At 62.6% G+C, this 57,671-nt stretch carries 49 protein-coding genes, 2 tRNA genes and 2 pseudogenes (1 of these 53 only partly in view); 39 read left to right on the top strand and 14 right to left on the bottom strand.

All coding sequences use genetic code 11. The annotated features are described in order from the left end of the window. The 3 genes in view from phoU to rlmB are tightly spaced (at most 42 nt apart) and all read left to right on the top strand, a layout consistent with a single transcriptional unit that may run on beyond the window. Positions 1 to 485, top strand: the 3' portion of a protein-coding gene (gene phoU / locus G7067_RS00530; RefSeq protein WP_166321246.1) for a phosphate signaling complex protein PhoU. 157 nt of this gene lie to the left of the window's left edge; the window shows 485 of its 642 coding nt (coding positions 158–642); the start codon falls outside the window, past its left edge; it ends in the stop codon at positions 483 to 485. Between the two features lie 42 nt (positions 486 to 527). Beyond that, complete coding sequence (cysS, locus tag G7067_RS00525) at positions 528 to 1,994, top strand: cysteine--tRNA ligase (protein WP_166321244.1); 1,467 nt, start codon at positions 528 to 530, stop codon at positions 1,992 to 1,994. Beyond that, positions 1,991 to 2,983 carry a 23S rRNA (guanosine(2251)-2'-O)-methyltransferase RlmB gene (gene rlmB, locus G7067_RS00520; protein ID WP_166321242.1) on the top strand — a complete coding sequence of 331 codons (993 nt, stop codon included), beginning with the start codon at positions 1,991 to 1,993 and terminating at the stop codon, positions 2,981 to 2,983. Before cysS ends, rlmB begins: the two co-directional genes overlap by 4 nt. A gap of 19 nt (positions 2,984 to 3,002) precedes the next feature. Here rlmB and G7067_RS00515 read toward each other — a convergent pair whose 3' ends face one another. Continuing rightward, positions 3,003 to 3,500, bottom strand: coding sequence for an Rv3235 family protein (locus G7067_RS00515; RefSeq protein ID WP_166321240.1), 498 nt, complete (start codon positions 3,498 to 3,500; stop codon positions 3,003 to 3,005). A gap of 553 nt (positions 3,501 to 4,053) precedes the next feature. Here G7067_RS00515 and G7067_RS00510 point away from each other — a divergent pair. Together G7067_RS00510 and groL are read left to right on the top strand one after the other, a co-directional pair. After that, the gene (locus G7067_RS00510) at positions 4,054 to 4,557 is read left to right on the top strand and encodes a LytR C-terminal domain-containing protein (protein WP_244301153.1); all 504 of its coding nucleotides are present in this window, start codon (positions 4,054 to 4,056) and stop codon (positions 4,555 to 4,557) included. Between the two features lie 207 nt (positions 4,558 to 4,764). Next, positions 4,765 to 6,384, top strand: a complete 1,620-nt coding sequence (gene groL, locus G7067_RS00505) for a chaperonin GroEL (protein ID WP_166321238.1) — start codon at positions 4,765 to 4,767, stop codon at positions 6,382 to 6,384. Between the two features lie 238 nt (positions 6,385 to 6,622). Here groL and G7067_RS00500 read toward each other — a convergent pair whose 3' ends face one another. From G7067_RS00500 to G7067_RS00475, 6 genes and pseudogenes are all read right to left on the bottom strand, one after another. Then, a complete protein-coding gene (locus G7067_RS00500) occupies positions 6,623 to 7,540 on the bottom strand; it encodes a hypothetical protein (RefSeq protein ID WP_166321236.1) in 918 nt (305 codons plus the stop codon). A 197-nt stretch (positions 7,541 to 7,737) separates the two neighbouring features. After that, positions 7,738 to 9,188 (bottom strand): annotated as a pseudogene (locus tag G7067_RS00495) (sensor histidine kinase). Positions 9,189 to 9,257: 69 nt separating this feature from the next. Then, complete coding sequence (locus G7067_RS00490; protein ID WP_166321234.1) at positions 9,258 to 9,959, bottom strand: response regulator transcription factor; 702 nt, start codon at positions 9,957 to 9,959, stop codon at positions 9,258 to 9,260. Between the two features lie 22 nt (positions 9,960 to 9,981). After that, the gene (locus G7067_RS00485; RefSeq protein ID WP_166321232.1) at positions 9,982 to 11,661 is read right to left on the bottom strand and encodes a DNA repair helicase XPB; all 1,680 of its coding nucleotides are present in this window, start codon (positions 11,659 to 11,661) and stop codon (positions 9,982 to 9,984) included. Between the two features lie 68 nt (positions 11,662 to 11,729). Then, entirely contained in the window at positions 11,730 to 13,517 is a 1,788-nt protein-coding gene (locus tag G7067_RS00480) for a helicase-associated domain-containing protein (RefSeq protein ID WP_166321230.1), read from the bottom strand. Positions 13,518 to 13,531: 14 nt separating this feature from the next. Beyond that, positions 13,532 to 13,798 (bottom strand): hypothetical protein, encoded by a 267-nt coding sequence (locus tag G7067_RS00475; protein WP_244301152.1) that lies wholly within the window; start codon positions 13,796 to 13,798, stop codon positions 13,532 to 13,534. 145 nt (positions 13,799 to 13,943) lie between these two features. On the opposite strand from G7067_RS00475, the gene G7067_RS00470 reads away from it, so the two are divergent. Together G7067_RS00470 and G7067_RS00465 are read left to right on the top strand one after the other, a co-directional pair. Then, positions 13,944 to 14,321, top strand: coding sequence for a cold-shock protein (locus tag G7067_RS00470; RefSeq protein WP_166325528.1), 378 nt, complete (start codon positions 13,944 to 13,946; stop codon positions 14,319 to 14,321). Beyond that, a complete protein-coding gene (locus tag G7067_RS00465; protein WP_166321226.1) occupies positions 14,314 to 14,928 on the top strand; it encodes a DUF3027 domain-containing protein in 615 nt (204 codons plus the stop codon). Before G7067_RS00470 ends, G7067_RS00465 begins: the two co-directional genes overlap by 8 nt. A gap of 164 nt (positions 14,929 to 15,092) precedes the next feature. Here the strand turns inward: G7067_RS00465 and serC are convergent, their stop codons facing one another. Then, positions 15,093 to 16,211 carry a phosphoserine transaminase gene (serC, locus tag G7067_RS00460; protein ID WP_166321224.1) on the bottom strand — a complete coding sequence of 373 codons (1,119 nt, stop codon included), beginning with the start codon at positions 16,209 to 16,211 and terminating at the stop codon, positions 15,093 to 15,095. An 83-nt stretch (positions 16,212 to 16,294) separates the two neighbouring features. On the opposite strand from serC, the gene G7067_RS00455 reads away from it, so the two are divergent. The 9 genes and pseudogenes from G7067_RS00455 to G7067_RS00415 all read left to right on the top strand — a co-directional run bounded on the left by G7067_RS00455 (position 16,295) and on the right by G7067_RS00415 (position 25,736). After that, positions 16,295 to 16,987: an iron-dependent transcriptional repressor DtxR gene (locus G7067_RS00455; protein ID WP_166321222.1), complete on the top strand. Its 693-nt coding sequence runs from the start codon at positions 16,295 to 16,297 to the stop codon at positions 16,985 to 16,987. Between the two features lie 68 nt (positions 16,988 to 17,055). Continuing rightward, positions 17,056 to 18,408 carry an NADP-specific glutamate dehydrogenase gene (gdhA, locus tag G7067_RS00450; RefSeq protein WP_166321220.1) on the top strand — a complete coding sequence of 451 codons (1,353 nt, stop codon included), beginning with the start codon at positions 17,056 to 17,058 and terminating at the stop codon, positions 18,406 to 18,408. Positions 18,409 to 18,672: 264 nt separating this feature from the next. Further along, positions 18,673 to 19,365 carry a hypothetical protein gene (locus G7067_RS00445; RefSeq protein ID WP_166321218.1) on the top strand — a complete coding sequence of 231 codons (693 nt, stop codon included), beginning with the start codon at positions 18,673 to 18,675 and terminating at the stop codon, positions 19,363 to 19,365. A 199-nt stretch (positions 19,366 to 19,564) separates the two neighbouring features. Beyond that, positions 19,565 to 19,637: transfer RNA gene (locus G7067_RS00440), tRNA-Arg, on the top strand. A 170-nt stretch (positions 19,638 to 19,807) separates the two neighbouring features. Further along, a complete protein-coding gene (locus tag G7067_RS00435) occupies positions 19,808 to 20,974 on the top strand; it encodes an acyl-CoA dehydrogenase family protein (protein ID WP_166321216.1) in 1,167 nt (388 codons plus the stop codon). Between the two features lie 51 nt (positions 20,975 to 21,025). Continuing rightward, positions 21,026 to 21,802 carry an electron transfer flavoprotein subunit beta/FixA family protein gene (locus G7067_RS00430; RefSeq protein ID WP_166321214.1) on the top strand — a complete coding sequence of 259 codons (777 nt, stop codon included), beginning with the start codon at positions 21,026 to 21,028 and terminating at the stop codon, positions 21,800 to 21,802. Between the two features lie 14 nt (positions 21,803 to 21,816). Continuing rightward, the gene (locus G7067_RS00425; protein WP_166321212.1) at positions 21,817 to 22,779 is read left to right on the top strand and encodes an electron transfer flavoprotein subunit alpha/FixB family protein; all 963 of its coding nucleotides are present in this window, start codon (positions 21,817 to 21,819) and stop codon (positions 22,777 to 22,779) included. A 4-nt stretch (positions 22,780 to 22,783) separates the two neighbouring features. Then, positions 22,784 to 24,439, top strand: coding sequence for a cytochrome b/b6 domain-containing protein (locus G7067_RS00420; protein WP_166321210.1), 1,656 nt, complete (start codon positions 22,784 to 22,786; stop codon positions 24,437 to 24,439). A 103-nt stretch (positions 24,440 to 24,542) separates the two neighbouring features. After that, positions 24,543 to 25,736: pseudogene (locus G7067_RS00415) on the top strand (acyl-CoA dehydrogenase family protein). On the opposite strand, the gene G7067_RS00410 reads toward G7067_RS00415, so the two are convergent. Further along, a complete protein-coding gene (locus G7067_RS00410) occupies positions 25,711 to 26,454 on the bottom strand; it encodes a hypothetical protein (RefSeq protein WP_205881161.1) in 744 nt (247 codons plus the stop codon). The pseudogene G7067_RS00415 and the gene G7067_RS00410 sit on opposite strands and share 26 nt — an antisense overlap. Before the next feature lie 279 nt (positions 26,455 to 26,733). On the opposite strand from G7067_RS00410, the gene G7067_RS00405 reads away from it, so the two are divergent. The 7 genes from G7067_RS00405 to G7067_RS00375 all read left to right on the top strand — a co-directional run bounded on the left by G7067_RS00405 (position 26,734) and on the right by G7067_RS00375 (position 35,230). Then, positions 26,734 to 27,261, top strand: a complete 528-nt coding sequence (locus G7067_RS00405; RefSeq protein ID WP_166321208.1) for a CYTH domain-containing protein — start codon at positions 26,734 to 26,736, stop codon at positions 27,259 to 27,261. Then, positions 27,258 to 27,515 (top strand): HPP family protein, encoded by a 258-nt coding sequence (locus G7067_RS00400; RefSeq protein WP_166321206.1) that lies wholly within the window; start codon positions 27,258 to 27,260, stop codon positions 27,513 to 27,515. The genes G7067_RS00405 and G7067_RS00400 overlap by 4 nt, the downstream gene beginning before the upstream one ends. Before the next feature lie 92 nt (positions 27,516 to 27,607). Further along, complete coding sequence (locus G7067_RS00395) at positions 27,608 to 29,029, top strand: NAD(P)/FAD-dependent oxidoreductase (protein ID WP_166325525.1); 1,422 nt, start codon at positions 27,608 to 27,610, stop codon at positions 29,027 to 29,029. Then, positions 29,026 to 29,385, top strand: coding sequence for a cupin domain-containing protein (locus G7067_RS00390; RefSeq protein WP_166321204.1), 360 nt, complete (start codon positions 29,026 to 29,028; stop codon positions 29,383 to 29,385). The genes G7067_RS00395 and G7067_RS00390 overlap by 4 nt, the downstream gene beginning before the upstream one ends. Before the next feature lie 390 nt (positions 29,386 to 29,775). Next, complete coding sequence (locus G7067_RS00385) at positions 29,776 to 31,137, top strand: uracil-xanthine permease family protein (protein ID WP_166321202.1); 1,362 nt, start codon at positions 29,776 to 29,778, stop codon at positions 31,135 to 31,137. A 197-nt stretch (positions 31,138 to 31,334) separates the two neighbouring features. Then, positions 31,335 to 35,033: an AAA family ATPase gene (locus G7067_RS00380; RefSeq protein WP_166325522.1), complete on the top strand. Its 3,699-nt coding sequence runs from the start codon at positions 31,335 to 31,337 to the stop codon at positions 35,031 to 35,033. Beyond that, the gene (locus G7067_RS00375) at positions 35,030 to 35,230 is read left to right on the top strand and encodes a hypothetical protein (RefSeq protein WP_166321093.1); all 201 of its coding nucleotides are present in this window, start codon (positions 35,030 to 35,032) and stop codon (positions 35,228 to 35,230) included. The genes G7067_RS00380 and G7067_RS00375 overlap by 4 nt, the downstream gene beginning before the upstream one ends. 451 nt (positions 35,231 to 35,681) lie before the next feature. On the opposite strand, the gene G7067_RS00370 is transcribed toward G7067_RS00375, so the two are convergent. Both G7067_RS00370 and G7067_RS00365 read right to left on the bottom strand, forming a co-directional pair. Beyond that, positions 35,682 to 35,990 (bottom strand): FmdB family zinc ribbon protein, encoded by a 309-nt coding sequence (locus G7067_RS00370; RefSeq protein WP_166321200.1) that lies wholly within the window; start codon positions 35,988 to 35,990, stop codon positions 35,682 to 35,684. Positions 35,991 to 36,001: 11 nt separating this feature from the next. Continuing rightward, positions 36,002 to 36,595 (bottom strand): 5-formyltetrahydrofolate cyclo-ligase, encoded by a 594-nt coding sequence (locus tag G7067_RS00365; protein ID WP_166321198.1) that lies wholly within the window; start codon positions 36,593 to 36,595, stop codon positions 36,002 to 36,004. 60 nt (positions 36,596 to 36,655) lie between these two features. On the opposite strand from G7067_RS00365, the gene G7067_RS00360 reads away from it, so the two are divergent. The 7 genes from G7067_RS00360 to G7067_RS00330 all read left to right on the top strand — a co-directional run bounded on the left by G7067_RS00360 (position 36,656) and on the right by G7067_RS00330 (position 44,257). Next, positions 36,656 to 37,585, top strand: a complete 930-nt coding sequence (locus tag G7067_RS00360) for a UTP--glucose-1-phosphate uridylyltransferase (RefSeq protein ID WP_166321196.1) — start codon at positions 36,656 to 36,658, stop codon at positions 37,583 to 37,585. Positions 37,586 to 37,588: 3 nt separating this feature from the next. Then, positions 37,589 to 38,197: a GNAT family N-acetyltransferase gene (locus G7067_RS00355; RefSeq protein ID WP_166321194.1), complete on the top strand. Its 609-nt coding sequence runs from the start codon at positions 37,589 to 37,591 to the stop codon at positions 38,195 to 38,197. A 148-nt stretch (positions 38,198 to 38,345) separates the two neighbouring features. Next, entirely contained in the window at positions 38,346 to 39,371 is a 1,026-nt protein-coding gene (locus tag G7067_RS00350) for a hypothetical protein (RefSeq protein WP_166321192.1), read from the top strand. A gap of 281 nt (positions 39,372 to 39,652) precedes the next feature. Then, positions 39,653 to 39,725, top strand: a tRNA-Ala gene (locus G7067_RS00345). A 409-nt stretch (positions 39,726 to 40,134) separates the two neighbouring features. Continuing rightward, a complete protein-coding gene (locus G7067_RS00340; protein WP_244301367.1) occupies positions 40,135 to 41,253 on the top strand; it encodes a fatty acid desaturase family protein in 1,119 nt (372 codons plus the stop codon). A gap of 189 nt (positions 41,254 to 41,442) precedes the next feature. Then, positions 41,443 to 42,918, top strand: a complete 1,476-nt coding sequence (locus tag G7067_RS13885) for a DUF2510 domain-containing protein (RefSeq protein WP_244301150.1) — start codon at positions 41,443 to 41,445, stop codon at positions 42,916 to 42,918. Then, positions 42,881 to 44,257 carry a hypothetical protein gene (locus tag G7067_RS00330; RefSeq protein WP_166321188.1) on the top strand — a complete coding sequence of 459 codons (1,377 nt, stop codon included), beginning with the start codon at positions 42,881 to 42,883 and terminating at the stop codon, positions 44,255 to 44,257. Before G7067_RS13885 ends, G7067_RS00330 begins: the two co-directional genes overlap by 38 nt. 9 nt (positions 44,258 to 44,266) lie before the next feature. On the opposite strand, the gene G7067_RS00325 is transcribed toward G7067_RS00330, so the two are convergent. Further along, the gene (locus G7067_RS00325; RefSeq protein WP_166321186.1) at positions 44,267 to 44,767 is read right to left on the bottom strand and encodes a PACE efflux transporter; all 501 of its coding nucleotides are present in this window, start codon (positions 44,765 to 44,767) and stop codon (positions 44,267 to 44,269) included. 400 nt (positions 44,768 to 45,167) lie between these two features. Between G7067_RS00325 and G7067_RS00320 the strand changes: the two genes are divergently transcribed. From G7067_RS00320 to G7067_RS00280, 9 genes are all read left to right on the top strand, one after another. Further along, entirely contained in the window at positions 45,168 to 46,943 is a 1,776-nt protein-coding gene (locus G7067_RS00320) for a hypothetical protein (RefSeq protein WP_166321184.1), read from the top strand. Between the two features lie 26 nt (positions 46,944 to 46,969). Beyond that, positions 46,970 to 47,740: a helix-turn-helix transcriptional regulator gene (locus tag G7067_RS13880; protein WP_166321182.1), complete on the top strand. Its 771-nt coding sequence runs from the start codon at positions 46,970 to 46,972 to the stop codon at positions 47,738 to 47,740. Positions 47,741 to 47,918: 178 nt separating this feature from the next. After that, on the top strand, positions 47,919 to 50,720 hold the full coding sequence (locus tag G7067_RS00310) for a hypothetical protein (RefSeq protein ID WP_166321180.1): 2,802 nt from the start codon (positions 47,919 to 47,921) through the stop codon (positions 50,718 to 50,720). Positions 50,721 to 50,850: 130 nt separating this feature from the next. Continuing rightward, a complete protein-coding gene (locus G7067_RS00305; protein WP_166321178.1) occupies positions 50,851 to 51,408 on the top strand; it encodes a hypothetical protein in 558 nt (185 codons plus the stop codon). Next, positions 51,408 to 52,313, top strand: coding sequence for a hypothetical protein (locus tag G7067_RS00300; RefSeq protein ID WP_166321176.1), 906 nt, complete (start codon positions 51,408 to 51,410; stop codon positions 52,311 to 52,313). Before G7067_RS00305 ends, G7067_RS00300 begins: the two co-directional genes overlap by 1 nt. Next, complete coding sequence (locus G7067_RS00295) at positions 52,300 to 52,647, top strand: SipW-dependent-type signal peptide-containing protein (protein ID WP_166321174.1); 348 nt, start codon at positions 52,300 to 52,302, stop codon at positions 52,645 to 52,647. The genes G7067_RS00300 and G7067_RS00295 overlap by 14 nt, the downstream gene beginning before the upstream one ends. Beyond that, on the top strand, positions 52,644 to 53,129 hold the full coding sequence (locus tag G7067_RS00290; RefSeq protein WP_166321172.1) for a hypothetical protein: 486 nt from the start codon (positions 52,644 to 52,646) through the stop codon (positions 53,127 to 53,129). Before G7067_RS00295 ends, G7067_RS00290 begins: the two co-directional genes overlap by 4 nt. Before the next feature lie 368 nt (positions 53,130 to 53,497). After that, on the top strand, positions 53,498 to 54,304 hold the full coding sequence (locus tag G7067_RS00285; RefSeq protein ID WP_166321170.1) for a signal peptidase I: 807 nt from the start codon (positions 53,498 to 53,500) through the stop codon (positions 54,302 to 54,304). A gap of 2 nt (positions 54,305 to 54,306) precedes the next feature. Beyond that, the gene (locus G7067_RS00280; RefSeq protein WP_166321168.1) at positions 54,307 to 55,203 is read left to right on the top strand and encodes a hypothetical protein; all 897 of its coding nucleotides are present in this window, start codon (positions 54,307 to 54,309) and stop codon (positions 55,201 to 55,203) included. A gap of 638 nt (positions 55,204 to 55,841) precedes the next feature. Here the strand turns inward: G7067_RS00280 and G7067_RS00275 are convergent. Beyond that, complete coding sequence (locus G7067_RS00275; protein WP_166321166.1) at positions 55,842 to 56,657, bottom strand: leucine-rich repeat domain-containing protein; 816 nt, start codon at positions 56,655 to 56,657, stop codon at positions 55,842 to 55,844. A gap of 61 nt (positions 56,658 to 56,718) precedes the next feature. Continuing rightward, positions 56,719 to 57,129: an alpha/beta fold hydrolase gene (locus G7067_RS00270; protein ID WP_166321164.1), complete on the bottom strand. Its 411-nt coding sequence runs from the start codon at positions 57,127 to 57,129 to the stop codon at positions 56,719 to 56,721. Positions 57,130 to 57,671 lie beyond the last annotated feature (542 nt).

Here is a 57,671-nt window from a genome sequence, read left to right as displayed (position 1 = left end):
AGGAGATGGCCGCGTCGTTGGATCAGCTCGCGATCGACATCCTCGCCCGGCAGCAGCCGGTGGCCTCCGACCTGCGTCTCGTGGTGGGTGCGTTGCGCATGAGTAGCTCGCTTGAGCGTATGGCCGACCTTGCCCAGCACATCGCGCAGCTTGCCCGCTACCGTTACCCGGAGAGCGCGATCCCGAAGGGTCTGAAGAAAACGTTTGCTCGCATGGGTGCGCTCGATGTGGAGATGGCCGGCAAGATCGTGGAGTTGCTGCGTACGCAGGAGCCCGCGGTGATCGATGAGGTGCGGAATCTCGATGATGACCTCGACGAACTTCACGCGAAGGTGTTCGAGAAGGTGCTGAGTGACAAGCTCGCCGACAACCCGACGGGGGTGGTCGACGCTACGCTCGCGAGCCGCTACCACGAGCGATTCGGCGATCACGCGGTGAGCGTCGCGAAGCAGATGCAGTTCTTTCTGAGTGGTTCGCTCGACTAGTCGCATGGCTCACCCCGCAGGGCCGCACGGTAGGCTGTGAGCGTGAAACAACTGATCTACGATTCCCGCGCACAGGAGATCGTCGAGTTCGCTCCCCGCGTTGCTGGTGAGGTCGGCCTGTATGTCTGCGGACCGACGGTGCAGTCAGCTCCCCACATCGGGCATTTGCGGAGCGCGCTGGTGTACGACCAGATGCGCCGCTGGCTCGTCGCGAGCGGGCACCGGGTCACCCTGATCCGCAACGTCACCGACATCGATGACAAGATCCTCGACAACGCTCGCCTCGCGCAGGAAGCCGGCGGCACAGAGCAATGGTGGGCGCTCGCCTATCGTGTGGAGCGAGATTTCACCGCAGCCTACGATGCGATCGGCGTGTTGGCGCCGACGTATGAGCCGCGCGCCACCGCGAACATTCGCGAGATGGTGGCGTTGATCGAGCTGTTGATTGAGCGCGGCCACGCCTATCGGGCCTCCGATGGATCGGCGAGCGTGTACTTTGATACCGGGAGCTGGTCCGAGTACGGATCGCTGACGCGCCAGCAGCGTGATCAGATGGAAGACGCCACAGATTCCGAGCCCGTTGGCAAGCGGGATCCCCGCGACTTTGCGCTCTGGAAGGCGCACCGCGAGGGCGAGCCAGCGACCGCTTCGTGGCCGTCACCGTGGGGCGACGGACGCCCGGGCTGGCATATCGAGTGCTCTGCGATGGCAACCCGCTACCTCGGCGAAGAGTTCGACATTCACGGTGGCGGGCTCGATCTGCGCTTCCCCCATCACGAGAATGAGATGGCGCAGTCGCAGGCTGCCGGTCATCCCTTTGCTCGGTACTGGATCCACAACGGCCTCGTGAACACCGGTGGCCAGAAGATGTCGAAGTCGCTCGGCAACTCGCTGTTCGCAGCCGATTTGCTGGCGGCTCATCGCCCGGTGGTGTTGCGCTACTTCCTCGGATCCGCGCACTATCGCTCGGTGCTCGAGTTCACGCCAGATTCGTTGGGCGAGGCCGCCGCGGCCTTTGGGCGCATAGAAAGCTTCCTTGACCGTGTGCAGCAGTTCGCCAAGGAATCTCGCCCCGATGCCGTGCAAAATTTGGGGCCGTTCGAGGGCGAGGCCACGAGCGCCGCATTGCCAGACGAGTTCGTCGCGGCTATGCTTGACGATTTCGGCGTGCCGCAGGCGCTCGCGGCCCTTCACGGTGCCGTGCGTGCAGGCAACACGGCTATTGACGCGGGTGATGTGGATATCGCACTCGCCCGCGCGGGCGAGGTTGCTGCCATGCTCGACGTGCTGGGAATCGATCCCCGTGCGGAGAACTGGCGTGACGCTCAACAGAGTGGATCGGCAGAATCTGCGGCTCTTGACACTCTTGTTGCCGCGTTGATCGAGCAGCGAGCCGAAGCCCGCATAAACAAAGACTTCGCCACGAGCGACATGATTCGTGACCGCCTCCTGGCTGCAGGGATCACCCTGGAAGACAATCCGACTGGAACCCGCTGGAGCCTGACATGAGCAATAAAAGTAACCGCACGGGCGCCGTGCGCAAGAAAGGCCTGGGCAAGGGCGTCGGATCTGGCGGTCAGGGGCGCCAGGCCCTCGAGGGGCGCAAGGCTACGCCCAAAGCTGAGGATCGACCCTACCACCCTGCTGGCAAGGCGAAGGCGGCCAAGGAACGCTACGAGGCCGCAAAAAAGCGGCACATGGGCGGTGCGGATCGCGGGGTCCAGCGCGGAGGCAAGAAGAGCGATGACTCGGAGCTGGTAACCGGACGCAACGCCGTCGTTGAGGCGCTGCGCACCAAGATCCCCGCGACGGCGCTGTATGTGGCCGCGCGCGTCGAGATGGATGATCGCATGCGCGAAATCCTGCGCCTGGCAACCCAGCGTAATGTGCCGGTGCTTGAGATCATGCGTCCAGAAATGGACCGCATGACGGACCGCGATTCAGTGCACCAGGGTGTCGTGCTGAAGGTGCCACCAATGGAGTACGCGCACCCGATGGATGTGCTCGACGACGCGCTGGATCGCGACGAACTGCCGCTGCTCGTTGCCCTCGACGGGGTTACCGATCCCCGCAATCTCGGCGCGATCATTCGCTCCGTTGCAGCCTTTGGCGGCCAAGGGGTGATCGTGCCACAGCGCAGATCTGCCGGTCTCAACTCCGCCTCTTGGAAGACCTCGGCTGGTGCGGCCGCACGGATCCCCGTCGCGATGGCCTCAAACCTCACCCAGACGCTCAAAGAGCTGAAAAAGCGTGGCGTATTCATTGTTGGGCTCGACGGTGGCGGCGATGTGTCGCTGCCCGGGCTTGAGCTCGCGGACCGCCCACTGCTGCTCGTGATCGGCAGTGAAGGGAAGGGGCTTTCGCGACTGGTCACGGAGACCTGCGATGCGATCGTCTCGATCCCGATCTCGTCTGCGACTGAGTCCTTGAACGCCGGTATCGCAGCGGGCGTCGCGCTCTACGAGGTGTCAAAGCTGCGCGCTTCGGGCGCAGAATAGCCGCGCACCGTAGAGGGACCTACAGCACCGTCAAGTTGGTGGCGCGCCACTTTTCGCGGAGATACTCAAGGCGCACGGCTACTGCCGTGAAGCGCGCACCGGTTTGCAACACGACAGCCGCCTCTGCGGTCTTTGCGGAACTCAAGGACAGGTGCACGGGCCCGGGAACCGGAACTGTGCGGCGTTCGTCGCGGTACAGGGTGCGGCGCTCGGTGCGGGCTGCGCGCCTGCTGGTGAGATGGTCTGCGACCTCGCGCGTGATCCAGGCCGCTAGCTGGGTGACCGAACGGGAGCCATCAACGACTTCATAACCGTAGATGGCGATCATGCGAACGATCCGGGGGTCCGGAGGTGGAATGGGCAGTTCTTCGGGCTTTGGCGGTGTTGGGATCTGTGTGTGCTTGAGTGTGGGCACCGCGTGCAGATGCTGCCGGATCCTGGTCTGTCGAGGGAGAGCGGCTGGATCCCACTCGTCGGGGGCGACTCGTAGGGCGCTAGTGCTTGCTGTTCGTCCCAAGGTATATCCTGACTTTCCGTTCGTACCTCCTTGTGCCCCATTTGCCCTCTGAGAGCCATATAGAAGGTTGCTTGATGTGCATTGGGTTCTCAACCCTATTCGGATCGAATTATGTCCGGTCAAGAACCTCTTTGGTCAGGTATTCTGCGACTTGTTTTGGGTACAACGATGAGCATTCAAGTCTTGTTGACCTCGTGTGTGGACCTGGTGATCCTTGTTGCGCGTTCCTGGTGCTTCACAGTTATCGCAACGGCGCCACTGTACGCTAGTCCTCAGGCATTGCGTTCTGTTGCGTGCTTGTTGGATGTACACCTAGCTTCGAGGAGATGAGCGTGGCGCAGAAAACCGAGAGTGTCAAGGCGCATCATCGCACTCGTCAGGAATACCCCGAAGATCGGTTTGATCGGATTCCGCGAAGTGGTCGCGTCGGCGCACATCGGGTTACGGCCCGGCCTCGCTACGTGTGGCAGTACATCATTGGTGGCCTTCTTGGGTTTGCGCTCCTCACCACGATCGGTATTTTGGGGTTCAGAGCCTTGGTGGGAGTGGGAACTTGCCGTTGGTCGGAACTGCGACGCCGGGCCCCGAGCCGCAGCCGAAGGCGGATGCGGTCATTGATCCGAACGCCACGGTTGTGGTACTCAACGGCACGTCGACTCCGAATCTTGCCGAATCAGTCAGCGGGCTTATTACCGATCGGCAGTGGGGGCAGATTGTCTACTCGGGAAGCGCTTCGGAAACAGACGTAGAACTCTCTGCGGTGTTTTATATGGATCCTGCTGATGAGGCTGCCGCAGAGGCGCTTGCGACCAAGCTCGGCGGGATCTCTTCGTACCAAACGGATCGTTACGTCGACTATGGTGTTCGTCTGGTGGTGTTAATCGGAGCGAATTACGCCGGTCCCGGCCTCGAAGGCGACGAAGATCAAACGGGCGGTGCTGCTAGTCCCGAACAGGATGCTGCCGTTGATCCAGAAACCGGATATGCGATAGATCCCGAAACTGGAAAGCTTGTGGACCCGGAAACGGGTCAGTTGATTGACCGGGCCACGCAGTAGCTCATTGACTGTCGGGCCGTTCGCTTGTAGCGTGAAGCTCCGCTTTGAATTGGCCTGGGAGCGCTTGCACTCGACGGGGGAGAGTGCCAAGATTGTGTTAGCAGTCGATTCGACTGAGTGCTAAGTTTCTGTGCCAACACCCGGTCATACCCGTCTGGGTTGCGGAACAGAAAACCACCACGAGAACGTCCAGGAGAGGCGAAATACATGGCAAAGATCATTGCGTTTGATGAAGAAGCACGTCGTGGGCTTGAGCGGGGCCTGAACACCCTTGCCGATGCCGTGAAGGTGACGCTGGGGCCGCGCGGCCGCAACGTCGTGCTGGAGAAGAAGTGGGGCGCCCCCACGATCACCAACGACGGTGTCTCCATTGCAAAGGAGATCGAGCTTGACGATCCCTTCGAGAAGATCGGCGCTGAGCTGGTCAAGGAGGTCGCAAAGAAGACCGACGACGTCGCGGGTGACGGAACCACCACCGCGACCGTGCTCGCTCAGGCGCTTGTGCGCGAGGGCCTGCGCAACGTTGCGGCCGGCAGCGATCCCATCGCGATCAAGAAGGGCATCGAGGCCGCTGTTGCCGCCGTCACCGCCAAGCTTCTCGCAAACGCGAAGGAGATCGAGACCACCGATCAGATCGCAGCAACCGCATCGATCTCGGCCGCTGACGAGCAGATCGGCGCCCTGATTGCCGAGGCCATCGACAAGGTCGGCAAGGAGGGCGTGGTCACCGTTGAGGAGTCCAACACCTTCGGCACCGAGCTCGAACTGACCGAGGGCATGCGCTTCGACAAGGGCTACCTCTCCGCGTACTTCGTCACTGACGCAGAGCGCCAGGAAGTTGTCTTTGAGGATCCCTACATCCTGCTCGTCAACAGCAAGGTCTCGAACATCAAGGATCTGCTCTCCGTTGTTGATCCCGTGATCCAGTCGGGTAAGCAGCTCCTCATCATCGCGGAAGACGTTGAGGGTGAAGCGCTCGCAACCCTCGTGCTCAACAAGATCCGTGGCATCTTCAAGTCGGCTGCCGTCAAGGCACCTGGCTTCGGCGATCGTCGCAAGGCCATGCTGCAGGACATCGCGATCCTCACCGGCGGTCAGGTCATCTCTGAAGAGGTCGGCCTGAAGCTTGAGAACGCGACGCTCGACATGCTCGGCACCGCACGCAAGGTCATCATCACCAAGGATGAGACCACCATCGTGCAGGGCGGTGGCGAAGAAGAAGCCATCGCCGGCCGCGTCACGCAGATCCGCCGCGAGATCGAGAACACCGACAGCGACTACGACCGCGAGAAGCTGCAGGAGCGCCTCGCGAAGCTCGCCGGTGGCGTGGCCGTCATCAAGGCTGGCGCCGCGACCGAGGTTGAGTTGAAGGAGCGCAAGCACCGCATCGAGGACGCCGTCCGCAACGCGAAGGCTGCCGTTGAAGAAGGCGTACTGCCCGGCGGTGGCGTCGCGCTGATCCAGGCGGGCAAGGAGGCCTTCGCCGGCCTCAAGCTTGAGGGTGACGAGGCAGTGGGCGCGAAGATCGTGCAGACCGCCATTGAGGCTCCGCTGCGCCAGATCGCGCTCAACGCAGGGCTCGAGCCCGGCGTTGTCGCCGACCGCGTTGCTGCTCTGCCCGTGGGCCACGGCCTGAACGCCGCCACCGGTGAGTACGGTGACCTGGTCACTCAGGGCATCCTGGATCCCGCGAAGGTGACTCGCTCTGCGCTGCAGAACGCCGCGTCGATCGCAGGTCTCTTCCTCACCACCGAGGTTGTTGTTGCCGACAAGCCGGAGCCCGCTGCGGCTCCCGCCGGTGACCCGACCGGTGGCATGGACTTCTAAGAGTCTCCAGGATTGAGGGGTCGCGCCTTTGGGCGCGGCCCCTTTTTCTATGCGCCGCCGCCCGGTGCCCTAAGCGTTCAGGTGTCACGGATGTGTACCAAAACCCGCTGAACTACAGATTCGTGACACCTGAATGACTGGGGCCGTCATCGCAGATGTTCGCGTCGCTGTAGCGCTTCGAGCAGTTGAGACCTGAGTAGCCAGGGCGAGCCATAAAGCTTGTCGGCGGTGACGCGAACTACCTCCCAACCTGCCCGAGAGTAGTCCCCATACTTCTCGATGTCACGATTCCACTGTTTCGTCTTTGTCCGGTGATGGTCCCCTCGTATTCGACCACAAGCTTGAACTCGGGGAACGCAAACTCACTACAGCCGAGCAAGTTGCCATGTGTGTCGTAGATGTCGTAGTCCAGCTGGAACGGAGGCAGCTCCCACTGCTGGAGCTGCAATCGCAAATGAGACTCCGGCACCGATGCGCTGCTCACCCTCAGCAGCGGAAGCGCGCGGCGAAGGCGGTCAATTCCCACGCGCCGCCCAGAACGGACCACTCGCTCCAAATCTGAGAGGTATGCGAGCGGTAGTCGTTCGAGCCGATCCGTTCCGGGGATGCGTTTCTGACGAATCACCGCATCTCCCAGCGCGACGAGGTCCTCGAGTGGGAGGTGGGCCGCGTGCATGGCCCAGACTGTCGGGGGATCCGTGAGGCGAATACTTGTTCTCGGCAACGTTACCGTTGTGGCAAGTCCGGGGCTGACATTCGAAGCGTTGAAGCCCTTGCGGCGCAACGGTCTGGTTGGTTTGAAACAGGCAATGTCTAGGGCCGGATCCAGGTTTCCAAAATTCGGAAGCTCCCAAAGTGCTGCGGCGCTGCGGATGCAGAAGAAATGGTGTCGGGGAAGATGCGGACTCAGCGCGGTCGCCAGGGCGCGCTGTTGCTCTCTCCAACGTTCAGCCTGTTGAGTGAAACTGATGGCTTCCGCAGCGGCCCTTGTTGACACGGCGATTGTCTCAGGATCCGCACGTTGATAGACCGCGAAACTGATCCGTGTGATGTCGCTTTGCTTCAATCGCCGTGAGTGCAGCTTTGAGCGTGCGGCGTCTTTCGCGGAGAATACTTCAGGAAGATGCTGGGGGATGGGAGTGAGTGGAGCTGGCATTCATCAATGCTGCCAAGCATTCGCGAACTCTGCGGGGTCTATCCACAGGCCGGGTCCGCTTGCCCTTCTTGCCCTGTCGCTGCCCACTCATCCCCACCGTTCAGGTGTCACGGATGTGTACCAAAACGCCCTGAACTGCACATCCGTGACACCTGAGCGGTGGGGCGGAGGGGGCGGGGAGCGGAGGGGGCGCGGGATCAGGGGGCGGGGGCGCAGGGCAGATCGACGCGGAACGTCGCCCCACCGCCGGGCGTATCGTGCACACTGACCGTGCCGTTGTGTGCATCAACGATCGACTTCACAATTGCGAGGCCGAGACCTGATCCCCCGTCTCACGGTTCCGCGAGTTATCTGCGCGCCAAAAGCGCCCAAAAATCTTGTCGTGGACCTGCTCGGGGATACCCTCGCCGTGATCGATGATCTCGAAGCGTGACATCGTCGGCTGCCCCTCCTCGACGGGAACTGTGGAGACGGCGATCTCGATGGGGCTGCCCTCAGGGGTGTGCCGCATCGCGTTGCCGATGAGGTTGGTCATGATTTGGCGAACCTTGTGTTCGTCGCCGATCACGAACGGAGCCGCGGGATCCTCAATCGCGGTCACCACACGATCGGAGGCCTGCGCACTCGCATCGAGCGCGGCATCGTGGGCGAGCTGGTTCAGGGGGAGGGTGGTGAGCTGCAGGGGGCGCCGCTCGTCAAGCCGAGCGAGCGCGAGCAGGTCCTCAACGAGCGAGGTCATGCGGATCGCCTCTTTCTCGATCCGCTCCATCGCCTGCCCGATCTGTTCCTCGTCCTGCAGCGCCCCCATGCGGTACAACTCGGCATAGCCGCGTACTGAGACGAGGGGGGTGCGCAGCTCGTGGCTCGCGTCACCGATGAAGCGACGCATGCGATCGATGGTGCGCTCGCGATCCTCAAGCGAGCCATCAAGGCGATCAAGCATCACGTTGAGCGATTCGCCGAGATGCCCAACCTCGGTGTGCGGGTTTGCCACCATAATGCGCTTGGAATAGTCACCGCGGGAAATCTCTAGCGCTGTCTGCTCGACCTCGGCCAGCGGCAAGAATGTCGCGGTCACGAGGAGGCGGGTGAGGGCGGCGCCAAGCAGGATCACCGCGATCCCAAAGCCCGTGAAAATGATCACATACTGCGCAACGGTCTGATTGATGCTTGCCGTGGAGGCCGCGATGAGTAGCGAGCCGCCATCGTTGATTGGCATGGCAATTGCCCGCCACTCGGTGGTCTCTAGGCTGTCGAGCGGCAGGACTTGATTGAGTGCCTGCTGCAGTTGCTCGGCGGAGAGACGATCAAGCTGCGGGAGTGCCAGGTCTTCTCGCCCCAGGGCGTTGCTGACGACGAGCTCGCGGTCAGCATTCAACAGCGCCACGTAGTACTGCGGGCCGGCGTACAGGATGTCGTCTTTGGAGAGCGACAGCGGCTCCGCGCCGCGGGCGAGCGCGCGCGTGGGATCGCTGCGCAGCTGACTGAGTGAGGAGTCGAGGTTCGTGACGAGCATAGGGCGAAGCACGGAAAGCGTTCCCACCCCCGCCACGATCAGTCCGAGAAACAGGATGAACACCGTGACGCCGGTGATCTTCGCCCGCAACGAGACCTCGGCCCAACGATCCGCGTAGCTGAGACGTCGCATCGCGCGCAGCCTTGCGGCTACACGCCGATCAGCGGCGCGCCCCTTCCTCACGAGTTACTTGGCCCCCAGCTACTTAGTTTCAGTCTTCAGCATGTATCCGAATCCGCGCTTTGTCTGAATGAGCGATTCTTCGGTCAGCGGATCGAGCTTGCGCCGCAGGTAGGAGATATACGATTCCACGATCCCGGCATCGCCGTTGAAGTCGTATTCCCAGACGTGGTCGAGGATCTGCGCCTTCGACAGCACACGGTTTGCGTTCTGCATCAGGTATCGCAGCAGCTTGAACTCGGTCGGGGAAAGTTCGATCGAGGTTCCCTCGACGTTTACTTCGTGCGTGTCCTGATCCATCGTGATGGGGCCGATAGTGAGCACCGAATCCTCGTCCTCCTGGATCGTGCGGCGCAGTACCGCCTTGATCCGGGCGATGATCTCGTCGAGGCTGAAGGGCTTCGTGACATAGTCATCGCCACCGACGGTGAGTCCCTCGACCTTATCTTCCGTGTCATCCTTCGCGGTGAGGAAGATGATCGGTGCCGTGTAGCCGGCCGAACGAAGGCGTTTGGTAACACTGAATCCGTTCATGTCGGGGAGCATGACATCGAGGATGATGAGATCGGGTTCTTCTTCGAGCACGGCAGAGATCGTCTGTGCGCCGTTGCCGACGGCACGCACGCCGAAACCGGCGAAACGAAGGCTGGTGCTGAGCAATTCGCGGATGCTGGGCTCGTCGTCCACGATAAGGATCCGGGGGCCCTTGTGCTGTGTAGTCATGCTCTCAGTCTCTGACCGTTTGCTATGAAGTTGCTGAAAGCGCGCCGGTTGCCTGCTCGAATTGGTCGGCATCGAGGATCGTGTAGGCGTACCCCTGCTCCGCCAAGAAGCGTTGGCGGTTCTGCGCAAAGTCCTGATCTACGGTGTCGCGGGCAATGAGCGTATAGAACGAAGCGGTCAGGCTGGTGCTCTTCGGACGCAGCAGACGGCCGAGGCGCTGTGCTTCCTCCTGGCGCGAGCCGAAGGAGCCGGAAATCTGGATCGCGACCGAAGCATCCGGGAGATCCACCGAAAAGTTCGCGACCTTCGAGACAACGAGGATCCGCTCCTCCCCGCTGCGGAACGCATTGAACAGCTCCTCGCGCTCGTCAATCGGTGTCTGACCGGTGATGAGCGGTGCCCCAAGTGCCTCGGCCATCGACTCCAACTGGTCGATGTACTGGCCAATTACGAGCACACTCTCACCCTCGTGGCGATCGATGATCCGTCGGGCGAGGGGCTGCTTCTGCAGCGTACTCGAAGCGATGCGGTAGCGATCCTGATCCTCCGCCACCGCGTAGTCGAGCCGTTCGCTCTCGCTCAGATCGATCCGGACCTCGAAGCAAGCTGCTGGTGCGATGAACCCTTGCGCCTCAATGTCTTTCCATGCCGCATCGTAGCGTTTGGGTCCGATCAGGCTGAAGACGTCACTTTCGCGGCCGTCCTCGCGCACGAGCGTAGCGGTAAGGCCGAGGCGGCGGCGCGCCTGCAACTCGGCGGTGAGCTTGAACACGGGCGCGGGCAGTAGATGCACCTCGTCATAAATGATGACGCCCCAGTTTTGCGCGTCGAGCAGAGAAAGATGGGCGTACTCGCCCTTCCGTCGGCTGGTCAGGATCTGGTACGTCGCGATCGTGACCGGCTTCACCTCTTTCACCTGGCCGGAGTATTCGCCGATGTCGTCGGCGGTGAGCGAGGTGCGGCGGATCAGCTCGTCGCGCCACTGCCTCGCCGACACTGCGTTGGTGACGAGGATCAGCGTCTTCGCTCCCACCTCGGCCATCGACGCCGCGCCAACGATGGTCTTGCCCGCGCCGCAGGGGAGCACCACCACACCGGATCCGCCGCGCTCGAAGGCCTCAACGGCTTTGAGTTGGTAGTCGCGCAGCTCCCAGCCGTCCTGCACCAACTCGATGTCGTACGGCTCGCCAGGGGTGTACCCCGCAAGGTCCTCGGCAGGCCAGCCACGCGCGACAAGCTGCTGCTTCAATTCCCCGCGGGCCCACGGCTCGACAGGGAAGGTGTGGTCGTCGAACTTGTTGCCGAGAAGCGGAGCGACCTTCTTCGCGCTTGACACCTCGCGCAGAATCATCGCATCGTCGGAGCGGAGCACGAGGGGGCTCTCGCGGTCGGCAGGATCGCGGCGCTCAATGGTGAGCCTGCCGTAGCGGCGCATCGTGTCTTCGATCTCGCTCGCCACTCCGGTAGGTACCGGAAACTTCGCGTACTTGTTCAACGTTGCGAGGATTTCGTCTGAGCTGTGGCCCGCAGCGCGTGCGTTCCAAAGCCCAAGGCGGGTGACCCTGTAGGTATGGATGTGTTCGGGAGCGCGCTCGAGCTCAGCGAACACGGCGAGTTCGTGACGGGCGTCTTCCGCGTCGGGGTGCGCGACCTCCAGGAGGACCGTGTGGTCGCTTTGCACAATGAGGGGACCAAGCGTCATAGCGATCTAGCCTACTCCGTCTGGCTCATAGCAAGCTGTTCACAGCGACTCGACATTGGAGATCATGCTTACGGGGAGCGTGCGTTCCATGCCGGCAGCCTGATCCGTCGCCCGGAGTCGCCCGTTGCTGAGAGAAACCGGGAGGAGCGTGAAAGTGTGAGTTTGCCCTCTGGCCTCGGCAGTGACTCGCACCGTGGCCCGATCCCGAATCGCGAGTTCCAGAAGCCTCGTGAAGTCGCCCGCCCCGGTTCCGACCGCGCCGCGAGGTACACCCGCTCGATGGCGGCAGTGAGCTCTGGGGAGAGATCGGCGTTGGGCGGTGCTGGCGTCTCTTCAGCGGCTTCACCGGCGCGTTGTGCAGCCGTCGAGAAAGTGGGAGTTCTGGCCGTCTCGGCCATTGCAGGGTAGCGGGCATCGCTGAGCGCGGCGACAACGTGCTCGCGGCGCAGTCTTGAATAGAGCACCCCGGGTTCCGTCGGGCTTGGGGTGAACTGGGCGTGCTGCAGACTCCGATCTACAAGGATCGTCTGTCGCATTTCGGGCCGGGAAACTGTGACGCGAGTGCGACCCTCGTCGCCGAGGTGTTCAGAGACGACCACACTACCGACACGCCCGGCGAACGCGGTCAGTAGGTAGTCGAGCGGCTGGGGGATCCCCGTCAGGGAGAGCCGCTCGAAGGTCGCCCGTGCGGACTCCGCCGTCACACCGCCCTTTTCGCTCCCACCGTGCTCGATCGCATCAGCGAGCGATGCTTCGGTGACGCGGCGTGTGGTGGCGACGCCGATGTGCTCGGGGCGCGAAAGAGAGGCAATTTCTGCTTCGTCCTGGGGGTCGAGCGGGCCGGGGATCACCACGCTCAGATCGGGTTGCACATAGATGCCTGGCGCAACCCCTGGAAGGTCGGCAATGATCTGCTCGCTAGAAACGGAGTTGTCCTGGGCAAGCAGAGCCGATGCCTGCGGGCTGAGAACACCGGTCACTGTGAGGCCGAGATACTCCGCAGTCTGCGCAAAATCGACCGCCGCAGCGATATCAGACGCGGGCAGAAGCGGATACACCCGCGGAAGGTGCTCAATTGCGACAGAAACATCGGCACGGCTGGCAGGGAGAACACTGCGCAGGGGCGACGGCATCGCGTCGAGGGTGGCGCGCGCCAGGAAGAGCCAGCGCTCGCCGTAGTTGCTTGCAAGCCATTCGGGGGCCTTCTCCGTACAGCGAAGCAGCTGGCTGGACCTGGCCGACCAGATGAGACGGGCCTGTTCGAGAGCCCCCAGTGCCCGCGAAACCTGCGCAGGTTCAACGCTCGTGACCTCAGAGAGAATCCGCACCGCCGCTACCGCGATGGCACCGTTCCGGTTCAGCCTGCCCGGGCGCTCACGAAGCACTCGAAGGATTTCGGCCGATTGACTGACCGCAGTGACAGCGGATGCGAACCAGGTGCTGGTGTCAGCGTCATGCTCACGCGGCAGAGGATCCTGAAGCTGTGTGCGCAGCGAATCCGGGGTGACTCCTGCCGCGGTGAGGCCTTGCCGGAGGGCGGACGTGACTTCTGGAAGCGCGACCGGCGTATCGCCATCGATCCCGATCAGTCCGATTCGGGAAAGAGTGTCGAGTACCTCAGCGTCGATATGCGCTGGATTTCCGGCTTCGTCGAGGCCAAGCAGCGCTGCGAGGTGGGTGCGATCAAGCGGTGCGAGTGTGCGCGTGATCGATTCGGATCGCAGCAACTCTGATGCTAAGCCGATCGGGTCGGTGACGTTAGCGGCGGCCTGGGGGCGTCGCAACTGAACCAGGGCGGTGAGAGTGGGGCGATCCATCACTGCGATAGCCGAGGCGAGAGCGAGGGTGCCACTCATGATCATGATCTCCGTTACCGTTGTTGGCTTTTGCGGAACTCGCGACGGCGGCGGACTTGGCTAACGATCAGCAGCGCAATCAGCAGGAGAAATCCGATGGGGAGTCCGATGATGGAGATGCCATAGACAATCGGCCCGAAGCCCGTGGCGACAACCTCGCGGTCGTTCAAACCCACGATGAGCGTCACAAAGAATGACAGCAGCGCGATCGCGATAATGGATAGCGACGTGAAGGCGAGAATTCGCTCGAGCAACGACGAAGAACTGGATTCGGTGGACATCCTCTCCATTTTACAGGGTGTATGCCCGCGCTGAAGGTGAGGAACAAACGGTAGACTCGGGTGGATACGCGAAAACCTAGATTCTGTTGTGCGCAGAATCGATCGCGCACAGTGATTTCGCTTGAACAACGGAGAGGGACGAGGCATGCCGAACGGCAAGGTCAGGTTCTACGACGAAGACAAAGGCTTTGGTTTTATTCAGGGCGACGATGGGCAGCAGGTGTACCTGCACGCCTCAGTGGTGCCGGAAGGCGCTGAGGTGCAGTCGGGCACCCGGCTGGAGTACAGCGTGGCTGATGGGCGCCGTGGTCCGCAAGCTCTTTCGGTGCGCGTGCTCGACACCCCGCGCATCGCGAAACGGAACCGGAAGTCGGCCGACGAGATGGCGATCATCATTGAGGATCTCGTGAAGCTTCTCGATGGGCTTGGTGAGCGGCTGAAGAACGGGCAGTACCCTGAGCGGGCTCAGTCCCGAAACGTCGCGACGATGCTGCGTCGCGTGGCAGATGATTTTGATGTCTGACTCTCAAGCGGGGCCACCAGCGGAGCTGCAAGCGGATTTGAAGGCCGAGGAGATCATGCCGGATCAAGTGCTTCTCGAATCGCGCGAGGTGGCTCGCGCCGCGCTGAGTGAGATTACCGATGCCCAGACCATCGGTGTGGATGACGGCCACGAGGTACACGGCGAGCATGTTCTCAGCCTGTTCTTCGAATGCCGCCTGCCCGGGTATCCGGGATGGCGATGGGCGGCAACCCTGGCTCGGGTCGACGAGGATTCACCGGTCAACGTGCTTGAGGTTGAACTCTTGCCCGGTGCGGGTGCAGTGGTCGCCCCCGAGTGGGTGCCGTGGTCGGAGCGCCTGGCGCGGTATCGTGAAACCCAGGCGCGGCAGGCGGCCGACGAGGTTGCTTTTGCCGAGGCGGCAGCGCTGGAACTGCAGGATGACGACGACGATCTGCTCGACGACGATGACCTGCTCGACGATGACATCCTTGACAACGACTTCAGTGACTTCGACGACGATTTTGCCGGCGTCGACGTTGACGCCGCGGGTGACGCAGTGGCGGGCGCGGATGTGGACGACGAAGACGACCCCGACTCCGACGAGGATGACTCGGACGACGAGTAGCATCCCTCCCACCGCCGCTTGAGCGAACGCAGTGAGTCGAAACCAAGATGAGCGCTACCTTGGTTTCGATACTTCGACTCGCTGCGCTCGCTCAGTACGGCGCTCGCAAGCTCGCTCAACCGGCGGAAGGGGGTTCGCTCAATCGGCGGAAGGGGCAAGCCCTACTAAGCCAGGCGCTCCAGCACGTAGTCGATCGCGGGGGTGAGCGCGCGCACATCGGCCGGATCGATCGCGGTGAAGGTTGCGATGCGCAGCTGGTTGCGGCCGAGCTTGCGGTAGGGCTCGGTATCCACGATCCCGTTTGCGCGGAGCGCCTTCGAGATTGCCGCGGCATCGATCGAGTCGTCAAAGTCGATCGTCACGACCACCTGTGAGCGGTGATCCGGGTTCGTGACGAACGGCGTAGCGACCGAGCAGCGATCCGCCCACTCGTACAACACCCCGGAGGATTCTGCGGTACGTGCCGCCGCCCACGACAGCCCACCCTGCTCGTTGATCCAGCGCACTTGCTCGTCCATCATTGCGAGCGTCGCGAGTGCCGGGGTATTGAGCGTCTGATCCTTGCGGGAATTCTCGATCGCGCCAGCAAGATTCAGCGTCTCCGGGATGTAGCGCCCGGATCCTGCCACCCGCTCGATGCGCTCGATGGCCGCGGGCGAGACCAGCGCAAACCACAGCCCGCCGTCGGAAGCAAAGTTCTTTTGAGGAGAGAAGTAGTAGACATCGACCTCGCTCGCGTCGAAGTCGATCCCGCCCGCACCGCTGGTTGCGTCTACGACCGTGAGCGATCCCGGATCGCCCGCGACCCGTCGCACCTCGGCCATGACGCCGGTCGAGGTTTCGTTGTGGGGGTAGGCGTACACGTCGACTCCGGCGAGCGCGGCCGCTTCGGAACGCGATCCGGGCTCTGCCGCTCGCACATCCGGGTTCTCAAGGAACGGGGCAGCCTCGGCAGCCTTTGCAAACTTCGCGCCGAACTCCCCAAAGGTCAGGTGCTGGCTGCGCTTCTCGATGAGCGAGTGCACCGCCGAGTCCCAAAACGTGGTCGCGCCTCCGTTGGCGAGCAAGATCTCGTAACCCTCGGGTGCACGAAACAGCTCGGAAAGCCCAGATCGCACGCTGCCGACAAGATTCTTGACGGGTGCCTGCCGGTGTGAGGTGCCGAGAACATGGGGCTGCAGGGAAGCAAGGAAATCGAGCTGCTCGCCTCGCACCTTGGACGGGCCGCAGCCGAATCGTCCGTCTTGGGGAAGGAGGTCAGCTGGAATCACAATGTCGGCCATGAGAGATATTCTAACGGCGTGTGACCTGCCGGCTTGACGCGGGCGGTAGGCTGGGACAGTCATAAGGACGGGAAAGGATGGCGATGGCGGATCTGATCGATACGACGGAGATGTATCTTCGAACGATCCTTGAGCTTGAGGAAGAGGGCATCGTCCCTCTGCGCGCCCGAATCTCTGAGCGTCTCAATCACTCAGGCCCGACCGTTTCCCAGACCGTTGGACGTATGGAGCGTGACGGCCTCGTTGTGGTGACCGATGATCGCCGCTTGGAACTCACGCCTGAGGGTCGTACCAAGTCCGTGAATGTGATGCGCAAACACCGTCTTGCCGAGCGTTTGCTCGCCGATGTGATCGGACTCGAGTGGGAGTATGTTCACGAGGAGGCGTGCCGTTGGGAGCATGTCATGAGCGAGAGGGTCGAGCGAAAACTTCTGAGCATTCTCGACCACCCGACGGAGTCGCCATACGGAAACCCGATCCCGGGGCTTGAGGATCTTGGTTCCAGAGTTGCAGGATCCTTCCAATCAGAAGTTGTGGGGATCGGTGAGCTGCTCGTCGACCCGGAGCGCACGGTCACAGCGCGGATCCGCCGTCTTGCAGAACCCGCTCAGGTAGATCCCGAGCTGCTGAGCCAGCTCGCCACTGCCGGAGTGAAGCCCGGAAACACCGCGGCTTTCATGAAGCGGGGAGACTTCGTGCACATTGAAGCCGAAGGCTACCCAGAGGCGATTGAACTTCCGACGGAGATCGCCGCACATATTTTCGTCTCACCCTGAGACATCTCTCGCGCTGCCAACAGCTTTTGCGCGGATCACGATGGAGTTGAACACCGAGGAGATCGACGTTGACACTGCCCACCCCTGAAGCCCATCTGCGCGCGGTCGCAGAGATTGTTGAACACCGTAGCCAGGGCGAGGCCGAGTTCCTGCAGTCCGTGCACGAAGTGCTTGGCACGCTGACCCCGGTGCTCGCGGAGCACCCGGATTTTATTGAGGCCGGGATCCTGGATCGCCTCGTTGAGCCCGAAAGGCAGCTGATTTTCCGTGTGCCCTGGACGGACGACGACAATCGAGTGCGGGTCAATCGCGGCTTCCGCGTGCAGTTCAACTCTGCCCTCGGGCCGTTTAAGGGAGGCCTGCGATTCCACCCGACGGTGAATCTCTCTGTGATCAAGTTCTTGGGTTTTGAGCAGATCTTTAAGAATGCACTCACCTCGCAGCGGATTGGCGCGGGTAAGGGTGGCTCGGATTTCGACCCGAGCGGCAAGAGCGACGCCGAGGTCATGCGTTTTTGCCAGAGCTTCATGATGGAGCTTGTGCACCACATCGGCGAGGACACCGATGTGCCCGCGGGCGATATTGGTGTGGGCGCGCGCGAGATCGGCTACCTATTCGGACAGTACCGCCGCATCACCCAGCGCTACGAGTCAGGTGTGTTCACCGGCAAGGGTGTCGGCTGGGGCGGCGCTGAGGGGCGCACAGAGGCAACCGGGTACGGGGCCGTGTTCTTCGCGGAGGAGATGCTGCAGCGTGCGGGCCGCGGGATTGAGGGGTTGCGGGCGGTCGTTTCGGGATCCGGCAATGTTGCGACCTACGCGATTGAGAAGATCCACCAGCTTGGTGGAACCGCGATTACCGCGTCTGATTCCAGCGGATACATTGTGGATGAAGCAGGAATAGACCTCGCCCTCCTGAAGCAAATCAAAGAGGTGGAACGGGCGCGTATTTCTGAGTATGCCGAGCGGCGCTCAGGATCACACTTTGTCGCAGGCGGCTCAGTGTGGGATGTGCCTGGCCAAGTCGCTCTTCCCTGTGCAACGCAGAATGAACTCAACGAGGATCACGCGCGCAAGCTTGTTGCCGGGGGCGTGCTCGCCGTTGCTGAGGGTGCGAACATGCCGACGACGCCAGCGGGGATCGAGATCTTTCAACAGGCGGGCGTGCTGTTTGGGCCGGGCAAGGCCGCAAATGCCGGTGGTGTTGCCACTTCCGCGCTCGAGATGAGCCAGAATGCGGCCCGCTCTCGGTGGGATCGCGAGAAGAGCGAGTCTCGACTGCACGACATCATGCGTGATGTGCACGAGGCGAGCTATGTTGCCTCTGAACGCTACGGGCGGCCCGGGGACTATGTGCTCGGTGCGAACTCTGCGGCGTTTGTGACGGTTGCGCAGGCGATGCTCGAGCAAGGCGTCATCTAGCACAGCCGTCGCCGGTTGAGTGAGCGCAGCCCCCGCCGGTTGAGTGAGCGCAGCGAGTCAAAACCAAGAAAGCAACGAGTTCTCTCGATATCGAGAGAATCGAACCTTCAAGTAACATTGAAACTTGTTGAATTCCCGCCGAGTTCGTGGCAGTTGTGACCTGAGCGTGACATTCTCGTGATATTCGGCTACTCTTAAAAAGTCGCGGCTCACAGGGGCCGCTGTTGCTTGTACACAGATCGAAAACGTTAGGCAGAGTAACTCGTGGCTTACAACCCCAGTACTGAAGTAGCGGTAACACTCGGCTCGTCGAAACCTACTTCGGTAAAGGTGAAGCGCTTTGCTCAGATGACTGGTGCTGCCGTCATCAGCCTCGGCATGGTCGGCGTTTTCTCGATCCCGGCCTACGCCGTCATTCCCGATGACGGTACTGTGCCTGATGGATTCATTACCAATACTCAGACCCTGGACACGGTGGTCGCTGCTGATCTGGTTCTGCCTTTGGATGCTCCCAGCGGTGAAGTTGATTCAGCCATTCTCGCTCAGGAAAAGGCGGACGCAGAAGCTGCTGCTGCCGCTGCCGCTTCTAAGGCAGCTGAGCAAAACCGCGCTCGTACCTCAGCCCCCATCGGCTCAGGTGTTGCTGTGCACGGCGGATGGGGCGGTACGACACGTCTTGGGCCTATTGCGCCCGCTGGCGAGTCAGGCCTCACTGTCGTTCGCTTCACTAACGGAGACGCGATCGTTGCCCAGGCTTTGAGTGAACTTGGTGTGAATCAGGACTGCACCGCTCTCGTGGAGCACTCCCTTCGCGCAGCCGGACACCCGGCCGGAGATCTTGGCACGCAGGTGTATGAATACACCAACCTTGGTGGCGTGGTAGTGGCTGATGGGTCCTTCCTCCCCGGAGACATTTTGGTCTTCCCTGGCCAGCACGTTGCCGTGTACAAGGGGTAACAGGCTTAAGCTGTGAAGCCCGGTTCGCTTTTGCGAGCCGGGCTTTTTTGCTGCTCTCTCCTGTTCCTCGTCGAGAATGCACTATCTCGACGAGAATGCACCCTACCGACGCACGGGCGCTGGCTTCTCGTCGAGATACTGCGTTCTCGACAGTGCGCAGCCGTGCGCTAGACTCTCAGGGGTCGCAAATGCGGCCCCCGCCTTGGTAGCTCAGTGGATAGAGCACTTCTCTCCTAAAGAAGGTGTCGGAGGTTCGATTCCTCTCCAGGGCACTCATTCCCAAACCTTTATCCTGCATAGCGTTGCCGTGATTCTGTTTGAACCTAAACCGGGGGAGCGGCCTGCGGACGCGCCTGTTTGTAGATACCACACACTCCACCAGCGCTCAGTTCGGAGACAACCCATAATGGGTAGTGTGAATTGAAGAGCGGAAGGAAGTGCAATGCAGCGCGACATTTTTAATGAGGATCACGACGCGTTTCGCGAGATGGTCAAAGAATTTATCAAGCGGTACGTGACGCCTGAGAAGCAGCGGCAGTGGGACGAAGACGGCGAAGTCGATCGTGCCACCATGCTGGCAGCGGGCGAGCACGGCATCATCGGGCTCTCGGTGCCCGAGGAGTTCGGCGGCGCGGGAATGCTGATGGACTATCGTTTCCGCAGCGTCGTCATGGAAGAGCTGATTCGTGCGGGGGCGGGATCCTCACTCGCCGGAGCCGCGGGCATTCAAGACGACTTGGCGATCCCCTACATCGCCCACTTCGGTACCGATGCGCAGAAGCAGAAGTACCTCCCGGGCATGGCGACTGGTGAAATCCTCGGCGCGCTCGCAATGACAGAGCCAGGTGCGGGAAGTGACCTGCGGGCGGTGATGACGACCGCGAAGAAGGTTGACGGCGGCTACATCGTCAACGGCGCAAAGACCTTTATTTCAAGCGGCAAGACCGCTGACATGATCGTGACGTTCGTGAAGACCGGCGAGGGGAACCGCCCCGACGCATTCAGCCTGATCGTCATCGAAAAGGGTATGGACGGCTTCGACCAGAGCAAAACCCTGCACAAGATGGGCTTCCAAGGTCACGACACCGCGGAGCTGAGCTTTACCGACGTCTTCGTGCCCGAAGAGAACCTGATCGGTGGGGCTGAAGGTCACGGCTTCGTCCAGTTGATGAAGAACCTGCCGCTCGAACGTCTTTCCATCGGCGTCGCGGGCGCGGCGGTCGGCCAGGCGGCGCTCGAGTGGACCCTCGACTACACGAAGAGCCGCGAGGCATTCGGGCAGCCGGTCGCTGATTTCCAGAACACGCGGTTCCGTCTCGCAGACATGGCGACCACCGTTGACGTGATGTGGGCCTTCATCGATCGGGCCATGAAACTCTACGAGAAGGGGCAGCTCAGCCCCGAAGAAGCGGCCAAAGTGAAGTTCTGGTGCACCGAACGCGAATGGGAGATTCTCGACCAGGGTGTGCAACTGCATGGGGGATACGGGTACATTATGGAGTACCCGATTGCTCGCGCGTTCCTTGACGCTCGGGTCCACCGGATTTACGGCGGTACCAACGAAGTGATGCGCGAGATTGTTGCGCGCGCCGTCACCGGCCGCAAGTGACATTCGGAAAAACGACAATCCAATACGCATGAGTGAGGGTGGAGCCCATCAATGAAGATCGCCGTACTCGTCAAAGAAGTGCCTGACACCTACGGAGAACGCACCTTGAACCTGGAGACGGGTTTGGCTGAGCGCGGTGCATCGGAAAACGTCACGGATGAGATCAACGAGCGTGCTCTCGAGGTGGCGTTGACCTACGCCGAGGCTAACGAGGGCACTGAGGTATCCGTGCTGACCGTTGCGCCCGAGGGGGCGACGGCTTCGATTCGCAAATGCCTCGCAATGGGAGCAGGATCGGCCACGCACGTCGTCGACGAGGGGCTCACAGGCGCAGATCTCGGGCTCACGGCAGAGGTGATCGCGGCAGCTCTCAAGCGCACCGGCTTCGATCTGATCATCGCGGGCAACCAGTCAACCGATGGTATGGGTGGCGTGTTGCCTGCGATGATCGCCGAGTTGCTTGACGTGCCAAACATCACCAACCTGAGCGAGGTTAAGATTTCGGCCGACGGTGTCTCGGGAGTGCGCGCCTCGGATGATGCGACGGTGCAGGTCTCTGCGCCGTTGCCGGCCGTCGTCTCGGTGACCGAGGCGCTCCCCGACGCCCGCTTCCCAAACTTCAAGGGGATCATGGCGGCGAAGAAGAAGCCACTTGAGGTGCTTTCACTCGCAGACCTCGGGATCGACGCCGAAGACATGTCTGCCTCACGGGCGATCATGCTCGGGATCACCCAGCGGCCACCCCGCGCTGCCGGAATCAAGATTACCGACGAGGGCGATGCTGCTGCGCAGCTGGCTGCCTTCCTGGTCAAGAACCACCTGGTGTAGGGAGGGGCACAGACATGAGTTTTGCTGCTGATTCAATTTTGGTGCTGCTCGACACCACCGCCGAGGGGCACCTCGCAAAGTCCTCGGCTGCGCTGTTGGGCGCGGCTGCAGCGGTCGGTACACCCGTCGCGCTGGTGCTCGGAAGCGAGGCCGCCGCGGCGGCCGCGGCCGAACTGGGCGCAACTACCGTGCTGCGCGCGGAGCCCGCCGCCACGCTTACGCTTGCGATAACGGACGCGCTCGCCGCCGCGGCCGCCCTCGTGCAGCCCGACGCGATCCTCGTCTCTCACTCCGTTGAGGGGCGCGAAGCCGCAGCGCGATTCGCCGCCCGTACACGTTCAGGGTTGATCGTGGACGCAATAGATGTTGCTCGTGACGATCGGGGGATAATCGCGAGCAACTCCTCTTACGGCGGGGCGTACAACGTCTCGTCTGCCGTAACCTGGGGTGCGCCGGTGATTGCCGTGCGGCAGGGCGTCATCGAGGCGCGTGCGGCCGCTCAGCCCGCAAACATCGTTGAGCTGACGGTCACTGCAAGTGGTAAACCCGCCGCGACTCTGGGAACCGTCGAGGTCGCCGAAAGCGGTGGCGAACGGCCAGAGCTTCGTGGCGCCGCCAAAGTGGTTTCGGGTGGGCGTGGGCTCGGCTCCAAAGAAAAGTTCGAGCTCGTGGAGCAGCTTGCCGATGCGCTGGGTGCGGCAGTCGGTGCCTCCCGCGCTGCCGTCGATGCCGGTTTTGTGCCGCAGTCATTCCAGGTGGGACAGACCGGGGTGCAGGTATCGCCGAACCTCTACATTGCGCTCGGGATCTCGGGAGCGATCCAGCACCTCGCCGGCATGCAAACCGCAAAAACGATCGTGGCGATCAACAAGGATGGCGATTCGCCGATCTTCGGCATCGCCGATTTTGGCATCGTCGGGGATCTCTTTACTGTCGTGCCACAGCTGATTACTGAGATCGAGAAAGCAAAGGCGTAAGCTCGTGGCGACTTACCAGCGGACCATTCGGCGGGGCCTGCCTCGCGTCGCGGGTGGCGAGCCGTGGCCCAGTGTCATTCCGTCGATTGAGCAAGCGGAGCGCGTCGAAACCGTGCCCGCTCAGGACGCTCCCGTTCCGTTGATTGAGCAAGCGGAGCAAGTCGAAATCACAGATACTCAAGACGGCATCGCAGCGGTGGCCCCAGCTGTCGGCCCAGCGGTAACGTTGCGGCGTGGCCTGCCTCGCGTGGCAGGTGGTGAGCCGTGGCCCAACGCCACCCCGTCGATTGAGCAAGCGGAGCGCGTCGAAACCACGGATACTCAAGACGCTCCCGCCCCTGCCGTCCCCACGCCGCCGATTGAGCGAGTGGAGCGAGTCGAAATCAAGCCCGCTGACGCCACCGTCCCCGCCGCTCCGCCCTCGACCCAACAGGGCGTTGCCGTCGAGACGGTGTCCGAAGAAGTGCCCCTGCGCCGTGGACTGCCGCGTGTTGCGGGTGGGGATCCCTGGCCAATCGCCGAGACCGCCACGGTGCAGCGTGTCGTCGCTGCATCCCCTCCAGTCATTCCGGAGGAAGCTGCGTCTGTCTCTCCCGTCGTTCCGAGGGAATCTGCCGCCGTCGCTCCTGACGGAGTGGGCGAAGCGCCCGCTGCGACTCCGGCAGCAACAGAGCCTGCTGCCGCCTCTGCCCCGGCGGCTCAGACACCGGCAACACCGGCAACACCTGCGAAACCGGCGAAACCGGTGCGTGAGCCGCGCATGATCGGATCGCGTCCGCTGACGCAGTGGGTGAAGTGGGGCGTGTGGGGCGTCATTGGCGCGATCATCGCAGCCGGCGTCGTCGTGCTTGCAGCCCGCGGAGTGACCACGCTGCCGGGTGTGCCGGAGTTCGTCGAGAAGTACCCGGGCGAGTACCGCATTCCCGACGTGGCCGAGCCGGGCTTCCCAGCCTGGGCGCGCTGGACTCACTTCCTCAACATTTTCCTGATGGTGCTCATCATTCGCTCGGGGTTGCAGGTGCGGCAGCAGCAGAAGCCACCCGCATTCTGGACCCCCAAAAAGGGCGGCAAGAAGATCAGCATCAACCTCTGGCTGCACACGTCGCTCGATTTGCTGTGGATGCTGAACGGTGTCGTGTTCATCGTGCTGCTGTTTGTGTCGGGCCATTGGGCACGCATTGTGCCGACCTCGTGGGAGGTTTTTCCCAATGCCGCTTCGGCGCTGCTGCAGTATCTGACGCTTGACTGGCCGACCGAGAATGGCTGGGTGAATTACAACTCGCTGCAACAGCTGATGTACTTCCTGGTCGTGTTCGTTGCTGCGCCGCTTGCGATCCTTACGGGCGTGCGCATGAGCGAATGGTGGCCGGGGAAAGCCGAGAAGCTGAACAAGATCTACCCGGCGCCTGTGGCTCGGGCGATCCACTTCCCGACGATGCTGTTCTTCGTGCTGTTCATCCTGATCCACGTCTTCCTCGTGCTGTCGACCGGCGCGCTTCGCAACCTCAACCACATGTTTGCGGGCAGCGATGCGCTCAACTGGGTCGGCTTCTGGTGGTTCGCCGGTGGGATCTTCGTGACCGTTGCCGCGGTGTTCCTTGCGCGGCCACTGATTCTCGCCCCAATAGCATCTTTGACCGGTAAGGTCAGCAACCGCTAGGCAAAAGTGACAATTCCTCCGCGGCCGGAAATGTTACGGTTTGGGGGAGCTGCGCTTCGTAGCCAGCGGTGCGGCACCAACCCCAGACATCAGGAGTGGAATGATGAGCCAGTTCGATCCCACAAAACTTCCCGCGCTGAACCCCGCGGATCCCGCCTCCCTCGACGACCTCCTCACCGAGGACGAAAAGATGATTCGCGCCTCCGTGCGCCAGATGCTCGATAAGAGCGTCGAACCGCACATCGCGGAGTGGTTCGAGAAGGGGGAGATCCCGAACATTCGCGAACTCACCAAAGAACTCGGCTCGCTCGGCCTTCTCGGAATGCACCTCGAAGGCTATGGCTGCGCCGGCATGACGGCGACCGAATACGGCATCGCCTGCCTTGAGCTTGAGGCAACCGACTCGGGGCTGCGGTCGCTGGTATCGGTGCAGGGGTCGCTCGCCATGTTTGCCATCTGGCGCTGGGGATCCGAGGAACAGAAGCAGCAGTGGCTGCCGGGCATGGCCGCGGGTGAACTGATCGGTTGCTTCGGGCTGACCGAGCCGGATGCGGGTTCGGATCCCGGCAGCATGACGACGAAGGCCCGCCGCGACGGCGACGACTGGATCCTCGACGGTCGCAAGATGTGGATCTCGAATGCCCCTACGCCGACGTGGCCGTTGTGTGGGCGATGACCGAAGAGGGCATCCGAGGCTTCATTGTGCCCGCTGGCACCCCGGCTTCTCCGCCCCCGAGATTAAGCACAAGCTGTCGCTTCGCGCCTCCGCCACCGGCGAACTCGTGCTCGACGGGGTCCGTCTGCCCCCCTCGGCGATGCTGCCGGAAGCTCGCGGGCTCAAGGGGCCGCTCGCCTGCCTCAACGAAGCCCGCTACGGGATCGTCTGGGGTGCGATGGGCGCAGCGCGTTCAAGTCTTGAGGCGGCCCGGCAATACTCGATCGACCGCATCCAGTTCGGCAAGCCGATTGGTGCCTTCCAGCTGACGCAGCAGAAGCTCGCCGACATGTCGCTCGAATACATCAAGGGTACCTACTCGCGGTGCACCTTGGGCGACGCAAGGACGCAAACCAGCTCCGTCCCGAGCAGGTCAGCATCGGCAAGCTCAACAATGTCCGCGAGGCGATTGAGATCTGCCGCACCTCACGCACGATCCTGGGCGCAAACGGCATTTCGCTCGAGTATCCCGTGATCCGGCACCAGAACAACCTCGAGTCGGTGCTCACCTACGAGGGCACGGTTGAGATGCACACGCTCGTGCTGGGCCAGGTTCTCACCGGCGAGCAGGCCTTCCGCTAGTGTCCTGTGTCGCAAGTTGCTTTGCAGATCCCGGCACTCCGGTGGATGCAGCGCGAGGCGGAGGAGTGAGGCGATGCCGTTGCATCGTCGAGTGACGACAACGACGCGATGCGCCGCCGGAGTGCCGGGATATGTGAAGCGAATTTGCGACACGGGACACTAGGGGCGGACTGAAACTCGCGGTGTCAGCTCGCGCCGAGGGCGGATCTGTGAGGAGTTCAACGCGGTCCGCGAGAAAGGTCGCGAGCGTCGGGGCGCCGTCGAGGGATGCCCCCGGGCGCCAGCGCACGCGGATCTCGCCGTCGGTGAAGCCGATCGGCGAATCGGGATCCTGGGCGCGCGCGGCCTCTGCGAGGGGAAGCAGGATCGCACCGTAGTTCACGGCGGTGCCGATCGGATAGCCACCTCGAAGAGCCGCGGCCGCAATCTCTCGCCGCTCTTCGCGCGAGTTTGACTGGTAGCCGGGGCGGCCACGCTCGGCGGATCGGGTCGCGGATCCTGCTCCGTAAAGGGATCCCGAGCCGTCGAGCAGCAGCGCACCGAGCCGCCATACCTCGCCGAGGGGCAACATCGTGGCGGGTTTGGTTCGCAGGAACGCGCGCCGCGGCGGAACATACTCGGCGAGGGCCTCGCGAGGCACGCTCGCCCGAGTGAGCGCGGTGACAGACTCAGCGCAGGCCCGCGCGCCGCGCTCGACCGCTTCTTCCCAAATATCCACGCGGCCAGTGTATTAGCGAGATGAAGATCCGCCGTGCTTGCTCGCGATATCGGCGACGAAATTTTAGACCTATCAGCGTGGCCTCTAAGCTGGCAATGTGGAGAACCAAATTGCAGTGGAATCATTGGAGATCGAACGCAAATACGAGGTCGACCTTGCGGCGACGCTGCCGCACGGTGAGGCGTTTGCGATGATCGGCCTGCATGCTGCCGCTCCCGCGGTGCATGAATTGGAGGCAATCTACTTCGATACCCCGAAGGAGATCTTGCTCGGCTGCGCATGGCGCTTCGTGTGCGCAGTGGCGGCAAAGACCCCGGGTGGCACCTCAAGAAGAAGAGCGACCGCGGAAACAAGGAGACGCTGTGGCCGGCGTCAGACACGATGCCGGACGCCGTGGTGGCGGTGATCCACGAGCACCTTGGACCCGCCGCGGCCAAGCTGGCGCCGATCGCCGAGCTGCACACCTCGCGCACTGTGGTGCGCCTGCGCGACGCGAACGGCCTCGAAGTGGTTGAGCTTGCAGATGATCGGGTGCGCGCCCGTTCGCATCGCACTGGAGTCCGCCGTGCCTGGCGCGAGTGGGAAGCCGAGTTGCTTCCCGACGCCGATGCCGAGCTCCTCGACCGCATCGAACCTGTGCTGCTGGCGGCGGGAGCGGCCCCGTCGTTTAGCCCGGCGAAGATCGCGCGCGCGATGGGCCGGCTCGTCGGCATCGCAGAGGCGCGGGGCGCGTCCGCCGAGCAGCTTGCCGCGCTTCGGGCCCTCGACGAGGCCGATCAGGAAGCGGCGCGTAGGCTGGGGGCATGAGCAAGAAGCCAGACCCGCAGCGCAATAAGAAGGGCACCGGCAAGAACCAGGAGGTGTCTCCCGAAGCCCGACGCAAGCAGATCATTGTCGGCGCCGTCATGGGGGCGATCATGGGGGTGGTGCTGAGCGTGCTCACCACCTTCTGGCTGTGGCTGCCGGCCGGTGTCGCCTTTGGCTTTGCGGTGGGGGCGATCATGAAGCCCCGACTGAGGATCCCAAGCGCAAACGCTAGCGTGGCCGCACTTGCCGCGTAGCCACGCACCAAATGTCAGCGGCGTTGACATTCGCGTTTACATAGGCTGCTCGGTGTGCGATGATCGAAGCGGACATCACAGACGAGGACACCATGGAACCCACCATCTTTGAAACGAACCGCCCCGCCGCGAAGGTCATTGATGACGCGCTTCGCGACACCAAACGCAGCTGCTTCTGGATCGAGGACGTCGCCGATTCCGCCGCGCGCTACCCCGCGCTCGACGGTGGCAAGATGGCTGACGACGTTGTGGTCGGCGGCGGCTACGCGGGGCTGTGGACCGCGATCAAGCTCAAGACCGAGCACCCCGAGCGTCGCGTCCTGCTGCTTGAAGCGAAGCGAGTTGGCTGGGCGGCGTCGGGCCGGAACGGTGGCTTCTGCGAGGCGAGTATCAGCCACGGCGAGCCGAATGCCGAGTCGCGGTGGCCAGACGAGGTGGGCACGCTCCGTCGCCTGGGCTACGAGAATCTAGACGCGATCGAGCGCTTTGTTACTGAGAATAAGCTCGATGTCGACTTCGAGCGCACGGGTGAGTTATCGATCGCGAACGAGCCCCACCAGGTCGAATGGCTGGAAGAAAGCGATGATCCTAACCACATCAGCCTGAACGCGGAAGAAACGCAGCAGCGCATCAAATCGCCTACTTTTTTGGCTGGCGAATTCTCGCCCCGCGACAACGCAAATCTGCACCCGGCAAAGCTCGTCGCTGAGCTGGCCCGTCACGCGGCTGAGATCGGCGTTGAGATCCACGAGCAGACCCGGGTGACCGGCCTTGAGGGGCAGCCCGACGAGCCGATCCAATTGACTACCGTTCACGGTACGGTCAGCGCCGAGCGGGTCGCGCTGTGCACCAACGTTTTCCCGTCGCTGTTGAAGCGCTACACCTTCCATACCGTGCCGGTGTACGACTACGTGCTGATGACCGAGCCGCTGACCGATGAACAGCTGGCGTCGATCGGCTGGGAGGGGCGCGAAGGGCTTGCCGACATGGCCAACCAGTTCCACTACTCCAGGCTCACAAAAGACAATCGCATTCTCTGGGGCGGTTACGACGCTGTGTACTTCGCGGGCGGCAGGATCAAAGCTGAACACGAGGATCGTATGGAGACCCATCGCAAGCTCGCGAGTCACTTCTTCACGACGTTCCCGCAGCTGGAGGGCGTGAAGTTCTCCCACCGCTGGGCGGGCGTGATTGACACCAGCACGCGATTCTGCGCCTTCTTCGGGCAGGCGCACGGCGGTCGGGTGCAGTACGTCGCGGGCTTCACCGGGCTCGGAGTGGGGGCTACACACTTCGCCGCAGACGTGATCGTTGACCGCCTTGAGGGTCGCGTCACCGAGCGCACCGAACTGCAGATGGTGAAGGAGATGCCGCTCCCGTTCCCGCCCGAACCCCTCGCGTCGATCGGCATTAATATGACCCGCTGGGCGCTCAATCGCGCCGACCACAACCGCGGCGAGCGCAATGTGTTGCTGAAGACCCTTGACGCGCTTGGGCTAGGCTTCGATTCATGAGTGAGCTATTGCCAGACGGCAGCAATCAGGCGGTGAATGGCCGGGGCGTGGCGATCCCGCTTGACGCGGTGCCCGCAGAAGACACGGTATCAGGATCCCCCAGGCAGGGGATCGCGGAACTCGGCAGTATCGGCGGCTGTGAAGTCGGCATTTGGGAACTGCGATCGGGGATCGTCACCGACACCGAGGTCGATGAACTCTTTGTGGTGCTCTCCGGGGGTGCGATCATCGAGTTTTTGGACGAGGATCGTAGCGTTGAGGTCGGCCCGGGGGATACCGTGCGCCTCATCGCCGGATCCCGTACCCGCTGGACCGTCGAGGATCACATCCGCAAGGTTTACATCGCTGCGGAATGATGCGGCGCCCTGCCTCCCTGCCTACCCCGCCCTCCTCGGTCTAGCCCGCACCCGCGCCCGTCCTGGCCTATCCCGGCCCCTCCCGGCCCTGAGCACCACCGCATTCCCCACTGTGTGCGCAGATGGTTCTTATGAGCGCGCAAAACAACCAATTGCGCACACGACAGGGGCAGATTGGGGCCCGGGATCAGGGCGTGTGGGGACTCGGGATCAGGGCGTGTGGGGACTCGGGATCAGGGTGGGCAGGGACCCGGGGTCGTGGCAGGCGGTGGTGCGCAGAACGGCGGTGTCGGAGAAGAGTTGAAGGGAAAGTCCAGACCGCCCAAGGTCGCTAAGATAGTGCGTTGGAGCCCGCGTCACGCGCCCACACCAACGCACAGAGGAGTCCCGATGGCCCTGCCCTGGAAGCTGCACCGAGACGGCAAGAGCGTTACTCAAGACGCCATCGTGCTGCCAGAGGAGCGTCTCAGCTGGCCCCGCACCATCGGCTTCGGCGCTCAGCACGTCGTCGCCATGTTCGGCGCCACGTTCCTCGTGCCGTTGATTACGGGCTTCAGCCCCACGGCAACGTTGTTCTTCTCCGGCCTTGGCACCCTCCTGTTTCTGTTGATCACGGGCAACCGCCTCCCCAGTTACCTCGGCTCCTCCTTTGCGTTTATCGCACCGATCATGGCGGCCACTGCCGGCGGAGACGACCTCGGCCGTGCATCGTTCGGGATCCTCGCCATTGGCGTGCTGATGGCCGTTGTCGGCCTGGTCGTGAATCGCTTTGGCACGGGCTGGATCAACGCGCTGATGCCACCCGTCGTGATGGGATCGGTCGTGGCTCTCATCGGTTTCAACCTCGCGCCGGCGGTGAAAAACAACTGGCTGGGAGATCCCGCAAACCATCCTGACGTCGACCAGACACTGTCATCCTGGGTCGCCGTCGCCACGCTCGTCGCGATCCTGCTAATCACGGTTCTCTTCCGGGGTCTCATCGGTCGCCTCTCGATCGTGCTCGGCGTTGCCGTGGGCTACGTCGTTGCAGTGTTCGCGGGCCTCGTGGATTTCTCCCCGGTCGAAAGGGCTGCCTGGATCGGGTTGCCCGGGTTCCATGCGGTGGGCAACCCCTTTGCGGATCCCACACTCTGGGGTCTGCTCCCAGCATTCCTCCCCGTGGTGCTCGTGCTGATCGCGGAAAACGTCGGGCACGTCAAGAGCGTCGGCCTCATGATTAAGCGCGACATGGATCCACTCACCGGTCGTGCCCTGCTCGCTGACGGTGTCTCCACGATTCTCGCGGGCTTTGGTGGCGGATCCGGCACCACCACCTACGGTGAGAACATTGGCGTGATGGCCGCGACCCGCGTCTACTCCACGGCCGCCTACTGGGCGGCGGGCGTGATGGCGATCCTGCTCAGCATGTCACCCAAGGTGGGGCAGCTGATCTATTCAGTTCCGCCCGCGGTGCTCGGCGGAGTGACGGTCGCGCTCTACGGGCTCATCGGCCTGATCGGCATCAAAATCTGGATCGACAACCACGTCGACTTCTCGAAGCCCATCAACCAGTTTTCTGCCGCCGTGCCCCTGATTGTGGGTATCGCGAACTTCGAACTGAAATTTGGCGCGGTCGAGTTCGGAGGCATCGCCCTCGGTACCATTGCCGCCGTTGTGGTCTACCACTTCATGCGAACGCTCGCGAAGATGCGCGGCGGTGACGTTGAGGTTGCGGCACCCGTTGTAACCGGGGGAGAAGAAACACCGCGCTGATTCCGCGTTTTCTCGTGTTAACCGCTTAGGGTGGCGGTGTGTGGAGTGTGGATCGGCGCAAGCGACCGGATGCCAAGGGTCGCGGCGAAAGCGATGCAAAGAAGACGGCAGCCCGCCCAGGCGACCCCGGCGCTGGTGCCAATAGCGATGGCTCCAGCCGCGCTGAACAGTTCCCAGATTCGGGAGCCGATCAGCCGGTGAGCGAGGGCTCGCTTGCCAAAGCGCCTGAGCCGCGCAGTGACGAAGCTCACACTGAGCAACTGACCGGGCACGTTTCGCTCGTAGACAGCTATGCCGATGCGCACGCCGAATGGCGACGCGAGCTCGCAACGATCGGCGGCACGAATCCGCTGCTGCACTTCGATGACCGACCGGCGAACCGGATCGAGCTTTCCACCACCCACCCGGGCGGCCTGCCGCAGTTCATCACCGGCAATAAGATTCTGCTCTCGGCTCTGATCCGCGACGATCTCGCCCTACGCCACGCACGCGCCGCCGCGGCCCGCGTGACGGACAAGGTCGTTGAAATGCGCACTGTGCGTGGCCTTGAGACCGTGAACCTTGGGGTCGGGATCGCGAAGTGGAGCTTTGAGGGCGACGACTTCTGTGCACCTGTGCTGCTGCGCCCGCTCGCGATTCGCCGTTACGGCCGCGACTTCGAACTCAAGCTGAAGCAGTTCCCGGTTGTCAATTCCGAGTTGATTCGCGTGCTCCGTGAGCAATTCGGGATCAACCTTGACGCTCGCTCCCTGATTGAACTCTCGCAGTCCGAGGGAGTGTTTAAGCCGCAGCCCGTAATCGATCGGCTGCGCCAAATGGTCGCGGGAGTTCCCGGATTTGTGGTGCAGCCGCGGCTCGTAGTGTCGTCATTTCACAACGTTTCGCAGCAGATGGTGGCCGACGCAAAGGGTCTTGACACACCGCTGCTTCAAGCGATCTGCGGCAATGAACCGGCAAAGCGCCGACTCGCTGAGTCATATCGACCGGTCACGGCGACGCCCCCGGATGACCGCTCGCCCGACACAGACCGATACCTCTACGACGCTGACGCCGAGCAAGACGATGTGCTCGCGCAGATTGATGCTGGACACTCGGTGGTGGTGCATACGCTGCCCGGTACCGGCGGCACCCAGACCGTTGTGAACGCAATTGGAAGTCTGGTGCGCGCAGGCAAGCGTGTGCTTGTGGTGTCTCCGCGACGCGCGACTCTTGACGGCATCACGCATCGTCTCGCGCGCACGGGACTGACCGGACTGTCGGTCAGCCCTCGCCGCCTCCGCCGCAACCTCGTCGAATCGATCAGCCGCAACGAAAACGCGCGTCCGGAGCACCTTCGCGATGTTGATGAGGCGCTCATTCGACTGCGCGGCGTGCTGAGCGACTACCGGACCGCGATCTCAACGCCCGATAAGCGGTTTGGTGTCTCTCCGCTTGAGGCCCTGCGAAACTTGACGTTGCTTGCGCTGAGCGATAGCCCGCCGTCCACGACGGTGCGCCTCGACGACCAGGCGCTCGGCCAGCTGACGCTCGATCGCAGCTCGATCGCGGAAGCCCTCACCGAGGTAGCCAGACTCGGCCAGTTCCAGTATGGGCCGGAAGATTCGCCCTGGTATGGCGTCGACTTCGCCTCCACCGAAGAAGCGCGGGGCGCCTACGGTCTTGCCGTGGAACTCGCGGAATCGAAGTTGCCGCGCCTGGTATCGATGGCCAACGAGGTTATTGGGCAGACCTCAATGCGGCCCTACGAGACCATTGCAGAGCTCGGGATCTTCCTGCGACTTCTGATCGGGATCCGTGACACTCTCGACCGTTTCACCCCCGAGGTGTACGATCGTTCGTTGACCGAGGTGATTGCGGCCCACGCGCCACGCGGCGAGGACATGTCAGCCGCGAATAAGCGACGGCTGCGAAAGCTCGCGCGTGAGTATGTGCGCCCCGGCGTGCACATCACGGATATGTATTCGCGGCTCGTGCAGATTCAGCAGCAGCGGGTGCTGTGGCAGCGCTACACCACCGTGGCCGGTACCAGGCCGGAGGTGCCGCTCGGCATCGCTGATGTGGTTGTGGCGTTCCAGAGTGCGTACCAGGATCTTGACGAGCTGGACCGAGTGCTTGGCACTGTCGGTGATAGTGCGCGCATGAAGAACCTGTCGCTCGCCGCTCTCGCCGCTCGGATCTCAGACCTTGCGCGCGAGTCCGAGGTGCTGCAGAACATCCAGGAGCGCACGACAATCGTGGAGCGCCTGCGCGCTTCGCATCTCGAGCCCCTGCTTGAGGATCTTTCCTCGCGCCACGTGCCGGCTGAAGAGGTTGCCGCCGAGTTGGAGCTTGCCTGGTGGCAGTCCGCGCTCGAGCGGATGCTGCAGACGAATGCGGCGCTGCTGAGCGCCAATACGAGCGTGATTGAACGGCTGGAGGCAGACTTCCGCCTGGTCGATGATGCACACGCTGGCGCCAACGGTACGCTGCTCGCGGCGAGCCTCGCCGACGCCTGGCGGGTAGCGGTACTCGATAACAAGCAGGAAGCCCTTGCCCTGCGTGAGCTGCTACGAAGCGGTTACGTGTCGGCTCAGGCGCTTGCTCGGCACGCTCCCAACCTGCTCGGTGTGCTTGCCCCGGTGTGGGCAATGTCCCCCTACGAGGTAGCCCAGCTGCCCAGTTCCATGCACTTCGATACAGTTCTGCTGGTCGATGCGGGAGCGACGACGCTCGTCGAGAACCTTGGCGCGATCCGGCGCGCGCGTCAGGTCGTTGCCTTCGGCGACACGATGACGCAGACGCCCTCAGCCTTCGAGATCTCCGTCGGTGCTCCCGAATCTGCAGAGCAGGTTGACGTTGAGGAGCTGCATTCGAGATCAGCCTTCGCGAAACTGGGCGAGGTGTTGCCGACCCTCACGTTGACCCACAGCTATCGCGCGGGCGGTGAGGATCTCACGAACCTCGTGAACTCCCGTTTCTACGACGGTGCGATCAAGTCGCTGCCGTGGGCGGGCAGCTTCCTCGGGCATTCGAGTCTGACCTACGAGTTCGTGCGCGGCGGCCAGGGACTGCCCGATCAGCAGACCGGTGCGGTGGAAAGCACCGACGCCGAGGTCGAACGGGTCGTACAGCTGGTGCTTGAACACGCGAGCGAACGCCCCGGAGAATCACTGATGGTGATCACCGCGAGTGAGCGCCACGCTGTGCGCGTCTACCAGTCGGTGCTGCAGGCGTTCTCGAAGCTGCCGCAATACCGCGAGTTTTTGCTCGGTGAGCGGGCAGAGCCGTTCGCCGTACTCACGCTTGAGCAGGCGACTGCGCAGAGCCGCGACCGCGTGATCTTCTCGATCGGTTACGGACGCACGCCTCACGGACGGGTGCTGTCAAACTTCGGTGCGCTGGGCCAGCCCGGCGGTGAACGCCTGCTCGCTGTTGCGATGACGCGCGCTCGCCGCGCAATGACGATCGTGAGCTGTTTCAAGCCAGAGGATCTCGACACCGCACGCATCAAGCACGGCGTCGTTGAGCTTGCTGAATTGCTCGCATTTGAGCACCCGAAGCCCGCACCGCCGTCGCTTCCCGCGGAGCGCGACCCGATGCTCGGTGAACTCGCCGACCGGCTGCAGGCCCTCGGACTCACGGTCGCTATCGACTACCGGGGAGAGATCCCGCTCGCGGCATCGTTTGAGGATCGCGCGATCGCGATCGATCTTGATCTGGGTGACGGCGCAGATAGTTTGCGTGACTCGCTACGGTTGCGACCCGCGGTGCTTCGCCGTCTCGGCTGGCACTACCACCGTGTGCAGAGCTTTGACCTGTTCTCGGATCCGGATGAGGTCGCGCGCAGGATCGCCCGTATCCTCGGTTGCGAGGGTGAGGATACGCCCCCGGCGGCGCCGGAGTTCTCTGCGCTGTGAGTGATGCTCCGGCCCGCAAGCCGCGCCGGGTAACGCGGCCCGCTGCCGAGGGTGTGGATCCGGCACCTTCGGAGCATGCCCTTGGCTCTAGCGCTGCCGAGGATCGGCCTGAGTCTTGGGGTGATGTGCGCGAGTCGCCGGGAGCGAGCGAGAACGACGAGCAGCTGCGCCGTGACCGTCCGCCCCACTGGGGGTAGGCGCTCCCGACGACCGCCGGTTGAGCGATGAGTCGAAACCAATGCGGCTCTTCGTGAACGGTGGTGCAGTCGCGGGTTTTCAGCGAACTTGCCTTTCACCGTCGAGGTTGCCTTTCACCGTCGAACCTGCTGTCAGGAACCGCAGTTTGGGCGGTGGAAGGCAGTCTCGGCAAGAGGGACCACTTTGAGTACGCAGGTACTGCCGAAGTTGCTGTTCACCGAGGATCCTGCGATTCGCAAGCGAACGCAGGATGACGGGGGAGAAGCCCTCCCACCGCCGGTTGAGCGAGCGCCAGCGAGTCGGAACCAAGGGTCACGGTTTCCTTGGTTTCGACTCGGCCGATGGCCTCGCTCAGCCGGCGGGGTGGGGGTACCCCTTCTGTCATGCTGTGCGGAGGGCGGAGCGTGGAGCCCGGAGTCGCAGTATCCCCGCTTTGTCGAAGCTTTGCGCCTAAGCGCCGCTAGAGGATCCCGCTCCTGAACCGTTGCCGGATCCCGAACTCGATGACCCAGAGCTTGCCGAAGCCGTGGATGACCCCGAACTGCTTGATCCAGAACCTGAGCCACCCTTCGCGCCGTCACCCGCGCGCGAGTCGGTGCGATAGAAACCAGAACCGTTGAACGTGACCCCCAGTGAGCCGAACACCTTCCGCAGGGTGCCGCCACACTCGGGACAGCTCGTCAGGGCGTCGTCTGAGAACGACTGGTAGATGTCGAAATTGTGTTCGCAATCGACACAGCGATAAGCATAGGTAGGCACAAAGGCCTAGTTTACCCTGCCTTGCTGGTGAACACGCGGATCTCGTGCGGGGTGACGGCTCCTGAGACGGGGGTGTCGTGCGCCTCGGCGGGCACGAGCGGCAGGATCTCGTCACCGAATACCACCGCAAACACCGGCGGGCACGGGGTGAGAGACGCGAGCAAGCGGTCGTAGTAGCCGAGCCCCCAGCCGAGTCTCATGCCGGTGACATCGACGGCGCAGGCGGGAATGATCAGCAAGTCCGTTTGTGCCGCAGCCTCTGCCGGGAGCCTCGGGCCGACCGGCTCCTGAATCCCGTAGCGCCCAGCGACGGTGCCCGCCTCGCTCAGAAGCGCCCAATCAAGCCGCCGATCCTCGCGCGATACGGGAAGCATGACGTCGATGCCCTCATCCCTTGCCCAGTCAACAAAGCTGGTGGTATCCGGCTCTCCATGAACTGGCAGATAGCAGGTGATCGACCGTGCCCCGCGCGCTTCAACAAGTGAACGCAGCTGGGCCGTCAGTCCGATCCGATCCTGAATCCGATCCGCTGCGCTGCGAGCAGCACGGGCAGACCGCACCGATTCGCGAATGCGAAGTTTCGCACTGTTGATTGTCTCAGTCATGCTAGCCAGCCTAGGGCGTGTGAAGCGAACGTTGCGCCACAAGGCACTAGGCTACCTTGCATGAACGAAACTCAGCGCGTGCCTGGTCGAGCTGTTACCAAAGCCGTGATACCGGCCGCCGGGCTTGGAACACGGTTCTTGCCCGCGACCAAAGCCATGCCGAAAGAAATGCTCCCGATTGTCGATAAGCCCGCCATTCAGTACGTGGTCGAAGAGGCGGCGGCCGCAGGGCTCGACGACGTACTCATCATCACCGGGCGCAACAAAGACAACCTGACGAATCACTTCGACAGCGTGCCAGAACTCGAGTACACGCTCGAGCAGAAGGGTGACGAGGGCAAGCTTCACAAGGTCCACGTGTCAAGTGAGCTCGCTGAAGTGCACTTTTTGCGTCAGGGCCAGCCGCTCGGCCTCGGCCATGCGGTTGGGCGTGCACGCAGGCACGTCGGCAATGAATCGTTCGCTGTGTTGCTGGGCGATGATCTCATCGACGCCCGCGACCCTCTGCTTGAGCGCATGGTGGAGGAGCACGATCAGCGCGGCGCCACGGTTATCGCCCTGATGGAGGTGCCCGCTGCCTCGATTAATCTGTACGGCTGCGCAGCGGTCGAGAAGACCTCGGATCCCGATGTCGTGCGTATCACCGGCCTGGTGGAGAAGCCCGAAGCGGCCGACGCTCCATCGAACCTCGCCGTAATTGGGCGGTATGTTCTCCGCCCAGAGATCTTCGACATCATTGATGACCTCACGCCGGGTCGCGGCGGGGAGATCCAGCTCACTGACGCACTGAACCACCTGGCTGAGGGCAAGGGCGAGGGGCCAGTGTTTGGGGTTATTTTCCGTGGACGCCGCTACGATACGGGCGACCGCGCGGACTGGATCAAGGCAAACGTGCTTCTTGGGGTGGACCACCACGAGCTCGGAGCAGAGATCACAGACTGGGTGCTCGAGTTCGCAGATGAGCTGCGCGCGCGGGGCGCTCGTAGCTGAACCGTGGCACCGCTCGGCCGTCCTATCGAGGATCCCGGCCCCCTGAGTGCGGGGCGAATTGCGCTGCGCCTGATCCGGCCGCGCGACGCTGAACCACTGCGCAAGCTCCTCGCTGACAACCGCGGCTGGTTGCAGCAGTGGGAGGCCACGCACCCCTCGGGGAGAGGGATCGCGCCGGGATCTGTGTCGATGCGACCGACGGTTCGAGCGCTGCGCCGCCAGTTACGATTGGGAACAGGTATCTCCTTCGTGGTGAGCTACGACGGAGCCGCTGTCGGGCAACTCAGCGTTTCGGAGATGAGTGGTGGCGCTCTCCAAACGGCGCAACTCGGGTACTGGATCTCTGAGCACGTTGCCGGGCGTGGGATTACGCCCGTTGCTGTGGCGCTTGGGATCGACTACCTGTTCTCTGTGCTGGGGCTGCACCGAGCCGAGATCTGTATCCGGCCAGAGAACGCCGCGTCGCTGCGAGTGGTCGAGAAACTGCAGCTGCGCTACGAGGGCAGGCGAAGCGCATACATTCATATTGATGGCGCGTGGCGGGACCACGACTGCTTTGCGGTAACGCGAGATGAAGTGCCGGGCGGAATGCTCGGCAGACTTTCTGCGTAGGGTGGTCCTGACGAGTGTGGCGGGAGGCGGCACACGGCCCGTGGATCGGTTTGATCCCGGACACCCTTGCACATGAAGCCCAAGGTCCTATTGCGTAACTCGGCGTGCCGAGGCGCGCAGCCGGGGCAAAAACCGTACAGTAAGGCTCATGACAGGCGGAGGGCTCGGAGGCGGTGTGATCTTCGTCGTCGCCGCGCTGCTCTGGGGCGCTGTACTGGTTCCCGCTTGGGTTCGTCGCCGTGAATTTCGTGCGGCGGAGCGGAATGCGCTTCGCCTGCAGCGCACGCTGCGGGTGCTCGCCGAGACCTCCGAAGTGCCGCATGAGGTTCGCCTCGAGGCGACCGCCAGGCAGGCGCTCGCTCAGGAGAAGCTTCTACGCACCGCGCAGCGCCGCCAAGAAGCGGAGCGCGACGCGGAACTTGCAGAAGCGCGCGCAGCTCAGCTGCGCGCAGAAATTCGAGCGCAACAGCTGCGCAGAAAGCAGGCCACCGTGCAGCGGGCAGCTAGGCTTCGTCGTCCCGTCATCCGGAGGGTGCGGGGGATCGCATCCCTCGCCGCGCTCGTAGGTCTCCTGGGCGTGCTCGTCGGGGCCGGATTCGCGATTGCCGGAAGCGGTGCTGCGGTGCTGCTGGGATCCGTTGCGGTGTTTGCGGCGGGTCTTGGCGGGCTGGTGCTGCTTGCGCCAGGGCGTGTTCGCGCACCCAGCATTGCCGCTGAATATGTGGAGGATCCCGTTCCCGTCTTAGAGTTCCCTGAACCTGAGATCACCGCGACCGGCGAGACCGAAGCGACAAGTGCTGCTCACCACGCCGCGCAGCGTGCTGCCGCCGAGCGGATTGAGCGCGCGAAAGCACTGTCTCGTGCGCGCGCACAGTCGACGCGAGCTGTGGCGCGTGAGAACCAGCCTGATTCGATGCTGCTGCGCGAGGCACGTGCAGCGGCCTCGGTGGACGCCGCTGCGGTGGGGGCCGGCCCAGTCGCGCCGGCCGCGAATGTGGCGCCTGCCCCGCCCACAGTGTCCGCCGCTGAGATCGCGCGCCAGCACGCTGCGACCCGCGCGAAGGCCCAGGAACAGACCGCGCGAGAACTCCTGAGCCGCATGGGTGTAGTCGGCGACACCAGCGAGGGCATGCCTGACCTCGACGCGGTGCTTCGCCGTCGCCGCAGCGGCTAGTGGTGTGTCTCAGGAATTGCTTCCCAGTAAGGACGTGCCGGGGAGCTATTTCTGAGACATACCACTAGTGTCCTGTGTCGCAAGTTGCTTTGCAGATACCGGTGCTCCGGTGGATGCAGCGCGAGGCGGAGGAGTGAGGCGATGCTGTTGCATCGTCGAGTGACGACAACGACGTGATGCGCCGCCGGAGTGCCGGGATATGTGAAGCGAATTTGCGACACGGGGCACTAGCTCACAGATTTCCTACCACGGCCCCGTGCTGGTATCGTGGATCGCCGTAAGGGTCTGTGGCGCAGTTGGTAGCGCGTCTCGTTCGCAATGAGAAGGTCAGGGGTTCGATTCCCCTCAGATCCACTCCTTTCAGTCGTGGATATTCGGGGAATCGCACGAAAATTGAAAACGCTGGTTCGCGTTTTCTCTGAAATTTTGCGTGCCCCTCAGATCCACTGTTGCCCCCGTCATGCTGCGCGGAGGGCCTAGCCCGGAGTCGCAGTATCCTCGCTTCGTCGAAGTGTTTCCCCGGGCATCTGGGATGCTACGATCTGCTCCGCAACTGCGGCATGACGGGGTCGACCAGCTCGGGTGTCCGCCCCTGTCGCCCTGCGCCGGGGGAGCGGTCGTAGCCTGGCAGTTCCCGGCATATACAGCAGATGGCATGGTGTGGCGCTTACGCTTGGAGGCAGCGATCGGCATTTCCGCCTTTCGGCTTTTCAGCCCAAGGAACACGATCGCCACGCGGTCAGAGTTTCTTCGATCACAGAGGATCACAGTTATCGCAACTTCAACGGCGGCTCCGGCCTCCCACCTCGGCCCTCTGCGTCGCACCTATGCCACCAGTGACACCTTCCCCAAAATGACCCGAGCCTACACGGAAGTAGCTCAAACGGTCAGAGAAAGCGGGCTGCTCCGCAGAACTCCCTGGTTCTACACCTTTGTAGCAACACTCATCGCGGTGGCGCTCGGCGGCGCAATCACCGGGTTCATTCTGCTTGGGAACAGCTGGTTCCAACTCCTCATCGCTGCGGCGCTTGGCATCATCTTCACGCAGATCGCGTTCCTCACTCACGAGGCTGCCCACCGGCAGATCCTGCCACTCGCTCCCGCAAACGACCGCCTGGCGCGTGTGCTCGCAGCATTCGTGGGGCTGAGCTATTCGTGGTGGGATTCGAAGCATACACGCCACCATTCAAACCCCAATATGGTGGGCAAAGATCCTGACATTGACGTCGACACCATCTCCTTCCTCGAAGAAGACGCCGCCAAATCTCGCGGACTCATCCGCATGATCACGCGCAAACAGGGCTACCTCTTCTTCCCGCTTCTCACGCTTGAGGGGATCAATCTGCACTATCAGAGCCTCAAGTATCTCTTCACCCCGGGGTCGGTAAAGCAGCGCTGGGCAGAGATCGCCATGATTCTCACTCGCTTCGCCCTCTACTTGACTCCGATCTTCATGTTCCTGCCGCTCGGCATGGCCTTCGCGTTCTTGGGTGTGCAGGCTGCGGTGTTTGGCGTGTACATGGGGGCTTCGTTCGCTCCGAATCACAAGGGCATGCCGGTGCTTGCAAAAGACGCCCGCCTCGATTTTTTCTCGAAGCAGGTGCGCACCTCGCGCAACGTTTCTGGTGGTTGGGCGGCAACCTGGTTTATGGGCGGCCTGAACTATCAGGTCGAGCACCATCTCTTCCCCAACATGCCGAGGCCCCACCTCGCGAAGGCGCGTGACATTGTTCGCGAGCACTGCGAGACCTTGAACGTTCCTTACACTGAGACTACGATCTGGCAGTCCTACGGCATCGTGATCGAGTATCTCAACCGGGTGGGCCTTGCGGCGCGTGATCCCTTCGAGTGCCCGATCATGGCAGAGTACCGAAAAGCCTAGCGACTGTGTGGGGCTGCTGATGGAATTACGTCTGGGATGTGTGAACGCGGCTGGTGTGGAGCAGTCCAATTTCAGGTTAGAATTCTCTGGGCACATTTAATTACCTTGTGGTTCCCTGTGTGTTCGGCGCGTGTAAAACCGCGTTGGAGCCCTTGATGTGGCGCGAGCATTGCTGCACACAGAAGGAGAATGGCAAGGATGGACCCCGAGGACGGCGGAATTCAGGCCCCGGCTGCCGATTGGTATCCGGATCCCGCTGGCAGCGGAATGCTGCGGTACTGGGATGGTGCAGTATGGACCGAGCATCTCTCGCCCCCGGTGCAGGCCGCAACCGAGTATCACGAGACTGCTCCGGCACAGCAGGCGCCTGAGGTCGGGGCCGCGTATCAGCAAGCACCGGCCGACACGCAGGCACCGCCGTACGTGCAAGCCCCGGCGTACGAGCAGGCCCCCGGCTACGCGCAGGCTCCGGCGTACGGCCAGGCCCCCGGCTACGCTCAGGCCTACCAGGGTGCACCCGTCTACCAGCAGGCGTACTACTCGCCCCCGGCGTATCAGACCAAGCCGCCGCGCCCCCCGCACGAGCGCGCCTGGAACAAGCGCACTGTCGTTGTTCTGGTGAGCTGCCTCGTTGTGTTTCTCGCATCGTTTGTCTCCGTCGGAGTGGTTCAGGATCTGCACGATTCCGCTCTGGAGGGCGACGCTGCGGAGGTGCTTGAGGATTTTCTCGCGGCAACCAGCGTCGGCGATGTCGCCTGGCGCGATTTCGCGAGCGCTGAGATGCAGTCTGGCGGTAATAGCTACGCCCCCGTCTACGGGGATCTCGCTTCCGCCGAGCTGCTCGATCTGAAGCTCAGCTATAGCTACGACCCGGCCAATTTTGTCTACGACCAGGCCGATGAGTACGCGAATGAGGTTGCTCCGAAAGATGCGGATATCCTCTCGGTTCCCGTCACCTTCACCTACGATTTCACGGTCGATGGAGAAAAATTTACCTCTGATTTCACCCAGGCCGTGTGGCTTACGCGCCCGTTCTACTATGACGGATCCGATGAACCGAGCTTCGTTGATCCTCAACAGACTCCCTCGGCCGTCGGCCCATGGCAGGTCGCGGGTATTTCGGCAGCATCCTCTTCACACTCTGGCAGTGAGACCCATTCAACGTTCACCGACGAGGTGTTCGAAGATGACTACTATTACTGTGATGCCCCGAAATCGATGCTGGTAGAAATGTCAGATGAGTCGCGTCAGAGCGGCGAGTTGATGAGTTCCTGCCTGTACAAACAGGGTGATGCGCGGATCCGTTCAGAAGACCTTGATCCTCAGGTCATCGCCAAGGGATTCCCGGTGATGAACGAATTTGCACCTGCTCCCGCTAACCTGATGGGCACCGAAGCCCCGGACTACGACGAGCTGCCCCCGCTCTCGCAGTACCCCATCACCATCGGCGATACGCAGTACGTGTTTACCGTCGCGAGCACGAGCGGCTCTGATTCTGGAGGGGCGAACAGACCCTCCGCTTTGTGGGGATCGCGGAGGCGAAGAGCAAATGAGTTACTCACCATTGAACGGCGGCGAGCAGGATCCGATGCTTCAGAATCCGATACTTCAGGGTGCCGCGCAGCCGATGACTCCGATGTCGCCCGACCAGCTTGCAGCTGCTAACACCGACCCCGCCCAGCCCACACCGAAAAACCGTCGGGCCCGCACCGCGCAGTTGATTATTGCCGGCGCGACTGCGCTCAGCCTCGCGATTGCGGGCACGCTGGTCGTGGCCTCCTGGCCGCAGCCCTACGAGGCGGGTGCGGCGGCCAGTCTGCCTGCGGGAGAGGATCCACCCGCGTGGACCCACGAGGACAACGAGTGGAGCTTCGACTCCTACGAGTTGATCTGGCACGACATGAACAAGGCGCTGCAGACGAAGGACCGCGAATTGTTCCTCTCGTACACCGAGGGAGCTGCGACGGATCAGCTCGCGCTGTGGTGGGACAACACCTCCGCAATCGGCTGGACGACAGGCTATATCGAGCCCTACACCAACTATGACGGCGAGCAGATCGTATCCATCGGCGTGGATCTCGGGTTCCCGGCGAACCAGATGCGAGGCAGCGGCACTGTTGACGCAGGCCTGATCCTGACCCAGGGCTTCGAGTACCTGATCGATACGACTGGCAGCGATGACGATCTGCGGATTACCTCATTCACGCCAGACGTAGAGATTATGCCGTGGGATGATGGCAAGCTCTTCGTTGAGCGGCGTGACCACGTGGTTGTGTTTGGGCTTGAAGACGAAAAGGCCCTGGTGAGTGCAACGGCTGACGAAGCAGAACGGGCCGCTGTGACCATGTTGGGGATCGCGACCAGTATGGGCGGAAAAGTGCCTCAGTCGGGGTTTACCGCCGGAATCACGGGGAGCGAGGATCGGCTGGATCGGTGGCGGTTTGGCAACAGTGAGAAGCCAGAGGGCGTTCTTGAGGCGGCGGGCTACGCCATGTCGGCTTACCGTCCGCAGAGAGCCTCTGAGATTATTGATCCCGCGATTGCTACGGGTGAGGAACTCGGTGGCTCGATTGTGATCTTGGGGCCAAGCTCTGCGAGCAACCGACCTGCCGTCTGGCTGCACGAGTTCGCGCACGGGATCCACTACACCGCAGCGCCTTCTCTGGGCTGGTCTGTCTCGACAGCCGCGTATGAGGGTTTCGCTAGATATGCGGAATACGCTTCGGGCTTTACCACATTTGTCCCCTATCCCCAGGTGAAAGACTCGGTGATGAGTCTTGGGGCAGAAGCCTACAGTGATGGCCGGCTTGAATCCGATGCGGACGCGCCCGTTGCGTACGAGGCGGCAGGATCCTTCTACCTGTTTGTGGCCGAAAGTGGGGGAGATCCGTGGGTGCTTGCCGTTGATTCGGTGACCTCGGGTGAACGGATCGACGAGGTTGCTCTCGAAATGTCCCCCGCCTATTCGGTGGCGGCCTGGCAGCAGTGGTGGGCGGCGAAATAGCCGGGGTCCCTACGCGAGTTGCTGCACCGGGGTGGCTGACGCCGGAAGCCCGAAGGCGCGATCGAAGATCCACGTGTAGACCACGGTGAACACGAGGAAGAACACGAGCAGGCCGCCCTCGATCGCAAACGCCTCGAGGAGATTCACGCCCAGCATGATCGCGACCAGTGGGATGGTGAAGAGGAGTACTCCGCCCTCGTAACCGATTGCGTGCATGGCTCGGGATCCTGCGCCGCGACCGCTCGCTCCGCGCTTGCGTTCCAACGCTTCAAACGCGGTGTTCCAGATATAGTTCCAGCCGGTGGCCACGGTCGATACGAGGATCGCCGTGAGAGTTGAGGTTCCGCCGCCGTGTCCGAGGAGCGCGCTCAATACGACCACGGTGAAGAGCACGCTCAGCCCCTCGTAGCCGACGACGAACAGAATGCGGCGCGCGAGTGGCCGTTTCTGAAAGTAGCGGGGATGCTGTGCGGGCGTGGGATCGCCGAGCTTGTGGCCTGGGTAGGTCACGGGTATCTCTCCAGTTGCGTCAGCCTCGCGGAGGGCCCGATGGCCGCACTCTAAAGCACGAGAACGCTTGCGAAATGAGTATATCGCAACTGGTTCCGTTGTAAAAGTGTATTTTTGCAATTGAGACCGTTCTTTACCCGTCGAAGAGAGAAAATTTCGCCTGAACAGAAAAAGCCCAGTGTCAACTCAGAGCATGCCCAGAGGGTGCTCAAGCTGCGGGGGTAGACTGCACGGCAAGATTGTGTCGTCCGGACGAGGGGTCCGGCACGCGGCGACTGTGCGGATACATCGTGGGGGAGATATCCGGAACCGCCGCACGCAGCTCTGATGCTGCCTGCGTTCCTGCTGTGCATGGCCGGAGCTGGCGTCGCGATCGATACCAAACTTGGAGGCGACAGTAATGGTTGACGGTGTAATTCAGGAACGAACCGGGCTGGTGAATCGAGTCGCGGAGTATTTGCGGTCGGGTTTCGACGTGAACGTCGTCTCACCCCCTGGTAACGGGGGCTCGTGGTTTCTGCGGTCTCTTCAGGCGAGCCTTGAGGAGAGCGGCGCCGAGGTGGTGTTTCTTCCGCGCACGGGCGAGCAGAATTCGATCCCCAGCGCCTTTAGCCAGTTCTTGGTGGGCGAGGATCCTGCGGGGAATCGTCAGCTCGCCAATTCGCGCGCTCTATCGACCGGGTCTGCCGTGTCACGGCTGGTCCGCACGGTGGGAAACAAGGCGCTGGTGCTGATCGCGGAGAGCCCGCAGACGCTGACGCCCGCGCTGCGTTCCCTGCTGACGATGTACCGGCAGCAGGCGAGAGTGAACGTAATCGCGCTGTCGCCTCAGGCTCAGCCGCGCCTCCTCGAAGACAGTTCGGTGATCCTGGTCACCCTGCCGACGCTGTCGCTTGAGACCCTGCGCACCACCCTGCACGCGAAACTGGGGGCTCCGATCAACGCGGCAACGCTCGGTCGGGTCTACGCGAAATCCGGCGGACTCATCGCGCTTGCGGTGGCGATCTGCGAGACGGCCCGGATCGAGGGCAGGCTGCAGTTTTCCGACGGTGAGTGGTGCGCAAAGGACAATCTCTGGAGTGACGCGCTGATCCCCCTCATGATGCGCTACACCGAGCAGCTTGAGTTGGACGAGATGCAGGGGCTTGAAACACTCGCAGAGGCCGGTGTGATTGATGCCTGCGATGCCGAGCGTTTCATCGGTGACGCGACCCTCGACCGGCTGGAGCGACGCGGGATCGTGGTGATCCACCACTCTCAAAACCGCAGGTGGATGTCGATCAATCCGCCGTTGCTCCAAGAAATGCTCACACACACGACCACACAGACGCGGCAGGGTCTTCCCGGAACCGCGGAGACGCCGTCACCGGTGCTCGAACCCCGTGCCGCGCAGCCGGCTCGCTACCGCACCCGCACCCGCATCGCGCCACTCGCCCCGTCGTTCCTGAGTCTGCTTGCGAGAAACCGGCGGGTCGAGATGGAAGATGCGGCGACCGCGTTTCAGGATCAAGCAAGCCGCGAGAATGCGCTGCGGTACACGATGGCCCTCGTTGACGAGCGGGCGGATCCACTTGAGATCCTGACGGTGATTGCCGCGGGTGAAGCGGCGACAGGATCCGACTACCACCTGGCCGAGTTGATTCGCTGGAAGGCCTGGCTTCTCGCCTACTGCCTCGGAGACCTTGCACGCGCCGAGAGCGTCCTGACTGATCCCGGCGTTCCGGCCGCCTATCGGCAGATGCTGACAGCGACCCGCATCGAGATGCTGGTTGACCTGGCGCAGATCCCGAGCGATGCCGTTGAGGTGTTGCAGCTCGAAGCGGACGCGCCGGAGGAAGCCGTTCCGGTGATCTGTCATGCGCTCGCCGTGGTGCACCTGGTGCAGGGGCAGCCGGAGCTCGCGGCGGCGGCTCTGGATCATATTGTGCTCGGCTCGGACGAGGACGTTGACCACATTCGAGACGTGCTCTCTGGGTTCGTCGCGCTGCTTCTCGGGGAGTTCGATCGCGCCTTCGAGATCGCCTGCCGCGGCTTCGAACGCGCAAAGAGCGAGCTCGACGAGGCTGCACTGCGCGAGCACACGCATCTTCTGACGCTGCTGCTCATGGTGCGCGGACGGCGCGAGGAGATCATGCATCTTCGCGAACTCTTTGACGCGCTCGGGGGCCGCCGCTGATTCCGCGAACCGACTATCTGGGGGCGATGATCTTCGCGATCACCTCCGCGCGGAGCACCGCTGAGGTGCAGCGGCTGATCGATGAGGTCGCCAGGCTGCGGCTTCCCGGCGGAGTGATGCGGCGAATCTATCAGGACTGGGGCAGGGCGCGTATCGCGGCGATTACCGGGGAACTCGAGGAGGCAGCGCAGGCCTGCTGGACAAGCGCGCTCACGCTGCACCAGCACGGTGTGGTCGCGACGGCGATCCTCAGCGGCGCCCGCTCGCTGGATCTGTGCTTCGACGAAGAACGACTCCGCGTCATGGAGTCATGGGTGGCAACGGTGCAGAGCGATTTCCTCACCGCTTACTTTGACTTTGTGGTGGCCCGCGAGAGCGCAGACGTCGAAGCTCTCATTGCGCTCCTGCCCCGACTGGGCCGCACCGGCAGGGTCGAACAAACCGTGCGCGCTTGTGAAGAGGTCGTTCGCCTGCTGCGTCGTGCGGGGGAGGATGAGAGGGCGAGCAGCTTTGAGCACGAGGGGGCGATGTTCATCGAATCCCTCGAGCCCGGGGTGCACGAAACGGGTCACAGCGAATCCGTGGTGACTCGTCTCACCGATCGAGAGCGAGAAGTTGCTGAGCTGTTGGTGCAGGGCCTGACCAGTCAGGAGATCCACCGGCACCTCTCCATCAGTGTCCGCACCGTCGAGAACCACGTGCACAACATCAAGTCCAAGCTGGGGGTGTCGAAACGTGGTGAAGCGATTGAGTGGCTTCGTATCGGACTCACAGCCGGGGACATTAGCCTGCCGTGAAACTGCAAACTGAGGCCCTGAACTACTCAGTTTTGTTGCAGAACTACCCAGTTGCCCCGCGGCGCCTCTGAGTCGCGCCTAGCCTCGGCTGTATCGAAGAGATCGACACAGCAAACGAGGGGGAGTGGCGATGAAGCGGGGCAGAGGCTCGCATGCAGATGTGACACTACGGGGCGTCTTGCGTTCGGCATGGCGGCACTACCGGGGCCGCCTGATCGCGGCTGCGACTGTGGCCTGCGCCCTTGTTGCGGGATCGCTCGTCATGGTCAGCGCGGCGCAGGCAGTGAGCTACACCTTTGTGGTCGACTCGCTCGACGGGACGGCGAACGCTCGCAGTATCAACGCGAATGGTGGCGTCTGTAAGGCCGTGTCGGGCGGGTGCACGCTGCGCGCGGCCATCGAGACCTCGAATGCGCTGAACCTGCCGAAGGGTCAGGTCACGATCACGGTGGCCGACTGGCTCAACGGAAACATCAATCCGACGAACTCGGCCTCAGCTCGGATGGAAAACAGCGTTATCAGCTCCTTCGACTACGGCGCTCATTTTGCGGTGACCGCGCCCGTGAAAATTGACCTGAAGAATCAGGTGTCAATCGTGTCGTCCGTCGACACGATCACCGCAATCTTCTATGTCAACGGTTCTGATGTCGAGCTTCGCAACATGACCCAGATCTTGGCGGGGCGAAGCTCATTCGTGGCTGGCCCCAAATCCAACGGCTTCACCATTGATGGCGGCTCGACTGTTACGAACAAGAACTACTACCCCGAAGCGTTTCTGGTGATTCGCGAGGGAGCGAAGAACACGAGCGTGCGCAACTATCAGCTGCAGGGTTTCTACCCCTCGGGCAACTCCGCGCTGTTCTACGTCAACAACATGACAAACAATTCGAGCATAGCCACAGAGAACCTTGTGGTCGACAACGTCGACATCACCTACACCTCTGGCGGACAGTGCAACGCGTGGGACGGCTCGGGTTGCCGCACGCACATCCTCCGTTTCTACCCGCAGAACCAGAATACGGAGCTCAAAGGATTCACCTTCAAAGACTCGTTCGTTTCGAACCTGACGAACCAGGATGCGTTCCCGTTCTCCTCGAACGGCACCTACTCGGGAAGCGTGAGAGCCTCCGACATCAACATTTCGGGCAACGATTTCATCAACGTTCAGGGCAATGGCGGAGCCTGGTATCAGGCATTTATCTCGCTCCCCTTTGGACCGATCAACGGCACCAACGTCATCGAGAACAATCAGATCGTGCGTGCCGCCGGCGGTCAACCCTACGCGGTGACCTGGGGCGGTGACACGCTGTCGGGGCAGCCCGCAGGCGGCGGCACGCTCCGTATTTCGAACAACTATTTCAACGGCTACAACGCCAACTCGATCTTTCTCAGCAACACGGGTGACGTCACCGTCGAGAAGAACACGTTTGGAGCTCGCTCGGTGAGCCAGGGACGCCCGGCGATCGCGGAAGAGAGCTACGCGGGGTCTGGCACGATGCTCGCCAACTCAGCCAACGCAAACGGCCGCGTGCGGACTTGGTATCCCTCCGCCGACGCGAAGGTCCTGACCGAGGACGCGCCGGAGGGTGCCGCGCAGGTGGACTCGCCGCTGGCCGAAGACATCCCCGTGTGTGTCGCGACCGTGCCCGTGCAGGCTCCCACCGAAGGGCCCTTCCCCGCAGATACCGTCGACCTCGACGTGTACTGGACACAGGATCGCACTGCCGAAATCTATCTCGGTCGCGCGTCTGAGATAACCGGGAAATCGGGCACGCTGATCCTGAACCTACCCGTGGGCGAACAAAGCTTCCCCTCCACCGTTGTCGGTCAGAGCGACAAGGCGACGATCGTTGACGCGCAGACGGGTGCCGCGAAGGGGTACATCCGTGTGCAGACGATCGCCTCGGAGTCGGGGCAGTCGTCACAGTACTCGCGCATCGTCGGCATCAGCGGCAGTTGCAGGCCCGAGATCACGATCAACCAGGCTCAGGATCAGAACGACCCGACCCTCGCCAGGGACCTGCACTACACGGTGACCTCGTCGGTGCCCTTGCGGCCAGAGTCGGTGCTCCCGGCGGTCGATATCAGCGCGGCTGCTGTCGCCGAGACGATTGATGCGGACCGGCTGAACCCGCGCAACATTTCGGCGGAACCGGTGCCAGGCAGCGCGAACCGTGAGTTTACGGTGATCGCCCGTGTCGATGATTCCGCGACCGTTCAGCTGGGGATCGCCGCTGAGAAGGTGCGCAGCACCGGCGGATTGACGAACCGTGATCCTGCGGCAAGCGTTGACCCCTCCGTGACCTTCCACAACCCGGTGCGGTTGAGCCCGAAATCGTTCACCCTGGTGGCCGGTGAGCCGAGCGGTAAGGACTACCGGTTCAAGATCACCGCGGGCGCTCCGGATCCCACGGCGGATCTGAACTTCGAAGCCACCGGCGACGAAGCCACCGTCACCAATAAGGTCTCGCTGTCGACGAACAGCCCTGTCGTGAAAGCCGGGGAAACGCAGTCGAACAAGGTTCGTGTGACCGCCGAAGCCTCAGAGGTGGAGGCGAACACTCCGGCAGTGTTTGCGCACACGGTGAGCTCCACGGACACGAACTACGACGGACTCGTGGTTGACTCGCTCCTCGTGCGGCTGTTCTCGGTGGACCCGTCGATCTCCATCACGAAGCGCGCCTTCGTGAGCGTCTCAGATTCCTCGTCCCCGGAAAGCATTATGGCGACGGGAACGGAAGCACTGAAGGGTGAACGCCTAACCGACGCGCAGCCAGTCTGCTTCGTGTACACCGTCACCAATACCTCGCGTGATGCGTGGGAGACGATCCTCAGCGACGTCACCGTCACCGACAGTGACACACGTCTCGGCGAAGGCGGCATCATCGGTGTGGTCCCAACGCTGCCGGTGGGGGAGAGTGTGATGCTTTCGGCGTGCAGCGTGCTGATCCCGGTTGATACGACCGTGGAGGGTCCCTGATGCGGGAGCGGAGGCGGCGGCAGGTCCCCGCGAACCCGCTGCGCCGTATGAGTTACCGCAACAAGCTGATCGCGAGTTCCATCCTCGCCGGTGTGGGCGTGCTCTCGGCGGCCACGCTCGCTGCGGCGCTGTGGGGGCGAATACCTCGTTCGTGGGCGGCCGTGTCACCGCGGGCGACCTCAACCTCGTCTATGGCGAAGGATCCTGGACCCAGATCACGCCCGGAGTTACGCAGCCTGCCTCGGGCGCCCTGGCGGACGGCACTGACGGTTTCGTGACGATGCCGGGAGATGTCATCGAGATCCGGATCCCGATCACCACCACCCTGCGCGGTGACAACCTGAACGCCAAACTTCTCGTCAGCGCAGGATCCGGTGCGGACAAGGACATCGCCGATGGTGTGATCGCGGCGAGCTACCGCGTTGAAAACCAGGCGGGTGAGCAGGCAGCACCCGAGGCCGGCGAAGCCGAGCTGGGAGAAACTGTGGATGTGCGCGGCCTCGTGAGCAGCAACGATGGTGTCACCGCACAGTGGCAGGTGGTGGTGACCGTTAAGGTAACCGCCGACTACCGCTGGACCGATGCTGAGCCGATGCTCGATCTGCGCCAGTGGGTCATGGGCGGCGTCAACATCAGTCTTGAGCAGGTGCGCGAGGGCCCGGGATTTACCGAAGCGGGTGATGCGTGATGAAACGCTCGACCAGACTCGTGATGATCACGGGCGCGGTCGCTGCGCTCACCGGGATCGCCGTCGTTGCGAGCGCCCTGTGGAGTGCGCGCACCGACGTCGCGGTGCCCAGTTTCAAGCTCGGGGTTGTCCGGTTTTCTGCCGCGGTCGCCAAGGATGAGTCAAGCCGACAGATCTCCCAGAACGGCGCGGCGGTGTCAGTCACCCTGCCCGGTTCGAAAGTGATCGAGGTGCTTGAGCAGACGGCGATCGATGCTGAACCCGTGATTTGGCGATTTACTGCGAGCGGGACGGCGCTCGGCATCACCGGGCTGAACTACGACGTTGCGGTGACGGAGCAACGCACTCAGGACGGGTCGCACGATCTGAGTAACGGGATCGCTCAGCCCGACACGGTGCTGGAACGATCCACGCTCAAGGTGTATCGCGCCGCCGCGGGTGGCGACTGCTCAGCGGTCCCGGCGACACCGGAGCTTGGCGAGGGCGAAACACCCAAGAATGTTTACCTCTTTGGCGCCGAAGACGCGGTGCTGCAGGAGCCCGGTGCCGCCCTCGACGGCCAAGAAACCGAGCAGGAATGGTGCGTCGCCCTGAACTGGAACAGTGTGCCTGACGGCCGCTACGTCAACTCTGTGCAGGCTCTCGCCACCGCAGAAGACGGCAGCCAGAACGGTGCGACGGATGCCTGGCACGTTGCCGTCGGCTATCCGCCCGCGCTTGAGCGCCTGGGCGTCTACCGCAACAAGGCGCTCGCCGAGGCCACCGCTGAAGATCTCAGCGAGGCGCGCGCGCACAGCGAGTGGTCCGCCGATATTTACCCGGATCCGTCCGGGGAGCCCGATGTTGTGCTCACACTGACCCCGACCATCACCAACATGAATGAGGAGAAAAATGGAACACCTTGACAACGATCAGATCGTGGTCGTCACCGAAGAGAAGCGCCGCCGCAAGGGGCTGATCTGGGTTGCTGCTGGTGCGGCCGCACTGTTGGCCGGCGGCTCGACCTTCGCGCTATGGTCGGCAAACGACGTATTCTCGGGCGGAACGATCACCGCCGGTGACCTGAACATCACGACGAAGAACGACACCACGTTCTGGGACGTTTCCGGCGACCGCGCCGACGCGACCGAGACCGTTGGCAACACCGATGGTTCGCAGAAGGGTCACCAGATCACCGACGTGAACACCTGGCGGATCGCCCCGGTGACAAGCTTGCGGCGTCGTTCGAGGCGGACGTGACACTCGACGGTGACAACCTTGTCGCACGCGTCGGTATCGACGGCCTCGACAAGCTCTCCTCCGCGATCACGGGCATGAACTACAGCTACGAGATCTACTACGGCAACAAGTTGCTCGTCACCGAGACGAAGCTGCCCGAGGTCGCCGATGCGCCGCTGCTCTACCTCTCGGCCACGGCCGACGGACAGGCTGCGGGCCTCGAGGATCACACCCACGGCGTCCTCGGCGACGCTCCGGCAGTCGGCGGAGTCGAAGCTCAGAAGGCTGTTTTTGGCATGCCGACGATCAACGAGCAGCTCAACGTCGTCATCTACGCATCCTTCTACCAGAAGACCGATGAGGAGTACGCGAACGGCGACTTCGGCTACAAGCCTGGCGACGTCACCGTGACCGAGCGCACCGATGTCACCGCAGCTGATGTGCTGTCGGAAATGAAGGTTTCGCTCTCGCAGGTGCGTGACACCGGCAAGCAGTTCAAGTAGGACGGTCGCGCCGGTAGGTGACGATGCCCGCCGTCAGGCGTTAGCGTCCGCCGATTGAGCGAGCCGCAGGCGAGTCGAAATCAAGCACTCCAAGTGTTGTGTATGACACACCTGCCGGCGCAACCGTTTACTCAGACTTCTGGGGCAACCCCCCTCAAGACCCCAGAAGATGATGTCGCGCTTGTCGCGGTATCACCCCGGGGGTACCGTCCCCTAACGGTACCCCCTCCCACGAGCCCCCGCCGGGTGAGCGAGCCCCGCCGGTTGACCAAGCCAGCGAGTTGAAACCCCAGTGCACAGAGAGCGCAAGAAATATGAGTAGTGAGCGACAGCCGCGCCGCAGCAGGGCGCGCTCACGCGCTCGCAGCGTGAGTCACTGGGCGGACTCACCCTGGCAGATCATCGGGCGCGCCGTCGGGGCGGCATTTGCGATCGTCGTTGTTGCAGTGCTGCTCGCGTTGGTTGTCGTGCCCAGGCTCATGGGCGGCGATTCTCTGACGGTGCTCTCGGGTTCGATGGAACCGACCTTCTCACCCGGCGACGTTGTCGTGGTCAAGGGGGTCCAGGAGACCGAGGTTTGTGACACTGTTTCGGTCGGCAGTATCGTCACGTATTTTCCGGAGCCTAACGATCCGACGCTGATCACGCACCGCGTGGTTGCGAAGACCATCGGCGACTTTGACGATCAGACGCGTTGCCGACTCATCACCCAGGGCGATGCCAACAGCGCCGTCGACGATCCCGTTTCGCCTGCGCAGCTGCGGGGCGTGTTTATGTACGGTGTACCCAAACTCGGCTGGGCGCGGCAGTGGGTGGGCGAGAACCAGATGCTCGCGCTCGGCGCTGTGGTCGTGGTTCTGTTGGTGGCTGCCGGGTGGGGCGCAACGCGTAAACCACGCACCACCGTCATTACGGCACCGAGGCGCTCGCCGCAGCCTGGACAAGCTGCACAGGCGTCGGGCGTCGCAGGATCTGGTGCCTCAGGATCCGGGCGCGATAGCGAGTTGTTTGCCAGAGAGTTGCAGTTGCGTGAGCGCGAACTGGAACTGCGCGAGCGGGAGCTCGCCCACGCGATTGCCAGCTCAGAGGCGCAGGCTGCGGGGCCAGCGCACGGACACCTTGCCGTCGATCCTTCGACCCTCGACGAGCCCGTCGGTCAGAGAACAGAGGACTGAACATGCCAACGAATGTGCACACGAGGAGCCAAGATCCGCGGACGGTGGTGCTCGCTGCCACGGGTGGGATCTCCCGGCAGGCGCGCCTCGTCGCGTGGGCACTCACCCTGGTGGTCTTGCTGCTCGGAGCGGTGGCGCTCGCGGCGGCCGGAGCGCTGCCGATCCTGGCCGATACGTCCAACATCGCGGCCTCGGAGGTGGGGCGCGTGGAACAGCCAGGCGCTCAGCCCGGGATCCGCTCCGGCTCCGAACGGGTGTCCGCGCTTGATCCCCAGCGCGACGGCCCCGCAACCATCGAAGCGCACTGGGGAGATGATGCGTTGCACCTCGATTGGACGGGGCGCCCTTATGTGACGGCGGAAGCGACCTTCGTGGGGGACCGGGTCATGAGCCCGGGCGACCGCATCGAACACACGCTGGTTGTGGTCAACTCGGGCCCGTCGGAGGCCGCCGCGCAGATTGTGCTGACGCCACGGGTGACGGTGCCCGAACGCGCGCAGAACCTTGAACTTCCCGACGACGTGCTGGTGTTTTGGGACGTCGCAGGGGTGACCGGAACCTCACGCTACGCGGATCTTGCTCGTGACACGGCCGTCGCGATCGCGGAGGTCGCCGTGCCGCGGGGGAGTGAACTTCCGGTGACCGTGGGGGTAGTGATGGGCGCCGAAACGGAGAGTTCGCGTGCGATGCACGAGGCGTCGACCATGCTCGATTTTGGTGTCAGCGTGCGGCTCAGCGGTGCGCAGCAGCCGGGCACTCCGCTCGCGATTACCGGGGCGATGCTGCCGATAGCGCTGGCGCTCATTGCCGTCGTGCTCGTGGTACTGGGGGTGCTTTTCCTGCTCGCCAGGCGCCGCCGGGATCGCGACGAAGAGGTCGTGATCCTCGAGGAGGAGTGATCCCTGACTTCGTCTCAAGCTGTCACGCTTCTGGATCCTCGATCCTTGGCTTACGGGCAGGGAGACGTGCCAACGTTCTGCTGGCCCTCACGAGAGTGCGCTCTATTGGCTCATCGCAAGCGAGGGTGTAGCCGCGGGTCTTCAGCGAACGTACCTTTCACCGTCGAGCTTGCCGTCAGGAACCGCGGGCTCGAAGGTGAAGTGCAGGCTCGGTAAGAGCGAGGCCGAATCCCCCTGCCGAGGTTGCATTTCATCGCCGAGGTTGCGGTAAGGAACTGCACTTTCGCGGCTGAACCGCACTCTCGGCAATGAAGCGCAGTTACGCTAGCAGGGCGCGCCTGCGTGCTGGCGCGCTGCACGAAGAGCCTGCCGTACTTTGCAAATAAAGTGCCCGGGCCTGGATGATGTTCGAATCTCGTCCCGTGCCTTGAAAGCCTTGATTTCACGGGCTAGAGCGGGGTTTCTCATGGCGCGGGTGGATAGGCAGAATACCGTGATTTTGGACTCGTGAGGGTCAGTTGTTGAGGCAGTTCGAAACGCGGTCACCCCAGATGACGTGGTCAGCATGGTTGATCTCTATGAAGCTGGTGCAAGCACCCGAGATGCCGCCTCTGCCGTTCGGATGCACCGTGAGACGGTCACGTGGTCGCGCCCGTGTCGGCCCGTTCCAGTGTCGACAATTTGGCTTCGATTCTGTTGAGGCCGATGTTCCCGCACCCGACAAGGGTGACTTCGCGTAGCCGGGGAAGGTCATTAAGGGCAGTGATGCCGGTAATCTTCTTGCAGTACTGAATGTCCAGGATCTCGAGTTGATGGAGAGCAGCCAGTTCGGAGATGTCGCCCAGGGCGGAGAGGTTTTTCCACCTCAGTGATTCAAGTTGCGGGAGCACGCCGATCCCCGTGACCGACGTGAGTGTTCGCCCACCAAGCAGTCCGAGTCGACGAAGTCCGGCCGGCTCGAGAAGGCGGAAGACCTCCTCGCCGATGGGCACATTTAACAGATTCAGTTCTTCCAGTGGCAGCTCGAGTGCCTGTCGCACATTGTTCAGAGACCTTTGCGGATAGAGGGAGAGCGCCCGGAGTTCGGGGAAGTTCTCGTTCTTGAATCGGAAGGGTTCGCCGACGTAGAGGGTCTGCAGCTTCGGCACCACTACGTCTGGCCACACCAGGGTCCGCTCGCTGATGTTCACGGAGAGTTCTTCTAAGCTTTCGGGGAGATCGCCTTGCCGCAGTTGCGTGATGACGCTGGGAAGGACCCACCCCGACACGAGCCGGAGGGCTTTGAGCCCCGTCATCGCTGTGATGATCTTCGGGAGGCGGTCGATAGGGCTGCCGATTGGGGCCCACAGGCGCACGTTGGTGATGCTCGACAACTGCTCGGTGTCATAGGGCTGGTCGTAGAACACCAGGTCACTGCCCGACCCGACATACTGGTCTTGATGAGTGCTGTGCATCACCAGAGTCCGCTTATTGATGACTTCCTCATCCACTCACCCTGACCTCGTTAAATGTGGTTCACAACACCGCCCAGATTACCTCCTGAGTTGACTGCTCTGAGGTGTTTTTACGGGCTGTGAACGCGAGAACGTTGAATTCATTCGGGGAAAGACTTGATGGGTATGAGATCTCGTCCGCGGGTGAGACCAGTATCAAGGACCGTGTCATGCACAGGCATGCCATTGCGCGGCCGAACACCGCTCCCTGCGAGTTGGCAACCACAGGAATCCTCGCGCCCGACTCACCGAGCACCCCATCGACGAACGCCCGATAGTCAGCAGCCGTCGAGGCTACAGTGCGTCCCTCAGCATGCGTGGATCCGCCCATCCCCGGCCGATCCATCGTCAACAGACGCACCCCAAGACCATCAAGCACGTCCTCACCGAATGTCATCGACTTGCCGGTACCCGCACCCGCGATAAAAAGCACTGGTCGCCCATGCTCAGGCCCGACGCCATGAGGACATCCAGCAGGAAGCACAGGTCTGGAGCGAACGCCAAACTGCGAACGGAGCTGACGACAAGCCCTCGACCTCGTTCACTAGGTCGCGGGTTCGAACGTCGAACATTGGGTGCCCCGGCCTGGATGATGTTCGAAACTCGTCCCACGCCCTGAGAACGTTGATTTCTCAAGGCAAACAGCGGTTCTCGCTGACAAGATCAGGACGCCACAACACCGCAATTTCGGACTCGAGAGACCTCATTATTGAGTCAGTTGAGACAGTTCGAAACTCGGTCACACCAGAAGTGGCGGCGGACATGGTTGCCCTCTACAACGCTGGATCGAACACCCGGCAGGTCGCTGCTGCGGTCGGGCTCCACCGTCAGACGGTCATGCGCCATCTCCGAAAAGCAGGATCGACTCGCCAACAAGCTGGACTCGACTCAAGGCAAATGGAACTTGCCCGAAAGCTCTACTTTGACGGCAGTACTCTGGCAGAGCTGAGCGCCATGTTGGGCGTAGCTCCCAGC

This window comes from Leucobacter insecticola (assembly GCF_011382965.1).
Classification (GTDB): Bacteria; Actinomycetota; Actinomycetes; order Actinomycetales; family Microbacteriaceae; genus Leucobacter; species Leucobacter insecticola.
This window is presented reverse-complemented; position numbering and strand designations above follow the sequence as displayed.

Excerpts from the sequence above, each read along its gene's own strand:
- rlmB (WP_166321242.1), top strand. The coding sequence starts at position 1,991 with ATGAGCAATAAAAGTAACCGCACGGGCGCCGTGCGCAAGAAAGGCCTG.
- groL (WP_166321238.1), top strand. The coding sequence starts at position 4,765 with ATGGCAAAGATCATTGCGTTTGATGAAGAAGCACGTCGTGGGCTTGAG.
- G7067_RS00500 (WP_166321236.1), bottom strand. The coding sequence starts at position 7,540 with ATGCCAGCTCCACTCACTCCCATCCCCCAGCATCTTCCTGAAGTATTC.
- G7067_RS00490 (WP_166321234.1), bottom strand. The coding sequence starts at position 9,959 with ATGACTACACAGCACAAGGGCCCCCGGATCCTTATCGTGGACGACGAG.
- G7067_RS00485 (WP_166321232.1), bottom strand. The coding sequence starts at position 11,661 with ATGACGCTTGGTCCCCTCATTGTGCAAAGCGACCACACGGTCCTCCTG.
- G7067_RS00480 (WP_166321230.1), bottom strand. The coding sequence starts at position 13,517 with ATGAGTGGCACCCTCGCTCTCGCCTCGGCTATCGCAGTGATGGATCGC.
- G7067_RS00475 (WP_244301152.1), bottom strand. The coding sequence starts at position 13,798 with ATGTCCACCGAATCCAGTTCTTCGTCGTTGCTCGAGCGAATTCTCGCC.
- G7067_RS00470 (WP_166325528.1), top strand. The coding sequence starts at position 13,944 with ATGCCGAACGGCAAGGTCAGGTTCTACGACGAAGACAAAGGCTTTGGT.
- G7067_RS00465 (WP_166321226.1), top strand. The coding sequence starts at position 14,314 with ATGTCTGACTCTCAAGCGGGGCCACCAGCGGAGCTGCAAGCGGATTTG.
- serC (WP_166321224.1), bottom strand. The coding sequence starts at position 16,211 with ATGGCCGACATTGTGATTCCAGCTGACCTCCTTCCCCAAGACGGACGA.
- G7067_RS00455 (WP_166321222.1), top strand. The coding sequence starts at position 16,295 with ATGGCGGATCTGATCGATACGACGGAGATGTATCTTCGAACGATCCTT.
- G7067_RS00435 (WP_166321216.1), top strand. The coding sequence starts at position 19,808 with ATGCAGCGCGACATTTTTAATGAGGATCACGACGCGTTTCGCGAGATG.
- G7067_RS00430 (WP_166321214.1), top strand. The coding sequence starts at position 21,026 with ATGAAGATCGCCGTACTCGTCAAAGAAGTGCCTGACACCTACGGAGAA.
- G7067_RS00425 (WP_166321212.1), top strand. The coding sequence starts at position 21,817 with ATGAGTTTTGCTGCTGATTCAATTTTGGTGCTGCTCGACACCACCGCC.
- G7067_RS00405 (WP_166321208.1), top strand. The coding sequence starts at position 26,734 with ATGGCGCTTCGTGTGCGCAGTGGCGGCAAAGACCCCGGGTGGCACCTC.
- G7067_RS00400 (WP_166321206.1), top strand. The coding sequence starts at position 27,258 with ATGAGCAAGAAGCCAGACCCGCAGCGCAATAAGAAGGGCACCGGCAAG.
- G7067_RS00395 (WP_166325525.1), top strand. The coding sequence starts at position 27,608 with ATGGAACCCACCATCTTTGAAACGAACCGCCCCGCCGCGAAGGTCATT.
- G7067_RS00390 (WP_166321204.1), top strand. The coding sequence starts at position 29,026 with ATGAGTGAGCTATTGCCAGACGGCAGCAATCAGGCGGTGAATGGCCGG.
- G7067_RS00385 (WP_166321202.1), top strand. The coding sequence starts at position 29,776 with ATGGCCCTGCCCTGGAAGCTGCACCGAGACGGCAAGAGCGTTACTCAA.
- G7067_RS00365 (WP_166321198.1), bottom strand. The coding sequence starts at position 36,595 with ATGACTGAGACAATCAACAGTGCGAAACTTCGCATTCGCGAATCGGTG.
- G7067_RS00360 (WP_166321196.1), top strand. The coding sequence starts at position 36,656 with ATGAACGAAACTCAGCGCGTGCCTGGTCGAGCTGTTACCAAAGCCGTG.
- G7067_RS00350 (WP_166321192.1), top strand. The coding sequence starts at position 38,346 with ATGACAGGCGGAGGGCTCGGAGGCGGTGTGATCTTCGTCGTCGCCGCG.
- G7067_RS13885 (WP_244301150.1), top strand. The coding sequence starts at position 41,443 with ATGGCAAGGATGGACCCCGAGGACGGCGGAATTCAGGCCCCGGCTGCC.
- G7067_RS00330 (WP_166321188.1), top strand. The coding sequence starts at position 42,881 with ATGACTCCGATGTCGCCCGACCAGCTTGCAGCTGCTAACACCGACCCC.
- G7067_RS00320 (WP_166321184.1), top strand. The coding sequence starts at position 45,168 with ATGGTTGACGGTGTAATTCAGGAACGAACCGGGCTGGTGAATCGAGTC.
- G7067_RS13880 (WP_166321182.1), top strand. The coding sequence starts at position 46,970 with ATGATCTTCGCGATCACCTCCGCGCGGAGCACCGCTGAGGTGCAGCGG.
- G7067_RS00300 (WP_166321176.1), top strand. The coding sequence starts at position 51,408 with ATGAAACGCTCGACCAGACTCGTGATGATCACGGGCGCGGTCGCTGCG.
- G7067_RS00295 (WP_166321174.1), top strand. The coding sequence starts at position 52,300 with ATGGAACACCTTGACAACGATCAGATCGTGGTCGTCACCGAAGAGAAG.
- G7067_RS00280 (WP_166321168.1), top strand. The coding sequence starts at position 54,307 with ATGCCAACGAATGTGCACACGAGGAGCCAAGATCCGCGGACGGTGGTG.
- G7067_RS00275 (WP_166321166.1), bottom strand. The coding sequence starts at position 56,657 with ATGCACAGCACTCATCAAGACCAGTATGTCGGGTCGGGCAGTGACCTG.